Here is a 56,093-nt window from a genome sequence, read left to right on the forward strand (position 1 = left end):
CTGTCGATCGCCAACCAGGCGCCGCAGACCGTCACCTCGCTGTTCCGTTAAGGAACACGGGGCGACCGCCCCCTCGGGGGCGAGACGATCCGGAATACCGGGGCGGAGCAATCCGCCCCGGTTTTTTTGGTTTCCGGACGATACGCGCCATCGGCATTCATATCGTCTGCGAGGGACGCGGCATGGCTCGACAGGGGGGATGGGTCGGTGGCGGGTCAAGACGACCCGATGCGGGCTATCGTCCGACGATGGATGCGGGTCGGGGAAGCTGGCCGGGGGATGCGGGGCGGCCAGCGGCCGCGCCGGGGGTTTATGCCGGGCTGGCGACCACGTTGACCAGCAGCACGGCGGTGATGGTGCTGTCGCGGCCATGCAGGGCCGCCGTCATGTCGTGCGCCAGCTTTTCCGCATCGACCGGGACGAACGGCGAGGCATAGAGGCGGGCGAACTCGCTCGCGCCGGCCAGTGCCGCCTCGCGCAGGGCGGGCATCTCCGCGGTTATCTTCGCCGCCGCGACGGGATCGCTCGCGCGCAGCACCAGCTTCAGCCGCAGCCGGGCGCTGGACCGGTTGCCCTCCACGATCGGCACGTCGAGCTGTGCCATCGGGATCAGGTCGACGCCGCCGGCCGCCCCGCCGCCGCCGCCGCCGCCGTTCGCCAGCGCGGTCGCGGGCGCCAGACCGATCGCGATCGGCACGGCGAGCAGCGACATCAGGCGGTTGGCGGGCATCGTGATCCTTCGGTTGGCGGGCGCCATCGGCGGTGCCCCGCGACCGTCTATCGCATCCACATCCTATAATTCGGTTTCGGCAGAGGGTTAAAGGCAGGTCATGAGCGACGATCGTAAACCAGGCCGGGTACGGATAGTCTCCGGTTCAGGCGGCCGGACCGTCACGGAAACACCCGTGGCGGTGGCACCCGAGATCGCCGTTACCCCCGCCACGCCATCGGGCAAGGCGAAGGGCGGTATGAAGGCCGCGCTGCTGCCCGGCGCGCTGTTCCTGATAGGGTGCATCGGCGGCGGCGTCGCGATCGCGCGGCTGGTGCCATGATCGCTCGCCCGCTGCTGGCGACGCTGCTGGTCGGGGGCCTCGCCGCCGCCGCGCTGGCCAACGATACCCCCGCGCACGACGCCCCCGCGCATGAGCCGCCCTCGCACGGTGCGGCGCCCGCCGCCGGCCATGCCCCCCCGATCGCCGGGTTCGCGGCCGTGCTGGCGGAACGGCCGCTGCCCGCCGGTCCCGCCGCCTGGGTGGCGATGACGAAGGAGGATGCCTGGGCACGGATCGCCGCGGCCACGCCCGGCAGCCGGCAGGCGGTCCGCTGGGACTATGCCGGCAGCCTGATCGCGGTCGGGCGCGGTCCCGATGCGATGGGTGTGCTGGAGGTGATGCGCAGCGACGATCCCGATCTGGCGATGGTGCCCGGCTGGCGTCGTGCGAACGGCGCCGCCGCCGCCCAGGCGGGTCACGCCGACGATGCGCTGGCGATGCTGGCCGATCCGATGCTGGTCGGCGATGCCGAATCATGCCTGTGGCGGCTGCGCGCCCTGGCCGCGACCGAACGCTGGCGCCCGGCGCTCGAACAACTGGCGTGCGCGCTGCCCGCGCTCAACGCGCGGCATGGCCGTGCGCGCCGCCCCTTCATTCTGGCGGCAGGCGAGGCGGCGGTGGCGCTGCACCGCGATCAGGCCGCGCTGGACTGGCTGGCGGCGCTGCCGGACGGCGATCCCGCCGCCAACCTGCTGCGCGGCAAGGCGATGCTGGGCGTGGGCGAGGGGAAGGAGGGCCGGCTGCGACTGGCCCGCGTCGCGATCAGTGGCGATCCTGAACAGCGCGCCGATGCCGAACTGTCGACGATCGAGGCGGCGCTGGACGCGCACGACCTGCCGCCCAAGGAGGCGGCACAGCGGCTCGACCGGTTGTTGCTGACCTGGCGCGGCGATGCGGTGGAGCAGCGGGCGTTGCGCGTCGCGCTCGCGCTGGCGTTGCGGACGCATGATACGCCGGCCGCGCTGCGATCGGGGGCGGCGCTGTTCCGCTATGGCGGCGCGGGGGCGGATGCGGGCACGATCGCGACGCAGTTGCGCGGCCTGCTCGCCGCCGCGCTGGCGCCCGAATCGAAACTGCCGCTGCCGCAGGCGGCGGGGCTGTTCTGGGATTATCGCGACCTTGCGCCCGCCGGGGTGGCGGGCAACCGGCTGGCGGACGGCCTGATCGACCGGTTGCAGGCGGCGGGCCTCTATACCCGCGCGGCCGATCTGCTCGACCACCGCATGAACGCGGGGCCGCGCGATATCGAACAGGGGCCGCTGTCGGTCCGGGTGGCGACGCTGCGCATCCTGGCCGGCCATCCCGATGCCGCGATCCGGATGCTGCGCGCGACCGACGATGTCAGCTATCCCGCCGCGATGTTCGCCGACCGCCGCCGGGTGGAGGCCGCCGCGCTCGACATCATGGGCCGCCGGGCAGAAGCGCTGGCCGCATTGCAGGACGTGCCCGACGCCGCCGGCATCGCCGCCGAAATCCACTGGCAGGCACGTGACTGGGCACATCTGGTCGAGGTCGGCGAGCCTGCCTTGCCGGCCCCCGGCAAGCTGAGCGAGGTCGGTCAGGCGGTGGTGCTGCGTCATGCGATCGCGCTGGCGATGCTGCAGCGGGAGGCGGCGCTGACCCGCCTGCGCGACCGCTACACCGCCTCGTTCGCCAAATTGCCGACGGCGGCGGCGTTCGGGCTGCTTACCGCGAAGGCGGGCACGGTCGACCCGGCGGCGATGGCCGGGGCGATGGCCGCGCTGCCGTCCGCCAGCCCGGCGGGCGCGATCGGCGACCTGATCGCCCAAGGCCGCGAGGCGCGACAGGCGCCGGCAGGGTAGGTCGCCCCGCCGGTGCCGCGTTACGCCGTCTTCGCCCGCAGCGGGGTGCCGTCCAGCTTGTAGGCGCGGCGGACGAGGTTGTACGTCAGATCGACCGCCGTCTCGTGCGCGTCCGCCTCGCTCATCCGCCCCTCTGCGACCAGCCGGGCGAGGAAGCCGCAATCGACGCGCCGCGCCACGTCGTGTCGCGCCGGGATCGACAGGAACGCGCGGGTATCGTCGTTGAAGCCGACCGTGTTGTAGAAGCCGGCGGTCTCCGTCGTCATCTCGCGGAAGCGGCGCATCCCTTCCGGCGAATCGTGGAACCACCAGGCCGGCCCCAGCTTCAGGCAGGGATAATGCCCCGCCAGCGGCGCGAGTTCGCGCGCATAGGCGGTCTCGTCCAGCGTGAAGAGGATGATCGACAGGTCGCGTTCGTTGCCGAACCGGCCCAGCAGCGGCTTCAGCGCGGCGACGTAATCGGTGCGGGTCGGGATATCGGCACCCTTGTCGCGACCATAGGCGGTGTGCAGCCAGCGGTTATGATTGCGCGACGAACCGGGATGGATTTGCATGACCAGCCCGTCGTCCAGGCTCATTCGCGCCATCTCGGTCAGCATCTGTGCGCGGAACAGTTCCGCCTCCGCCGGGGTCGGCGTGCCGTGCATGACGGTGGCGAACAGCGCCGCCGTCTCGGCGGTCGACAGGTCGGCGGTCGCGGCGGTGGGGTGGCCATGGTCGCTGGAGGTCGCGCCCATCGCGATGAACGCCTGCCGCCGCATACGGTGTGCGGCGAGATAGCCGGTCCAGTTGCCGACATCCTCGTCGGTCAGTTCGGCGAAGCGGGCCAGGGCGGCACGGAAGTCCTCGTGATCGGCATCGATCACCGCATCGGGGCGATAGGCGGTGACCACCTTGCCCTGCCAGCCCGATTGCCGGATCGCCTCGTGATGCTCCAGCGTGTCGTGCGCGCCCTCGGTGGTGGCGATCAGTTCGATGTTGAAGCGGTCGTAGAGCGCGCGCGGGCGGAAGGCGGGGGTGGCCAGCAACTCGCCGATCCGGTCGAAATACAGGTCGGCGGTGGCGGCGGACAGCGCGACCTCGAACCCGAACACCTCGGCGAAGACATGATCCAGCCACAGCCGCGACGGCGTGCCGCGAAACAGATGCTGGTGCGCCGCGAAGGTTCGCCATGCCGCGCGCCGGTCCGCCGTCGCCGGGCGGCCGTGGGCGGGCACCGCCAGCGTTTCCAGCGGGATGCCCTGGCTGTAGAGCATTCGGTAGAGATAATGGTCGGGTGCTAGCAGCAGGTCGGTCGCGTTCTGCCACGGTGCGTCGGTGGCGAACCATGCCGGATCGGTATGCCCGTGCGGGCTGACGATCGGCAGTGCCGCGACCGTTGCATAGAGCGCACGGGCGATTCCCCGCGTGGTCGGGTCGGCGGGGAATAGGCGATCCGGATCGAGGTGCAGCGGCGTCATCATGAACATCCTGTTGGCTTGTGCCAGCGATGGCACGGATGCTAGGAACAGGCAATGTCATCTGTCGTCCCGTTTCCGCCGTCCGTCCCGTCCGCCACCGCCGGCCTGCCGCCGATCGTGCGGGTCGATCCCGCCGATCAGGTCGGCGTCGCGCTCCGCCCGCTGGTGCCGGGGGAGGTGCTGACGGTGGACGGCGGCGCCTTGGCGGTCATCGACCCGATCGCGATCGGCCACAAGATCGCGCTCGCGCCGATCGCCATCGGCGACGACGTGCGCCGCTATGGCTGGCCGATCGGCCGCGCGACGCAGGCGATCGACGCCGGCCGCCACGTCCACAGCCACAATCTGGCGACCAAGCTGTCGGGGGAGGAGCCCTATCGCTACGATCCCGCGCCGGTGATCGCGCCGGTCGCGGGACGGACGAGGGGCTTCAGGGGCTATGTCCGCAGTGACGGATCGGTCGGGACGCGCAACCAGATCTGGGTGATCCCCACCGTCGGCTGTGTCGGCCGCACCGCGCAGCGCGTCGCGATGGCGGCGGCGAAGGCGTCCGGCGTGGACGACGTGCTAGCCTTCGCGCACCCGTTCGGCTGTTCGCAGCTGGGCGACGATCTCGACGGCACCGCGCGCGTGCTGGCGGCGCTGGCCTGCCACCCCAATGCCGGCGGCGTGCTGCTGCTGGGGCTGGGGTGCGAGGAGAACCAGTTGTCCGCCCTGCTGGAGCGCCTGCCGCCCGAGCGGCGCGACCGGGTACGCAGCGTCGGGGCGCAGTTGAGCGCTGACGAATATGGCGATGCCGCGCGTGCCATCGCCGAACTGGGCGAGATCGCCGGCGCCGATCGCCGCAGCGAGGTGGGGCTGGATGCGCTGCGCCTCGGGCTGAAATGCGGCGGATCGGACGGGTTCAGCGGGCTGACCGCCAACCCGCTGATCGGCCGCGCCGCCGATGCGGTGACGGCGGCGGGCGGCACCGCGATCCTGACCGAGATACCCGAGATGTTCGGCGCCGAGCGCCTGTTGATGGCGCGGGCGCGGGACGAGGCGACGTTCGACCGGCTCGTGACCCTGGTCAACGATTTCAAACGCTACTTCCTCGATCATGGCGAGCCGATCTCGGAAAACCCCAGCCCCGGCAATGTCGAGGGCGGGATCACCACGCTGGAGGAGAAGTCGCTGGGCGCGGTGCAGAAGGGTGGCCGTGCGACGGTGACCGACGTGCTGGGATATGGCGAGCAGGTGCGCCGCCCCGGCCTGGTCGTGCTGGAGGCGCCGGGCAACGACGCCGTCTCCACCACCGCGCTGGCGGCGGCGGGGGCGACGCTGACCCTGTTCTCCACCGGCCGCGGCACGCCGCTGGGCAGCCCGGTGCCGACGATGAAGCTGGCGACCAACCACGGCCTCGCCACCCGCAAGCCCGGCTGGATCGATTTCGACGCGGGCGCGGTGCTGGAGGACGGACTGGACGTGACGGCGGCGGCACTGCTGGATCGCATCTGCGCGGTTGCGTCGGGCGAGCCGGCGCGTAACGAGATCAACGAGGAACGGGAGATCGCCTTGTGGAAGCGCGGAGTGACGTTGTGACACGATTATCGAACGCCACCCTCGCCGATCTGCCTGCTCCGGTCGCCCGGCCGGGCTATGATCGCACCACGCTGGTGCCCGGTATCGTCCATGTCGGCCCCGGCGCGTTCCACCGCGCGCATCAGGCCGCCTATGCCGATGCGGTGCTGGCGCACGATCCGCGCTGGGCGATCAGCGCGATGGCGCTCAATTCCACCGACGTCGCCGATGCGCTGCGCCCGCAGGACGGGCTGTACACGCTGGCGCTGCTGGGGGCGGAGACGAAGCTGCGGGTGGTCGGATCGATCGTCGAGCTGCTGACCAAGGCGGAAGGCGACGCCTTCGCCGCGCGGATCGCCGCACCCACCACCCGCCTCGTCACCGCGACCGTGACCGAGAAGGGATATTGCCTGACCGCCGGCGGCGGGCTCGACCGCGATCATCCCGCGATCCGGCGCGATCTGACCGATCCGGCGCGGCCGGTCAGTTTCGTCGGCCGGCTGGTCGATGGCCTCGGGCGGCGGCGCGCGGGCGGTGCCGGCGGGCTGACGGTGCTGTCGTGCGACAATCTGGCGGGCAATGGCCGTCGCCTGTCCCGCGCGGTCGGCGATTATGCCGCCGCGATCGATCCCGATCTGGCGGCATGGATCGCCGGCGAGGTCCGCTTCCCCAGTTCGATGGTCGATTCGATCACCCCGGCGACCGACGACGCGCTGCGTGCGACGGTGGCGGCGGCGGGCATCGACGACGCGTGGCCGATCCAGCGCGAGGCGTTCACCCAATGGGTGATCGAGGACGATTTCGCCCGCGAACGCCCCCCCTTCGATCTGGCCGGCGCGCAGTTCGTCGCCGATGTGACCGGGTTCGAGGAGGCGAAGCTGCGCCTGCTCAACGGCGCGCATTCCTCGCTCGCCTATCTCGGGCTGCTGCTGGGGCACGAGACGGTCGGCGACGCGATGGCGGACGCGCGGCTGGCGGGCTTCGTCGAACGCCTGATGCGCGACGATATCGCGCCTGGCCTCGGCGTCACGGCCGGGCTGGATACGGGCGCGTATATCGGCGCGATCCTCGACCGGTTCCGCAACCCCGCGATCCGGCATCTGCTGGCGCAGATCGCCTGGGACGGATCGCAGAAGCTGCCGTTCCGGCTGCTCGCGACGATCGTCGATGCCCGCCGCGCCGGCCGCCCGGTCGACCGGCTGGTCGTGCCCGTCGCCGCATGGCTGCGTTTCCTCGCGCTGCCGCGGCCGCCGATGGCACCGCTGGTCGATCCGCTGGCGGCGAGGCTGACGGCGCTGGCGCACGATCCCGATGCGGTGGTGCAGGACGGCGGCGTCTTCCCGGCCGATCTGGTGGGCGACCCGACGTTCCGGGCGGCGCTGGCCCATGCGTGGGTCGGGCTGTGCGACGCATCCGGCATCCTCGGCCGGTTGGCCTGAATGTTTCGCCCCCCCGCCACCATCACCGATGTCGCCGCCGCCGCCGGCGTGTCGATCCGCACCGTATCGCGCGTCCTCAACGATTCGCCCAAGGTGGGCGAGGAAACCCGCGTGGCGATCAAGGCGGTGATCGAACAACTCGGTTTCCATCCCAGCAGCCGGGCACGGGGCATGGCGACCGGCCGGTCCTATCTGATCGGGGTGATCCAGGACGATCCCAACGCCCATGTCATCGGCGTGCTTCAGCGCGGGATCGCCGGGCTGTGCGCGCAGGAGGGCTACGAACTGGTCGTCCACCCGGCGCGCTACGACGATCCCGATCTGGTCGGCAACGTCCGCGATTTCGTCCGCCGGTCGCGCGTGGACGGGGTGTTGCTGTTGCCGCCGGTGTCCGAACTGGCCGATGTCGCGGCCGCATTGGCGGCGCTGGGCGTGCCGGCGGTCGCCCTGGCGGCGGCGGCGGTGCCCGGCCACCGGTCGATGCTGGTCAGCGACGAACGCGGGGCGACGGCGATGCTGGCGGATCATCTCGTCGCGCTCGGCCATCGGCGGATCGCGATGATCACCGGCCCCCGCCGGTTCCGCTCGTCCAGCGAACGCGAGGGCGGTTTTCGCGATGCGCTCGTCCGGCACGGACAGGGCCTGCCGGACGACTTGCTGTACGAGGGGGATTACGGATTCGCCGGGGGCCTCGCGGCGGCGCGCACGCTGCTGGCGCTGCCGGATCGGCCGAGCGCGATCTTCGCTGCCAACGACATCATGGCCGCCGCGGTGCTGAAGGCGGCGGGGGAGGCGGGGCTGGTGGTGCCGCGCGACCTGTCGGTCGCCGGGTTCGACGACAGCGATCTGGCGACGATGCTTACCCCCGCGCTCACCACCATCCGCCGGCCGCTGGAAACGATGGCGGCGGATGCGACCGGCCGTCTGCTGGCGCTGATCGGGGGCAAGCCACAGGACGAACCCGCCCCGGTCGCACTGACGCTGATCGTGCGCGAATCGACGGCGGCAGCGCTCTAGGCGAGCGCGGCCACGAAGCGCCGTGCCTGCTCGCCCACCGCTGTGGCCGACTGGCCCGGCCGGTAGAGCGCGGAGCCGAGCCCGAAGCCGTCACAGGCATCCCGCCACGCCGGGATCGTATCCGGCGTCATCCCGCCCACCGCCAGGATCGGCACGTCGCGCGGCAGCACGGCGCGGTGCGCCCTGATGACGGCGGGCGACCCCGCCTCTGCCGGGAACAGCTTCAGGCCGGTCGCGCCGGCGGCCAGCGCGGCGAACGCCTCGGTCGGGGTGAAATAACCGGGCAGCGCGATCAGCCCCGCCGCCGCGCTCGCCGCGATCACCACGGGGTCGGTATTGGGGGATATCGCCAGCCGCGCCCCGGTCGCCGCCAGCCGCGCCACGTCGTCGGTGGTCAGCACCGTCCCCGCCCCCACCAGCGCGCGGCGGCCCAGCCGCGCCACCAGCCGGGCGATGCTGTCGAACGGATCGGGGGAGTTGAGCGGCACCTCGATCATCGAGAAACCGGCCTCGACCAGCGCGTCGCCGACCGCCTCGACCTCCGCCGGGGTGACGCCGCGCAGGATCGCGACCAGCGGGCAGCGCGTCAGGGCGTCGCGCAGTTCGGTGCGGGTGTTCATGCGGCAAGGCTCCGGATGGCGGTGATGCCGGCGACGAAGGCGGCATGACTGTCGACCGCGACCGGCACGCCGCCCGCCATGGTGACGGCGGTGGCATAGAGATCGCCCAGCCCCGGCTCGGCGAGGATATGGACGGCGGTGCCGGGGGCCAGCCGGCGTTCGGCCACGTCCTGCCCGATCAGCAGCCCGCTGACCCGCGCCGCCACGTCGTCCGCCGGGGTACGGCCGAGCACCGCGCCCGCCCGCTCGCCGAACAGCGCGGTCAGCGGTGTAGCTGTAGCGGCGAGGGCGAGGCCGTCGCGAAAGGCGGAGCCGTCCGCCACCGCGCCGGTCATGAAGTCGGCGAGCAGGCTGTGCGCGCGCAGCAGTGCGAACAGCTCGCCCGTCATCGCGGTGGCGAAGCCGGTGATCGCGCCGTCCGCGATCGTCGCCCATTTGCTGTGCGTGCCGGGCTGGCAGAGCAGCGCGTCGGGCGGTGCCAGCCCGGCGGCGATCGCCCCCAGCAACTGCACCTCCTCGCCCCGCATCACATCGGGCGCGGCAGCGGCGGCGGTGGCGACGCCGGGGACGATCGCGGTGCGCCCCGGCTCGATCCAGATCAGGTTTTCCGCCAGCGCCCCGATCGTCGCGGGGCAGGGGACATAGGGGGCGACCGCCCAGCCGCGCGTCGATCCGACCATGCCCGCGCACAGGACGGGCAGGTCGCCCAGCCGCGCGCGGATGCCCGCCACCTCGTCCGCGAACCCGCCGGGCGGCACCGACAGGATGCCGCGCCCGTCCCGCTCGCCTGCGATCACCGTGCCGTCGGCGGCGATCACATGGCAGCGGCGGTTGGTCGTGCCCCAGTCGATCGCGATGAACGCGCCGCCGGGCGGCGATCCGGTCACCACCCCGCCAGTCACCCGGTCACCACCAGGTGGCGTACAGGGCCACCAGGATCAGCACGACCGCGATCGCGCCGACGTTGAAGCCGGTGCCGGTGCGATAGCTGACGTTGACGGTATCGATCGTGTCGGTGCCCGCCCGCGCCCGTTTCGCGACCAGCGAGACGATGACGGCCAGCGCCAGCGACAGCAGGAACACGATGCCCATCCGGTCCATGAACGGCACGCCCGGCATCGCCACCTTGAACCCCCAGGACAGCAGCACCGATCCGGCGGCGGCGGCCAGTGCCCCCGCCTCGTTCGCGCGCTTCCAGAACAGGCCGAGCAGGAAGATCACGGTGATGCCCGGCGTGAAGAAACCGGTGAATTCCTGGATGAACTGGAACGCCTGATCCGATGCGCCGAGCAGCGGCCGCGCGGTCAGGATCGCGATCAGGATCGCGACGCTGGCGGCGATGCGGCCGACCAGCACCAGATGCTGTTCCTGCCCCGCGCCGCGATCGACGTTGTTCTTGCGCTTGGCATACAGGTCGAGCGTGAAGATCGTCGCGATCGAATTGATCTTCGACGCGGTCGACGCGACGATCGCCGCGATCAGCGCCGCGAAGACCAGCCCGAGCAGGCCGGACGGCAACAGCCGCATCATCGTGGGGTATGCCTCGTCCGGCTTGCCCAGCGTCGGCGCCAGTACGACGGCGGCGATGCCGGGCAGCACGATGACCAGCGGCATGACCAGTTTCAGGAAGGCGGCGAACAGCACGCCCTTCTGCGCCTCGTTCAGCGACTTGGCGGCCAGCGCGCGCTGGATGATGTACTGGTTGAACCCCCAGTAGCTGAGGTTGGCGATCCACATTCCGCCGATCAGCACCGACAGGCCCGGCAGGTCCATGTAATGCGGGTCGCCGCGTTCCAGAATCATGTGGAAATGATCGGGTACCGCCGCGGTCAGCTTGCTCCAGCCGGCGAACACGCCCGCACCCGCGCCGATCTCGTCCAGCGTCAGATACGCCACGACCAGCCCGCCCAGCACCAGCAGCGTCACCTGCACGATGTCGGTCAGCGCCACCGCCTTCAGCCCGCCCTTCAGCTGATAGACCAGCGCGAAGACGCCGAGGATGACGAGCGCGACGTTCTGGTCGATCCCCGCCACCTTGGTGACCGCGATCGAGCCCAGCCAGATGATCGAGGTCAGGTTCACGAAGACGTACAGCGCCAGCCAGAACAGCGCCATTAGCGTCCGGATCGACGGGCCGTACCGCCTCTCCAGGAACTGCGGCATCGTGTAGATCTCGTTCTTCAGGAAGATCGGCAGGAAGAACTTGCCGACGATCAGCAGCGTCAGCGCCGCCATCCATTCGTACGACGCGATGGCGAGGCCGATGGCATAGCCCGAGCCGGACATGCCGACGATCTGTTCGGCGGAGATGTTGGCTGCGATCAGCGAGGCGCCGATCGCCCACCAAGGCAGGTTCTTCGACGCGAGGAAATAATCGGTGCTGTTCTTCGGCCCGGCCCCCGCCTTGTCGCGCGAGACATATTGGGCGAGCCCGAAGATGCAGACGAAATAGATCGCGACGACCGCGATATCGATAGTGGCCAGCTGCATCCCGTCCCCGTCCGAACTTATAGTATCTATCAACGCTAGCAGCGGCACGGGGCCGCGCGCAAGGCGGACGTGCCGGCGCGTTTATGCTGCACTGCGGAACAACCCCGTCCGCGCCCGGTTGACCGGTGATGGAGATCAGCCGCTGGCGGGTGCCGCCCGAATGGGTCTGGGTGCAGGACATTGCGATCGTCGCCGTCGCGGTGTTCATGGCGGTGCTGGCACACGCGCTGGCGATGCGCATCCTGCTGCGTACCGGCCGCCGCCGTACCCGCGACGCGCGCGAGACGGTACTGGCGGAAATCCGCACGCCGTCGCGCTGGTTCGTCATCTCGATCGGGCTCAGCTTCGCCACGAAGTTCCTGTCGATGGACCGGGAGATGCGCGAGCTCTGGCAGCAGATACAGGGGTTCGCGGTGCCGGCGCTGATGGGCTGGCTGGCGGTGTCGATGCTCCACGCGCTGCAACGCATCGTCGAACTGCGCGCCGACATCACCGTCGCCGACAACCTCGCGGCCCGTCGGCAACGGACGCGCGCCACGATCCTGGGACGGATCGGCACCTTCTTCATCGTGTTCCTGACGATCTGCCTGATGCTGCTGAGTGTGCCGGGCATCCGCACGATCGGCGTCACGCTGATGGCGTCGGCGGGTCTGGCCGGTCTCGTCGTCGGTGCGGCGGCGCAGCCCGCGCTGAAGAACGTGATCGCCGGCATCCAGATGGCCTTCACCGAGCCGATCCGCCTCGACGACGTCGTCATCATGGACGGCGAATGGGGCCGGGTGGAGGAGATCCGCCTGACCTTCGTCGTCATCCGGATCTGGGACGAGCGGCGACTGGTGGTGCCCGTCTCCAAATTCCTCGAAGCCAGCTTCCAGAACTGGACGCGCGAGACGAGCCAGTTGCTCGGCTCGGTCTTCTGGTATCTCGACCCCGCCACCGACATCGCCCGCCTGCGCGAGGCGGTGGGCCGGGCGGTGCAGGCGAGCGCGCTGTGGGACGGCCGCTTCTGGAACTGTCAAGTGACGGACGTGAAGACCGATGCGATCGAGGTGCGCGGCCTGATGACCGCGAAGGACGCCAGCACCGCGTTCGACCTGCGCTGCGAAGTGCGCGAGGCGGTGTTGGCCTTCGTGCGCGTCGACATGCCAGAGGCGCTGCCGCGGCGGCGGGTGGAGATGCCGGCGGTAGAGGGGTAGTCGTCCGCCGTCAGCGTGGTGTGGCGGCGGTCAATGAGCCATCCCGGCCAGTAACGGTAAATTCCCTTCCTCCCTGCAATCCGGGTCCCGTGACCTCGACAAGATAGCGGCTGCCCACCAGCAACAGGGGGGCAGGGCCACTGGGTGTGTAACCCGCGGGTACCTTTCCATAGTCGAATTGCGTGCGACAACGATCGGGTTCTGCGGTGGCGACCTCCCAGAGCGGCGGCGTGACCGCGATGTCGGCACCGGCCAGGGTAACGGTCAGACCCTGAACGCAGGGCGGCTCGCCCGCCCCCGTCCGGGCTGTCGTGAACGTCACTGAATCGCCTTTCCTGACGATATCGACCACCACTTCGTCCGTGCAGGCAACCAGTAGAAACGTCGATGCGATCAACCCGATAAGGGCGCGACTATTGACCATAAATTCCCGTCCCGCGAAGTTTGCCACGCAATATTCACCTTGAAGCGTCAGCCGATGCGGATTTTTGATCGGATGGGTGAACATGCCGGGAACGAGGTGGCCGTCAGCAACGCAGAGGGGCGTCATATACCCAGCCAATCCAGCCCGCCGGGAAGGTCTTCCGCCGCGAAATCCAGTTGAAGAACACGTCGGCGGGCCGGAACGGCTGCGATCTTGGATGCATGGAGGATCGGCGTTGCGTAAAGCCATATGTCGCCGGCCTTCGCGATACAGCGGAGAATGCCGCGCTGGCGGACCGTGTCGTTGATTGCATCCACCGGAATGCGCCCATCCCGATGCGATCCGGGTGCGATCAGGAGGGGCGCGTTCGTGGCGGGAACGTCATCCAGATGTACCCGCAATGTGACCATGCGCTTCAGCAGATCGAAGGGAGGGGCGACATGCAGGATACCTCCCTTGACCGTCCATGGCCCGAAGCCATCAACGACGATCTTTTCCCGCACGGCGATCGTACGATCCTGATGCCACGCCAGCGACCAGTTCGTCGCTGCCGTCTTGTCGAACAGGATGGCCCGTACCGGGCGGATTGCAGAACCGAGGGCGCCCGCCGCGATTGATCCGATCGACCCTTTTGGCGTCAGAAAGGAATCCAATCCGCCAAGACCATTCAGGCGTACTCCCGCCCGTTCATCAGGCAGAGAACTGATGACGGCAAGCAGACCAGCCAGATCGTTGATGGCAGCGCCCTGGTACAGTTGCGCGCCATGGTCGCGGAGGTTGAGCGGCATGATATCATCGTCGCGGCGCATCATGTCAGCTAACTGGATCGACTGAAGTCATCCACCCGTATCTGAAGGACGAACGACCATCTGCCTTCACCAAAGCCGGGTTTCATCAACCGGCGATATCGTTGCTCTTACCCGATTTGTGCCGTGTCGCCCACCACCTCACGCCCTTCCAGTGCATCGAGGAACAGGCGGCACCACCAGAACACGTCCTCCGCCCGCACGTTCTCGATCATGGCCTGCCAGCGGCGGATGCGTTCGGCGCGGGGCATTTCCAGCGCGGCGGTGATCGCGTCGGCCATGTCCTCGGCGCTGTAGGGGTTGATGAGGACGGCCTCCTTCAGCTGCGCCGCCGCGCCTGCGAAGCTCGACAGGATCAGGACGCCGGGGTCCTCCGGGTCCTGTGCCGCGACATATTCCTTGGCGACGAGGTTCATGCCGTCGCGAAGCGGCGTGACCAGCGCGATGCGCGCGGCGCGGTAGATGCCCGCCAGTTCGGAGCGGGGATAGCCGCGGTTGACGTAGCGGATCGGCACCCAGTCGATATCGGCATATTCGCCGTTGATCCGCCCCGACAGCGCGTCGAGGTCGCTCCTGATCTCCTGATAGGTGTCCACGTCGGCGCGGCTGGGCGGCGCAATCTGGAGCAGATAGACCAGCGCGCGGCGATCCGGGTTGTTCGCCAGGAACCGTTCGTATCCCAGCAACCGTTCGCGCAGGCCCTTCGAATAATCGAGCCGGTCGACCCCCACGATCAGGCTGCGCCCGGTGGACGACATGTGCATCCGGTCGTGCGCGAACCGTGCCTCGGGCGAGGCGGCGGCCGCCTCGAACTCGGCGGTGTCGATGCCGATCGGCGCCACGATGGTGCGGACCGTGCGGTCGCCGACGGTGGCGCACCCGTCCTCGTCGATGGTGCCGCCCATGATGTCGACGACGTAGCGGCGGAAACTGTCCAGCCAGTCCTCGGTATGGAAACCGACCACGTCATAGGCGAACATCGATTCGACCAGCTTGTGATGGCTGGGCAGCGAGGTGAGCAGCCGCGCCGGCGGCCACGGCGTGTGCAGGAAGAAGCCGAGCCGGTTCTTCATTCCCCGCCGCCGCAGTTCGCGGCCCAGCGGGATCAGATGATAGTCGTGGACCCAGACTAGATCGTCATCCTCGACCAGCGGCATCACCGTATCGGCGAAGCGCTCGTTGACGCGGCGATATCCGCCTTCGAAATCGCGTTCGAATTCGGTCAGGTCGATGCGGTAATGGAACAGCGGCCACAGCGTGCGATTGGCATAGCCGTTGTAATATTCGTCGATATCCTGTTCTTCGAGGTCGATCGTGGCGGTCGTCACGCCGCCGCCTTGCGTTGTCCGGATATCGCCGGTGAATTCGGGCGTGGTCTCCCCCGACCAGCCGAACCAGATGCCGCCATTCTCGCGCAGTGCGGACAGCAGGGCGACGGCGAGGCCGCCCTGATTGCCGGCGGCATCGGCGGTCGGCACGGCGACCCGGTTGGATATGACGACGAGGCGGCTCAACGTACTTTACTCCAGGGTTCGCTCAACAAAACCGCGCAGTTGATCAGTCCCACAAGCGAATAGGTCTGCGGATAGTTGCCCCACAGTTCGCCGGTGGCGGGATCGATATCCTCCGACAGCAGCCCGGCGGGGGTGCGCCGCGCCACCATTTCCTCGAACAGCGCGCGGGCATCGTCGCGCCGGCCGGTCGCGTGCAGCGCCTCGATCAGCCAGAAGGTGCAGACGTTGAACGCGGTGGCGGGCAGCCCGAAATCGTCCTCGCTGTCATAGCGCAGCATGTAGCTGCCGCGCCGCAGCCCCCGCTCCACCGCCGCCAGCGTCGACTGGAACCGGGGGTCGTCGGGCGCGAAGAAGCGCAGGTCGAGCAGTTCGATCAGGCTGGCGTCGAGATCGTCGCCCTCGAACGTCGCGGACATGCGGTCGGTGTCGGGGCGCCATGCCGCCGTCTCGATCCGGGCGCGCATCGCGGTGGCGCGGTCGTTCCAGAAGCGGCAGCGCTCGTCCAGCCCCAGCGCGCGCGCCGCCCCTGCCAACCGGTCGCATGCCGCCCAGCACATCGCCGCCGAATAGGTGTGGACCGCGGTGCGCGTGCGCAATTCCCACAACCCGGCATCGGGCTGGTCGTACACCTGCCATGCCAGTTCGCCGACCTGTTCCAGCGCGCGGAAATCGTCCTCGCCCGCGACGCGATAGAGGCGGGTGTCATGGAACGCCTGCACGTTGGACAGTACGATCTGGCCATAGGCGTCGTGCTGCACCTGTTCGTATGCCTGATTGCCGACCCGCACCGGCCCCATGCCGCGATAGCCGGCCAGTCGCTCGGCGAACCGTTCGGGCAGCGGCGCCTCGCCCGCGACGCCGTAGAGCGGCCGGATATGGTCGCCGCCCTCCTGATCGACGATGTTGCGCAGATATTCGAGATAGCTTTCCAGCACGTCGAGCGCGCCCAGCCGGTTCAGCGCCTGCACCGTGTAGTATGCGTCACGAATCCAGCAGTAGCGATAGTCCCAGTTGCGCTCGCTATCGGCATGTTCGGGCAGGCTGGTGGTCATCGCCGCGACGATCGCGCCGGTTTCCTCGTGCTGGCACAGTTTCAGCGTGATTGCGGCGCGGATCACCACCTCCTGCCATTCCAGCGGGATGGCGAGGCCGCGGACCCAGTGGCGCCATTCGTCGCGGGTGCGATCGAACATCATGCCGACCTCATATTCCAGCTTGCCCGCGAAACTCTCGTCGGGGCCGAGGAAGAAGTGCAGCGGGCGTTCCAGCCGGAAATATTGTTCGTTCCGCAACCGGTCGATCGCCGCGTTGGTGGTCAGCCGCAAGGTCTGGTCGCGCATCAGATAGCGGATGTGATTGGACCCGGCGGTGATGCTGGTCGGGTGGCCCCAGTCGGTCGCGACGCGCAGCACCACGCGGATGCGCGGGCTGCCCGCCACCGGCCGCACGATGCGGACGAAGGCGGTCGGGCGGTAATCGCGGTCGTTGCGCACGAAGCGCGGGCAGAAATCGATCACCTCCACCGCATTGCCCCCGGCATCCTCGTGCCGGGTGACCAGAATCGGGGTGTTGCGCAGATAATGTTGTTCGGTCTTCACCGCGCCGTCGAGTTCGATCGTCCAGAACCCGGTCTCGGTATCCTCGCGGTCGAGCAGGGCGGAAAAGGCGGGATCGCCATCGACGCGCGGCACGCATCCCCACACGAAACGGCCGGTGCGATCGATCAGGGCGGATACCTGGCAATTGCCGATCGGCCACAGGTTCATGTCCTGGGTCAGCGCGCCTGCTCCAGCAGCGCCGCCAGCCAGTCGCGCAGCGCGGCCACCCCGCCCAGCCGGTAACGGGCCTGCGTCGCGCGAGCGGGGCCGATCAGCACTCCGGCCCCGCCCAGCGCGGCGGCGGCGGCGAAGCCGTCCTCGTCGGTCACGTCGTCGCCGAAGAACCACGGCGTCGCGCCCGCCATCGTTTCGTCCGCGAACAGCGCGCGCAGCCCTGCGCCCTTGTCGCCGGGCAGGCGCACCTCGGCCATCATCTTGCCGGGCTGGAAGGTCAGCCCGTGCGTCGCGGCGACCTGAGCCGCCGCCGCGCTGGCCTCGGCCTCCAGTTCGGGGCGGGCGCGGTAATGCAGCGCGGCACCCAAGCTCTTGGTCTCGAACACGATGTCGTTGCGCGTCGCGAACGCCGCCATCTCCGCCGCCGCCGCGTCCAGCGCGGGCGAGCGGCCGGGCAGGCTATGGCCATTCGCCGGCGTCCGCAGTTCTGCGCCGTGGCTGGCCGCGATCGCGAGCAGCGGCCCCCGCGTGCCGAGGAAGCCGTCGAGCTGCGCGACCGACCGCCCACTGACGATCGCCACCCGCCCCGGCATCGCTGCCGCCAGCCGGTCGATCAGCGCGAGCAGCGCATCCTCCACCACCACCGCCTCGGGCCGGGCGGCGAGTTCGACCAGCGTCCCGTCGAAATCGAGGAACAGCGCGGTCGTGGCGGGATCGGGCAGGGGCGGGGCGATCAGGTCGGGTGCATCCATGCCCCCGATAACGGCCCGCTCCCGCATCCGTTGCGCCGCCGATACAAAAGCGGGCCGCCCGTTTACCCGGTCGGTCGACCGGTTAGCTGCGCATGATCGCCATCACCGCATCGATCACCGACGATCCGGCGAGCGGACCGACCAGCAACATCAGCAGGTTGAAGCCGATCACCCAGCCCACCACGCGTTCGCCCCGCTTCGTCAGCCGGGGTGCGGGCGGGGCGGGGCGCCATGGTTCGGCGGGGGGCCAGGGATCGCGGGTATCGAGGAACATGGTCGTTCTCCTGTGGTCGGTGCGTCAGCTCGTCGGCATCGGTCCCCGGAACACGTCGATCCCGTCATACCGTTTCAGCGCCACCGGCCGGCCGGTCCGCGCGCTTTCGTAGATCGCCTCCATCACGACATGGTCCTGCAATCCCTCCTCGCCGGGCGTGCGCGGGCGGCGATCGGCGATGATGCAGTCGGCCATATGATCGATCTCGGCGGCGAACTGGTTCTTCGGCGGGATGTTGACCTGCTGGCGCACGTCCGCCCCGCCCATATTCTGCGCGACGTACAGTTCCTGCCCGCGATAGCGATAGGCGGAGGGCATCTGCACGGTGGCCCGCGCGAAATTCAGCACCTGTGCCTTGTCGTCCCGTGCGCCGTAGCTGGTCAGGCATTGCGCCATGAATTCGGACGGGAAGCGCATCGTGAACGCCACCGTCTCCTCCACCTCGGCATAGCGCGGGTCGCCGGGGGGGCTGTACTGCCGTGCGAACACCTCGACCGGCTCCTGCCCGGTCAGGAAGCGTGCGGTGTTGACCAGGTACAGCCCGATATCGGGCAGCGTACCCCCGCCCGCCAGCGCCTTCTTGTGCCGCCATTGTTGCGCGCCGTCGGGGGCGACGGTCTGCGTGTTGGTCATCGTCGCGCCGACCAGCCGGCCGAACGTCCCCTCCTGCACGAAGCGGCGGGCGCGCTGGTTATAGGGTTCGTACTGGATGCGGTACGCGATCATCAGCTTGACGTTCGCCTTCGCGCACGCCGCGATCATCGACCGCGCCTCCGCCGACGAATTCGCCATCGGTTTCTCGCACAGTACATGCTTGCCGGCGCGCGCCGCGCGTTCGACATACTCCCGGTGCATCCCGTTGGGCAGCACGATATACACCGCCTGCACCGCCGGATTGTCGCGCAGCCGGTCGAACCCCGCATAATCGTAGCACTGGTCCGGCGCGATGCCATATTGCGCCGCCACCGTCCGCAGCTTGTCCGGCGATCCCGATACCAGCGCGACCAGCTTCGCGCTCTTGCATTCCGCGAAGGCGGGCAGCAGTTCCTCCAGCGTCAGCCGGCCGAGCGCCACCACCGCGAAGCCGACCCGCTTTTCCGGGGGCAGGGGCGCGGGCGGCGGCGCGCTCTTGGGATCGGCCTCGCCCCGCCATTCGGGAAAGGCCACCTTGCCGCCCTCGACCCGGCCGGTATCGACCGCGCTGGGGGGCGGCAGGCGCTGCGCCACCGCCTTGCCGCCCAGCGCGAGTCCCGCCACGGCACCGCCCATCAGCATCAGGCGCCGGTCTATCGCATCGGTCATCGGCAATTCCTCGATCAGACAACGCGATAGGGAACGATCCGCCGCGTCTCCGGCTCCACGGCGATCGCACGATCGGCGGGGGGAAAAGCCCGCTGGTCGCAATCCGCGCGCGGACACAGCCGGCACGATATGCCGATCGGCATCGCCGCGCCTCCCCGGTCGACCGCGTCGGCATAGACGAAGTCGGCGGCGTGGCTCGCCTCACAGCCCAGCACCACCGCGAACCGGCGCGGCGCGCGCGTGAACCGGCCCGACGGCTTTACCAGCCCCTTCGCCATCGAGATGTAGCGGACGCCGTCGGGCGTCTCCGCCTGCTGCACCAGGATACGGTCCGGGATCGCGACCGCCTCGTGGACATGCCATAACGGGCAGGCCCCGCCGAACCGCGCGAATTGCAGCCGGGTCGCGCTGTGCCGCTTGGTGATGTTGCCCGCCATGTCGACGCGGCAGAAATAGAAGGGCACGCCCGCCGCTCCCGGCCGTTGCAGCGTCGACAGGCGGTGGCACGCCTGTTCGAAACTGATGCCGAACACCCGCGACAGCCGGTCGATATCGTGGCGCACCCGCCGCGCCTCGCCGCGATAGCGTTCATACGGCATCAGCAGCGCGGCGGCGGCATAATTGGCGAGGCCCAGTTCCAGCAGGTGCCGCGCCTCCACGCTCGCCAGTCCCGATTCCGCGACGATCGCCGCGACCTGATCCGCGAACGCGAGCGTTGCTAGCCGGTGCGCGATCTGGAACCGCCGGCTTTCGGGCGGCAGCGCCCCGGCCAGCACCAGCAGGCCCGGCCGGTCGCGGGCCAGCGGCGCATCGCCATCGTCGTCGGTGACCACCGCGATGCCGCGGCCGTGCAGCGCAGCGACCAGCGCCGCCTCCCCCAGCCCGCCGCCGCCGGTGGCGAGGGTCGTGGCCAGCGCCTCGCCCGCGCGATCGAGGGGATCGATGTAGTTGCCAGCCGCATGGAACCAGTCGCGCACCGCCTCCCAGGGCAGGCGCGCGTCGCCGCCCGCGACCAGCGTTTCCTCCGCCACCGCCAGCCGTTCCTCGGCATCGCGCTTGGCGGCGTGGAGCGCGATCAGCCGGTCGGCGATGTCGGGCCGCTCCTCCGCCAGCCGCACGGCCGCCTCGGGCGGCAGCGGCGCCAGCGCCGGATCAGCCAGCGCCGCCGCCAGTGCCGCGACCCGCCGCGCCGGTGCCTCGTCGGCGATCGCGGCCAGTTCCTGCGGGTGATGGCGCGCTAGTGCGGCGATCACGGCGGCGGTCAGCGGGCGTTCGTCCCCCTCCAGCTGCGACAGGTAGCTGACCGACAGGCCGAGTCGCGCCGCCATCGCCCGCTGGTTCAGCCCAGCCGCCCGGCGCAGCGCGCGCAGCCGTTCGCCGGCATAGAGACGGGGCGGGGCCATGCCCCGGCTTAGTTCGCAACTGCTTCATTCGCAACTTCGCAAGTTCACATTTGCGCGAGAGCGGCGACGCGGGCAGGAAGCGACGGCGCGTTTGCAGGAGGATGCCTTTGTCGTCGACCATCGCAATGTTGGAGGCGAAACGCGCAGGCGCGAAGCTGGGCGGCGGCGAAAAACGCATCGCCGCCCAGCATGGCAAGGGCAAGCTGACCGCGCGGGAGCGGCTGGACGTGCTGCTGGACGAGGGATCGTTCGAAGAGATCGACATGTATGTCGAGCATAACTGCGTCGATTTCGGCATGGCGGATCAGATGATCCCCGGCGACGGCGTGGTCACCGGATCGGGTACGATCAACGGCCGGCTCGTCTATGTCTTCAGCCAGGATTTCACGGTGTTCGGCGGCTCGCTGTCCGAACGCCATGCCGCCAAGATCTGCAAGGTGATGGACACCGCGCTGCGCGTCGGCGCGCCGGTGATCGGCCTGAACGACTCAGGGGGCGCCCGCATCCAGGAGGGGGTCGCCTCGCTCGGCGGCTATGCGGAGGTATTCCAGCGCAACGTGCTGGCCTCCGGCGTGGTGCCGCAGCTGTCGCTCATCATGGGGCCGTGCGCGGGCGGGGCGGTCTATTCGCCGGCGATGACCGACTTCATCTTCATGGTGAAGGATTCCAGCTACATGTTCGTCACCGGCCCCGATGTGGTCAAGACGGTGACGAACGAGGTGGTGACGCAGGAGGCGCTGGGCGGCGCGGTGACGCACACCACCCGCACCAGCGTCGCCGACAACGCGTTCGAAAACGATATCGAGGCGCTGCTGGCGGCGCGCGACTTCATCGATTTCCTGCCGCTGTCGAACCGCGAGGCGGTGCCGGAGCGGCCCACCGCCGATGCGTGGGACCGGGCGGAACCGGGGCTGGACACACTGATCCCCGCCTCTGCCAACCAGCCCTACGACATGCACGAGCTGATCCGGAAGGTCGTCGACGAGGGCGATTTCTTCGAGACGCAGCCGGCGCATGCCGCCAACATCATCACCGGCTTCGGCCGGATCGAGGGGCGCACCGTCGGCTTCGTCGCCAACCAGCCGATGGTGCTGGCGGGTGTGCTCGACATCAATTCGTCGAAGAAGGCGGCGCGGTTCGTGCGTTTCTGCGACGCGTTCGAGATTCCGATCGTCACCTTCGTCGACGTGCCGGGCTTCCTGCCGGGCACGGCGCAGGAGCATAACGGCATCATCAAGCACGGCGCGAAGCTGCTGTTCGCCTATGCCGAGGCGACCGTGCCCAAGATCACCGTCATCACCCGCAAGGCGTATGGCGGCGCGTACGACGTGATGGCGTCGAAGCATCTGCGCGGCGACCTGAACTATGCGTGGCCCACCGCCGAGATCGCGGTGATGGGCGCGAAGGGCGCGGTCGAGATCATCTTCCGCGGTCGCACGCCCGAGGAGATCGCCGAACGGACGGCCGAATACGAGGCGCGCTTCGCCAATCCCTTTGTCGCGGCGGCCAAGGGCTTCATCGACGAGGTGATCCAGCCCCACTCCACCCGCCGCCGCATCGCGCTCGGCCTGCGCAAGCTGCGCGGCAAGCAGCTGGAGAACCCGTGGAAGAAGCATGACAACATCCCGTTGTGATGCGGCCGGCGATCTACATCATGACGAATAAGCCGAACGGCACATTGTACGTCGGCGTGACATCGAACCTGCCGCAGCGGGCGTGGCAGCATCGCGAGGGTGTCGTCGACGGTTTCAGCAAGCGATACGGATGCAAGTCGCTCGTGTGGTTCGAGGCCGCCGATACGATGGAAGCGGCGATCATGCGCGAAAAGCAGATCAAGGGCGGCTCGCGGGTGAAGAAGCTGGCGTTGATCGAGGCCATCAATCCCGGATGGCACGACTTGTACGAGCAGATCATGCATGGCTGAATCACACTATCCTTCCGTCATTGCGAGCGTAGCGAAGCAATCCAGGGCCCCGCGCGGAACACTGGATTGCTTCGCTACGCTCGCAATGACGGAGAGGCGTTTGACGATGGAAGAAGGTATCCAGCCATGACCCTCGGCCGCCTCAACCACATCGGCATCGCGACGCCGTCGATCGAACGGTCGGTGGAAACCTACCGCACCCTGCTCGGCGCGACCGCGATCGGGGCGCCGTTCGATCTGCCCGCGCAGGGCGTGCGGGTGTGTTTCGTCGATGCACCCAACACCCAGATCGAACTGATCGAGCCGCTGGACGATAGCTCGCCGATCGCAGGCTTCCTGCGCAGGAATCCGGCGGGCGGGCAGCATCACCTGTGCTTCGAGGTGCCCGATATCGACGCCGCGATCGCCGACCTGACCGCAAAGGGCGCGACCGTGCTCGGCCAGCCCCGGATCGGCGCGCATGGCACCCCGATCATCTTCGTCCACCCGCGCGACATGGGCGGGTTGCTGGTCGAGCTGATGGAACAACCGAAGGACCATTGATGGCGCCCGTGAACATCCGCACCGACCGGCGCGGCGACGTGCTGGTCGTCACGCTCGACCGCCCCGACCGGCTGAACGCCGCCCCGCCGGCGATGTTCGAGGAGATCGCGGCGGCCCTGCGCGAACGGGACGGGGCGCGCGCCGTGCTGGTGCAGGGGGCGGGTCGTGCCTTCTGCTCGGGGGCGGACGTGGCGGGCGGCGCGCTGTCGGCGGCCGATCCGGGGGCGGCGACCCACCGCGCGCTGACCGACAGCTACAATCCGACGCTGGCGATGATCGCCGATCTGCCCGTACCGGTGGTCAGCGCGGTGCGCGGCCCGGCGGCGGGGATCGGCTGTTCCCTCGCGCTCGCCGCCGATTTCTGCGTGGCGGGCGACACCGCCTATTTCCTGCAGGCATTCGTCAATATCGGTCTCGTCCCCGATGGCGGCGCGTCGTGGATGCTGCCGCGCCTGATCGGCCGGCCGCGCGCCCTGCGGATGATGATGCTCGGCGAACGGGTGCCGGCCGCGACCGCGCTCGACTGGGGCATGGTCCACGATGTCGTGCCCGACGCCGAACTGGACGATGCCGCGTTCGCGCTGGCCGAGCGGCTCGCCGCCGGACCGACGCTGGCGCTGGGCGCGATCCGTCGCCAGCTCCACGCCGCACAGAATGCCGACTATGCCGCCGCGATGGCGCGGGAGGCGGACAACCAGCGGGCGATGCGCGGCACCGCCGACGCCGTCGAGGGCGGTCGCGCGTTCCTCGAAAAACGCAAACCGGCATTCCGGGGCAACTGACATGGCCGAGATCGAGATCAACACCGGCGAGGATACCGGCGCGGCCCCGCCCGCACCGCCCCAGCCCGAACCCACCCCGCAGCCGACACTGGCCGACTGGCAGGCCGCCGCCGCGCGCGAGGTGAAGGGCCGCGACCTGACCTGGCCGACGCCCGAGGGCATCGACGTGAAGCCGCTCTACACCGCCGAGGACGTCACCGCCGATCCCGGCCTGCCTGGTTTCGCGCCGTTCACGCGCGGCGTGCGCGCGTCGATGTATGCGGGGCGGCCGTGGACGATCCGGCAATATGCCGGCTTCTCCACCGCCGAGGAATCGAACGCCTTCTATCGCCGCAACCTTGCCGCCGGGCAGAAGGGGCTGTCGGTCGCGTTCGATCTCGCCACGCACCGCGGCTACGACAGCGACCATCCGCGCGTGACCGGCGATGTCGGCAAGGCCGGGGTCGCGATCGATTCGGTCGAGGACATGAAGATCCTGTTCGACGGCATCCCGCTCGATCAGATGTCGGTCAGCATGACGATGAACGGCGCGGTGATCCCGATCCTCGCCTTCTTCATCGTCGCGGGGGAGGAACAGGGCGTCGATCGCAAATTGCTCGACGGGACCATCCAGAACGACATCTTGAAGGAGTTCATGGTCCGCAACACCTATATCTACCCGCCCGGCCCCTCGATGCGGATCATCTCCGATATCATCGCCTATACCGCGGCCGAGATGCCGAAGTTCAACAGCATCTCGATCAGCGGTTATCACATGCAGGAAGCCGGTGCGACGCAGGTGCAGGAACTGGCCTTCACCATCGCCGACGGCCGCGAATACGTCCGCGCGGGGGTGGATGCCGGGCTGGATATCGACAAATTCGCCGGCCGCCTGTCGTTCTTCTTCGCGATCGGCATGAACTTCTTCATGGAGGTGGCGAAACTGCGCGCCGCGCGTACGCTGTGGCACCGGGTGATGACCGATCTGGGCGCGAAGGACGAACGGTCGAAGATGTTGCGCACGCATTGCCAGACCAGCGGCGTGTCGCTGCAGGAACAGGACCCCTATAACAACGTCATCCGCACCACGATCGAGGCGATGGCCGCGATGTGCGGCGGCACCCAGAGCCTGCACACCAACGCGCTGGACGAGGCGATCGCGCTGCCGACCGATTTCTCCGCCCGCATCGCCCGCAACACCCAGATCGTGCTGCAGGAAGAGACGGGGATGACCAAGGTCGTCGATCCGCTCGGCGGCAGTTATTATGTCGAGGCGCTGACGCAATCGCTGGTCGACCAGGCATGGACGATCATCGAGCGGGTCGAGGTGGAGGGCGGCATGGCGGCGGCGGTCGCGGCCGGCTGGCCCAAGGCGATGATCGAGGAAGCCGCCGCCGCGCGGCAGGCCCGCGTCGACCGGGGCGAGGACGTGATCGTCGGCGTCAACAAATACCGGTTGAAGGACGAGGACCCGATCGACATCCTCGATGTCGACAACGTCGCGGTGCGCGAGGCGCAGGTCGCGCGGTTGCAGACGATGCGCGCGACGCGGGACGAGGCGGCGTGCCAGGCGACGCTGGGCGCGCTGCGCGACGGGGCGGCGGGCACTGGCAACCTGCTGGCGCTGGCGGTCGAGGCCGCGCGTGCGCGCGCCTCGCTCGGCGAGATTTCCGCCGCGATGGAGGTGTCGTTCGGGCGCTACGGGACGCAACCGACGCCGGTCAGCGGCATCTATGGCGGCGCTTATGTCGACGATCCTCGCTGGGCACGGCTGACCGACGGGGTCGACGCCACCGGGCGCCGGCTGGGCCGCAAGCCCCGGATGCTCGTCGCCAAGATGGGGCAGGACGGGCATGATCGCGGCGCCAATCTGGTCAGCAGCATGTTCGCCGATCTGGGGTTCGAGATCGTGCCGGGCGCGCTGTTCCAGACCCCGCAGGAGGTAGCGGCGCTGGCGCTGGAGCGGCAGGTCGACGTGGTCGGCGCCTCGTCGCTGGCGGCGGGGCACAAGACGCTGATCCCCGAGCTGATCGGCCATCTGCGCGACGCCGGACGCCCGGATATCAAGGTGATCGCCGGCGGCGTGATCCCCGCGCAGGACTATCAGGCGCTCCGCGATGCGGGCGTGCAGGCGATCTTCGGCCCCGGCACCAATCTTGTGCAGGCGGCCGAAGAGGTGTTGAGGCTGCTCGGCCATAACATGCCCCCCCAGACCGAGGCTGCAGAATGACCGTCGATACGCTTACCCGCCCGCTCGCTGCCGCTCCCGCCGCCGACCCGCGCACCGACTGGACCCGCGCGGAAATCGCCGCATTGTTCGACCTGCCCTTCGCCGAACTGATGTTCCGCGCGCAGACCGTCCACCGCGCGCACCATGCGGCGGACGAGGTGCAGCTATGCACGTTGCTGTCGATCAAGACCGGCGGCTGTCCGGAGGATTGCGGCTACTGCTCGCAATCCGCCACCGCCGACAGCGGGCTGAAGGCGGAAAAGCTGATGGAGGTCGACGCCGTCCTCGCCAGCGCCGCCGCGGCGAAGGCCGCCGGCTCGCAGCGTTTCTGCATGGGCGCGGCGTGGCGAAACCCCAAGGACCGCGACATGGCGAAAGTGGTCGCGATGGTCGAGGGGGTGAAGGCGATGGGGCTGGAAACCTGCATGACGCTGGGGATGCTGGAGGCGGGGCAGGCCCGCGCGCTGGCCGAGGCCGGGCTCGATTACTACAACCACAACATCGATACCTCGCCGGAGAATTACGGCAACGTCATCACCACCCGCACCTTCGCGGACCGCCTGGAGACGCTGGGCCATGTCCGCGACGCCGGCATTTCGGTGTGCTGCGGCGGCATCGTCGGGATGGGCGAGACGCGCGGCGACCGGGTCGGCTTCGTCCACGCGCTCGCTACCCTGCCGCGCCATCCCGAAAGCGTCCCGGTCAACGCGCTGGTGCCGGTGAAGGGCACGCCGCTGGGCGACATGCTGGCGGACACGCCGATGGCGAAGATCGACGATATCGAATTCGTCCGCACCGTCGCGGTGGCGCGCATCACGATGCCGCGCAGCATGGTCCGCCTGTCCGCCGGGCGCGAGAGCATGTCGGAAGCGACGCAGGCGCTGTGTTTCATGGCGGGCGCGAACTCGATCTTCACCGGCGACAAGCTGCTGACCGCCGGCAACGCCGGCGACAGCGCCGACGCTGCCTTGCTGGCGAAGCTGGGCGTCCGGCCGATGACGGGCGCGGAGCCGATGCGGGCGGCGGTGGCGTAATGCCCACCATCCTGCGGATCGGGCCGTTCCGCCTGTATTTCTACAGTCACGAACCCAACGAACCGCCGCATGTCCATATCGATCGCGGCGAGGCGACGGCAAAGGTCTGGCTGGAACCGGTCGACGTCGCGAAGAGCCGCGGCTTCCGTGCGCACGAGATCAATGGCATCCTTGCCATGGTCGTCGAACACCGTCCGATGCTTCTGGAGGCATGGCATGAATATTTCGGCTAGGATCACCGACGAACGGGTGCTGGACGTGCGGTTCGACGCAGCGAGCCTGATCGTCGATCTGATGGATGGTCGCACCATTTCCGCACCGCTCGCCTGGTATCCCAGACTGGCCCGGGCGACGCCCGAATCCCGCGCGATCTGGGAAAAGGCCGGCGGTGGATACGGCATCCACTGGCCGGAAATCGACGAGGATCTGAGTACCGATGGATTGCTGCGCGGCGCACCGGCCGTCAGTTCACGGTGAACGACAGGCCCGCAGTCGCCTGAAGCATATAATAAGAACCGGGAGAGGTCGTTGTTCAAGAAAATCCTGATCGCCAATCGCGGCGAGATCGCGTGCCGGGTGATCCGCACCGCGCGGGCGATGGGGATCGCGACGGTCGCGGTCTATTCGGATGCCGATGCGCGCAGCCCGCATGTGCTGCTCGCCGACGAATCCGTGCGGCTGGGGCCGGCACCCGCCGCCGACAGCTATCTGAAGGCGGAGTTGATCCTGCTCGCCGCCAAGGAGACCGGCGCGGATGCGATCCATCCCGGCTACGGTTTCCTGTCGGAGCGTGAGTCCTTCGCCCGCGCCTGCGCCGATGCCGGCATCGCGTTCATCGGCCCGCCGCCGGAGGCGATCGCGGCGATGGGCGACAAGATCGAATCGAAGAAGCTGGCGCGCGCCGCCGGGGTCAACGTCGTCCCCGGTTTCCTCGGCGAGATCGACGATACCGACTATGCGGTGCGGATCGCGGGCGAGATCGGCTATCCGGTGATGATGAAGGCGTCGGCCGGCGGCGGCGGCAAGGGGATGCGGCTGGCGTGGTCCGAACAGGACGTGCGCGACGGGTTCGAGGCGACCAAGCGCGAAGGGCTCGCCTCGTTCGGCGACGACCGCGTCTTCATCGAGAAGTTCATCGAAAGCCCGCGCCACATCGAAATCCAGCTGCTCGGCGACCAACATGGCACCATCGTCTATCTCGGCGAGCGCGAATGTTCGATCCAGCGCCGCCACCAGAAAGTGGTGGAGGAGGCGCCGTCGCCCTTCGTCACCCCCGCGATGCGCCGTGCGATGGGGGAACAGGCGGTCGCCCTCGCCCGCGCGGTCGGTTATTTCAGCGCGGGCACGGTCGAACTGATCGTGTCGGGCGCGGATACCAGCGGCACCGGTTTCTACTTCCTGGAAATGAACACGCGGTTGCAGGTCGAGCATCCCGTGACCGAGGAGATCACCGGGCTCGATCTGGTCGAACAGATGATCCGCGTCGCGGCGGGCGAACCGCTCGCCTTCACGCAGGACGAGGTGCGGCTGGACGGCTGGGCGATCGAGACCCGCGTCTATGCCGAGGACCCGTATCGCGGCTTCCTGCCCAGCATCGGCCGACTCGCGCGCTACACCCCGCCGCAGGCGGGCGCGGATGACACGGTGCGCGTCCGCGTCGACGACGGCGTCGTCGAGGGGGGCGAGGTGTCGATGTTCTACGACCCGATGATCGCCAAGCTCGTCACCTGGGCGCCGACGCGCGAGGCGGCGGTCGATGCGCAGATCGGCGCGATCGACTCGTTCGAGATCGAGGGGCCGGGCACCAATCTCGATTTCCTGTCGGCGCTGATGCAGCATCCGCGCTTCCGCGCCGGCACGATCACGACCGGCTTCATCGCCGAGGAATATCCCGACGGCTTCACCGGTGCGCCCGCCGGGCCGGCGCTGCGCCGCACGCTGGCCGCCACCGCCGCCTTCGCCGCCACCGCCCATGCCGATCGCGCCCGGCGGATCGACGGCCAGCTCGGCCACCGCCTGTCGCCGCCGGCAGACTGGGCGGTGCGGATCGACGGGGCCGATCACGACGTCCACGTCTCGGTCGACGGCATCACCGTCGATGGCGAACCGCTCGATTTCGCCGCCGAATACACCCCCGGCGATCGGCTGGTCGAGGTGGAGAGCGACGGCGAGGGCGTGGCGATCCGCATCGCCCCGGTGCCCGGCGGGTTCCGGCTCGCCACGCGCGGCGCGGTCCACAAGGTCCGCGTGCTGCCCGCGCATGTCGCCCCCTATGCCCGCCACCTGATCGAGAAGGTACCGCCGGACCTGTCGCGCTTCCTGCTCGCACCCATGCCGGGCCTGCTCGTCCGGCTCGACGTGGGCGAGGGCGACCGGGTCGAGGCGGGACAGGCGCTGGCGGTGGTCGAGGCGATGAAGATGGAGAACATCCTGCGCGCCGGCAAATCGGGTATCGTGAAGACGATCGGCGCGCGGACGGGTGACAGCTTGGCGGTCGATCAGGTCATCCTCGAACTGGAATAGCGCTTGCCCGCCCGGTCGGGGACCGTCGTCGGCCCCAGCCCCGAACCTGTCCCTCGCCGTCACCACGGGCCTGTCCCGGGATACGCTGTGCCGCAAAAGCGCCGGCCATCCGGCGTGCGGCACGGCGGATGCCGGGGCATGCCCGGCATGACGGCGATCGGAATGGGACGGTTTGCCAATGGGGTAGGCAGGGAACCGGCTTTCCCCACCGCGCGTCGCGACAATCTGCGACAGAAAAGCGCTGGACGCTGACCCGCCTGCCCGGCACCTATGGGGCCATGCAGCGCGCCCGCGTCCTTTTTCTCGCCACCGCGCTCGCCGGTTGTTCGGTCGGCCCGGACTATCGCCCGCAATCGCCCGCCGAACTGGGTGTGCCCGTCGGTTTCTCGGTCCCCGCCGCCCCCGGCGCGGCGGACCTGACCCGCTGGTGGAACCGGTTCGACGATCCGGTGCTCGGCCGCCTCGTCGAACAGGCGGCGGGCGCGAACACCGATCTGGCGCAGTCGGTGGCGCGGTTGCGGCAGGCGCGTGAATCGCTGCTGCAAAGCCGGTCGCAACTGCTGCCCACCGTGTCCGGATCGACCGGCTATCAGCGCAACGAGAATCTGCGCGGCGGCGGCCGCTCGTTCACCTTGCCCGACGGCACCGTCGTCGACACCGGCGGCGGCGGCACCAACAGTTTCTCGGTCGGGCTGTCGGCCAGCTGGCAGGTCGGCATCTTCGGCGAACTGCGCCGCACGGTCGAGGCGACGCGCGCACAGTATGAGGCGGCGGGCTTCGACTATGCCGCCGTGCTGCTGTCGGTGCAGAGCGAGGTTGCCCGCAACTACGTGATCGCGCGGGGCCTTCAGGCACAGCTCGCCAATGCGCGCGCCTCGCTGGCGATCCAGGACGACAATCTGGATATCGCCGGCTTCCGCGTGCAGGCCGGCCTCGTCTCGTCGCTCGACAGCGAGCAGGCCCGGTCGCAGCGCGCGCAGACTGCCGCGACGATCCCCTCGCTGGAACAGCAATACAACGCCGCCGTCTCGCGCCTCGGCGTGCTGACCGGGCAGGCGCCCGGCGCGCTCAAGCCCGAACTGGCGGCGACGCGGCCGATCCCGCTTGCGCCTGCCACGGTCGGGATCGGCATCCCCGCCGATATCCTGCGCCGCCGGCCCGACGTGCGCTCGGCGGAACGCGCGCTGGCCGCCGCCACCGCGCAGATCGGCGTGGCGAAGGCGCGGCTCTATCCTGCGCTGGCGATCACCGGCAACATCAACACCAACGCCACCTCGATCGGCAATATCGGCGATGCGATCACCGGCGGGCTGTTCGCCGGGCTGACGCAGGCGATCTTCAACGGCGGCCGGCTGCGCAGCGCGGTCCGCACGCAGGAGGCCGCCGCCGACGCCGCGCTTGCCGCGTACAAGGGCACCGTGCTGCTCGCGCTGGAGGATATCGAGAACGCGATCGTCGCGCTCACGACCGCGCAGGCGCGGACCCGGGAGTTCACCGTCGCGCTCGATGCCGCGAACAACAGCGCGATCCTCGGCCGCAGCCAGTATCGCTCGGGCCTGACCGACTTCACCACGCTGAACCAGCAGGAAACGGCGCTGCTGTCCGCGCGCAACGGCCTGACCCAGGCGCGCGCCGATGCCGCCGCCGCGCAGGTCGCGCTGTTCGTGGCGCTGGGCGGCGGCTGGGATGCGACGACGGTGCCGCAGGCACCGCCGCGCGTGCTGCCCGCCGGCACCACCGCGCGACCTGTTCCCGTCACGACGACCACCCCCGCAAGCGAGACCCGTTGATGGCCGACCAGAGCACCGACGAATTTCTGGGCGTGAAGGCGGTGCCGGCCTGGCGTCGCTACGTCAAATGGGTGGTGATCGTCCTCGTGCTGGCCGGGCTGGCGCTGCTGCTCAGCCGCTGTTTCGGCGGCAAGGACGCGGTGCAATATTCGACGCAGGCGGTGCGGCAGGGCAACCTGACCGTCAGCGTCTCCGCCACGGGCAAGCTGGCGCCGACCAATCAGGTGACGGTCGGCTCGCAATTGTCGGGCCTCGTCACCCGCGTCGTCGTCGATGTCAACGACCGCGTCACCGCGGGTCAGCCGCTGGCGCTGATCGATCCCGAACAGATCGACGACCAGATTCGCGCCGCGCAGGCGACGCTCGCCGCCAATCAGGCGCAGGTCGGGCAGGCGCAGGCCACCGTCGCGGAGGCGAACGCGCAGCTGGCCCGCCTGAACGAGGTGTATCGCCTGTCGAACGGCCGCGTCCCCTCCGCCACCGAACTCCAGACCGGGCGCGCCAATGCGCAGCGCGCGGTCGCGGGGCTGAAGACCGCGCAGGCCAACGTCGCCGCCGCCGCCGCCCAGCTGGCGCAGTCGCAGACGCAGCGCAGCCGCGCGATCATCCGCAGCCCCGTCTCCGGCGTGGTGCTGGCCCGACAGGTCGATCCCGGCCAGACCGTCGCCGCCTCGTTCAACACCCCGACGCTGTTCGTCATCGCCGAAGACCTGACCAAGATGAAGCTGGAGGTCGCGATCGACGAGGCGGACGTGGGCGCGGTGAAGCTGGGGCAGAAGGCGAATTTCACCGTCGATGCCTTTCCCGGCCGCACCTTCCCGGCGACGATCACCCGCGTCGATCTCGGCTCGAACCTGACGGTCAGCGCCGCCACCGCCTCCACCTCGACCAGCACCACCGCCACGACCGGGCAGGTGGTCAGCTATGCCGCCGACCTGACCGTCGCCAATCCCGACGGCCAGTTGCGCCCCGGCATGACCGCGACCGCCGATATCGTCACCTCCGATCGGAAGGGCGTGCTGCTCGTCCCCAACGCCGCGCTGCGGTTCAAGCCGGCGGTGGCCGGCGCGGGCGGGAAGGGCGGCATCGCCGGCTCGCTCACCTTCCGCCCGAATCGCGACCGGCCCGAACGCACCGCCACGCTGGGTCGCGGCGCGACGCAGACGGTGTACGTCAAGGGCGCGGACGGCACGCCGCAGCCGGTCCAGATCGTCACCGGCGACAGCAACGGCACCATGACCGAGGTGATGAGCGGCGCGCTGAAACCGGGGGCCGAGGTCATCACCGGCCAGTTGGCGAACGGCACCGACACCGCCGCCGCCCCGCGTCGTCCGGGGGGTGCGGGTGCCCGGTAACGCCACCCGCGCCGCCGTCCCCGCGGCAGAGGGAACGCCGATGGCCGAACCCATCATCTCGCTGCGCGGCGTGACCAAGGTCTATGGCAGCGGCGCGACGCAGTTCCAGGCGCTGAAGGGCGTCGATCTCGATATCGCGGGCGGCGATTTCGTCGCGGTGATGGGGCCGTCGGGATCGGGCAAGTCGACGACGATGAACATTCTCGGCTGTCTCGACATGCCGACGGCGGGCGCCTTCACTTTTCGCGGCCATCATATCGAGACGCTCGACCGCGACCAGCGCGCGCTGCTCCGCCGCAAATATCTCGGTTTCGTGTTTCAGGGCTTCAACCTGTTGTCGCGCACCTCCGCGCTGGAGAATGTCGAACTGCCGCTCCTCTACCGGGGCGAGGATCGCAAGACCCGGCGCGAGATGGGCATGGCGGCGCTGGAGAAGGTCGGGCTGGACCGGTGGTGGGATCACACCCCCGCCGAACTGTCCGGCGGCCAGCAGCAGCGCGTGGCGATCGCCCGTGCGATCGTGACCAGCCCCGACGTGCTGCTCGCCGACGAGCCGACCGGCAACCTCGATTCGGAACGCTCGGTCGAGATCATGCAGTTGCTTACCGCGCTCAACCGCGACAGCGGCATCACCGTGCTGATGGTCACCCACGAACCCGACATGGCGGCGTTCGCGCGCACCGTGGTGCATTTCAAGGACGGACTTGTGGAACGGATCGAGAGCCGCCACCGGCAGGGCGAGGCAGTGGAGGCCTGATGTTCGGCACCACCCTCGTCCTCGCGCTGCGCTCGATCCGGCGGCATCTGCTGCGGTCGTTCCTGACCATCCTCGGCATCGTCATCGGCGTCGGCGCGGTGGTGACGATGGTCACGCTGGGCAAGGCGACCACCGCCGCGGTCCAGCAGCAGATTTCCGCGCTCGGCACCAATGTGTTGCAGGTCCGCCCCGGCCAGGGCTTCGGGCGCGGCGGCGGCGGCCCGCGTCCGCCCGATTTCAAGCCGGAGGACGTGACCGCGATCGCCCGTCAGGTCGCCGGCGTCACCGCCGTCGCCCCGCAGGCCAGCAGCACCGCCACCGCGATCTACGAAGGCGCCAACTGGTCGACCACGATCAACGGCACCACCTCCGGCTTCCTGACGGTGCAGCCATGGCCGTTGACCAGCGGGCGCTACTGGACCCCGGCGGAGGAGGAGGCGGGCAAGGCGGTCTGCCTGATCGGCAACACCGTTCGCCAGAACCTGTATCGCGGTGGCGAGGCGGTCGGCACGCGGATGCGGCTGGGCAATATCAGCTGCGACGTGATCGGCACGCTCAACACGCGCGGGCAGGGCGGGTTTGGCGATCAGGACGATGTCGTCGTCATGCCGATCAAGGCGGTGCAGCGCCGCTTCACCGGCAGCCGCGATATCCGCCTGATGCTGGTCGGCGTCGATCAGGCCTATTCGACCCAGACCGTGCAGGCGGGCATCACCGATCTGCTGCGCGAACGTCGCAACATCGCCGGTGGCAAGGAAGACGATTTCAACATCTTCGACACCAAGCAGATTTCGGACACGCTGACCGGCACCACGATGCTGCTGACCCGCATCGTCGCCGCCGTCGCCGGGATCAGCCTGGTCGTCGGCGGCATCGGCATCATGAACATCATGCTGGTGTCGGTGACCGAACGGACGCGCGAGATCGGCATCCGGCTGGCGATCGGCGCGGTCGCGCGCGAGGTGCTGATGCAGTTCCTGGTCGAGGCGGTGGCACTGTCCTGCCTCGGCGGGTTGATCGGGCTGGCGCTGGCGCAGCTCGTGATCCTGTTGCTGGCACCATGGATGCAGGTGCCGTGGACGTTCGATCTTCAGATCAACATCATCGCCTTCGCCATCTCGGCGGTGATCGGCGTCGTCTTCGGCTATTTCCCCGCCCGCCGCGCCGCCGCGCTCAACCCGATCGACGCGCTCCGCCACGAATAAGGGCGGGGCGGACGAAGGAAGATCGCGCGGAAGACGCGGGGCGCAACGTCGATGACGTGCAACCCACCCATCCGTCGTTGCGAGCGTAGCGAAGCAATCCAGAGCGTCACACGCCGAACCTTGGATTGCTTCGCTTCGCGCACAATGACGGCCGGGATGGATCTAAACTCATCCCGTTCCAAACCCGTCCGCCCGACCCCGGACACCTCTGCGTTCTCCGCGCCTCTGCACGAACCACCTTTTGCCGGGCGACTCGTGTTCAGCGCAGGGCGCGCAGATCGTCGGGCGTATCGATGTCGACCAGCTCCGCTGGGTCGGTGAGGATATGCCGTCCCCCCCTTATCAGGTCGCGCGCGCCCGCGTCGCCCGTCAGGTCGAGCAGCGCATCGAACCGGTCGCGGCCGAACAATGCCGGCGGCCCGGGTTTCGTCCCGTCGCTCGATGCGATCACCGCATCGGCTGAACCACCGGCGTCCAGCAGACGCCGGACATGTGCCTCGGTCACCCGCGGCATGTCGGCCAGCACGATCAGCACCGCTGCGGCGCCGATCCGCTTCGCCGCCGCAACGCCCAGCCGGACCGATCCCGACATGCCGAGTTCGGGTCGACCGTTGGGAATGTCGGTATAGCCATGGCCGGCAAAATCGAGCCGGCACCCGCTCCGCACCACCAGCCGCGCACGAAACGGCACGGCCGCCAGCGTGCTGACGATATGCAGCCCCAGCGGTCGACCAAGCAAATCCGCTTCCAGCTTGTCCTCGGCTCCGAACCGTGCCGACCGGCCCGCCGCCAGCAGGACGAGGACGACGTCTTCAGCGTCGATCATGAAAGGCGCCGATCACCGCCGCCGCGATCGACAAGGCGATCTCCGACGGCCCGATCGCGCCGATATCGATGCCGACCGGCGCATCGATTTGGTCGATCGCCGTCGGGGCAACCCCGGCGGCGGCCAGCCGTTCCCGTCGCGCCGCGTGGCTCCGCCGGCTGCCCAGCGCACCGACATAGGCGGCCTCGCTGGCCAGCGCGGCGATCAGCGCGGGGTCGTCGATCTTGATGTCGTGGCTCAGCGTGACGACGGCGGTCGACGGCCCCGGCCGGTACGCCTCGATCGCCTCGTCCGGCCAGCGATCGTCCAGCATGGTACCGGGAAACCGCTCCGCCGTCAGGAAGCGGGCGCGCGGATCGATCACCACCGTGTCGATCCCCAGCTGGTGCGCCAGCCCGGTCAGCGCCTGCGCGATCTGCACCGCACCGACGATCAGCAATCGCCGCGGCGGATCGTAGCGGTTGACGAACACGCTGCCGGTTTCCGCAGGCCGAAGATCGGAATGCCCCGTCGCCAGATCGGTCGTCACCGCCAGCGCGTCGCCCCGTTCGCGCGCCTCGACGATGCGGTCGAACAGTTCGGGATCGAACCCCTCCGCCGACACCGGCTGCACCATCACCGCGATCTCGCCGCCGCACGGCAGGCCGACTTCCCATGCCGCCGCATCGGCGACGCCGTAGTTCTTCACCTGGAACGGCGCGCCCGCGATCACCTCGGCGGCGGTCTGGAGGATGTCGGTTTCGACGCAACCACCCGATACCGATCCCTCGAACCGCCCGTCCGCGTGGATCAGCATGTGGCTGCCGCGCGGGCGGGGGGCCGACCCCCAGGTCGACACCACCGTCGCCAGCGCCAGCCGGTCGCCCCGCCAGTCGCGTGCCGCCGCCAGCACGCTGTCGTTTTCGGCCATCGCCTACGCTACCCCGTTCACAGGGCCGATCACAGCGGCGGCAACCCGGCCAGCAGCTTGTCGCAGGTCAATGGCAGATCGCGCACCCGCACGCCGGTGGCGTTGTAGATCGCGTTCACCACCGCCGGTGCCGCGCCGGAAATGCCGAGTTCACCGATCCCCTTGGCATGGATGGGGTTGGCATGGATGTCGCGCTCGTCGAGGAAATGCACCTCAAGCTGCGGCACATCGGCATTGGCGGGCACGTGATATTCCGCCAAGTCGCGGTTCACCAGCTTGCCGTTGCGCTGGTCGTGGATCAGATCCTCGTGCAGCGCGGTGCCGATCCCGAAGGTCATGCCGCCCAGGCACTGCGACCGCGCGGTCTTGGCGTTCAGCACGCGCCCCGCCGCGAAGATGCCGAGCATCCGGCGCACCCGCACCTCCCCCGTCACCGCGTTCACCGCCACTTCGGCGAAATGCGCGCCGTAGGACGCCTGCGTGAACTGCTTCTCCTGCTTGCCGGGCTTGATCTCGCCGGTCGCCTCGATCCCCTCGCCCACCAGATCGCCGATCGCGGTCTGCCGGTTGGCGCCGATCGCCTGCCCGTCCTTCAGGGTCAGCCCGTCGGACTCCACGTCCATCGTCTTGGCCAGCTTGTCGCGCAGCGCCTCGCACGCCAGATACACCGCCGACCCGGCCGACGCCGCACCCCATGACCCGCCCGATCCGGCGGCGGGGGCATCGTTGGTGTCGCCCAGCTTCATCACGATCCGGTCGACCGGGATACCGAGGATTTCGGACGCGATCTGCGCCATGATCGTGTAGCTGCCGGTGCCGATATCGGTCATCGACGACGATACCGTCGCGCTGCCGTCCGGGTGGATTTCCACCTTGGCGGCGGACTGCATCAACTGGTTGTTGCGCGTCGCCGCCGCCACGCCCATCCCGACCAGCCATTCGCCCTCGCGCCGGGTGCCGGGGGTCGTGTTGCGCGCATCCCAGCCGAAATGCTTCGCGCCTTCCTCCAGCGACCGGGTCAGCATCCGCGACGAATAGGGGACGTCCTTTTCGGGATCGACCGCCGGGTCGTTGATCTTGCGCAGCTCGATCGGGTCCATCCCCAGCGTCTCCGCCAGTTCGTCCATCGCGCATTCCAGCCCGACCATGCCGACCGCCTCGCCCGGCGCGCGCATCGATCCCGACAGCGTCAGGTTCAGCGTGACCTGATCGTGATTGATCCGCCGGTGTGCGCCGCCATATAGCGAGTGGCTGCCGATCCCCACCGGTTCGAAATAATCCTCGTCCGGCAGGTTCGACGTCAGCGAGTCATGCACGAACGACACGATCCGGCCATCCGTATCGCAGCCGAAGCGCAGTCGTTGTTCGGTGTTGGAACGGCGCACGGTGGCGTCGAACACCTGCTGGCGCGCCATCACCGCCTTGACCGGGCGGCCCAGTTGCTTCGCCGCGATCGCCGCCGCGACGCTTTCGGGCGCGATGCCCAGTTTCGATCCGAACCCGCCGCCGATGAAGCGCGAGATGATCCGCACCTTGTTCTTCGGCATCCCCAGCGATTGCGCCAGCTGCGACGCGTCGGAGGTCGGCATCTGGTACGCGCCGTACAGCGTCAGCGCATCGTCCTCCCACACCGCGATCGACGCGTGCGGCTCCATCGCCGCCGAATTCTGGCTGGGGGTGATATAGGTCACGTCCAGCTTCACCGCCGCCTTGTCATATTCCTTGTCGGGGTTGCCCTGGCTGAAATGCGGCTGGAGCATGCTGGGTGGGGGCGTCTTCGCCTCGTCCCGGTGCGCCTCGAAATTATAGGTGCCCGCCTTGTATTCATACTCGATCGGGATACTCAGCGCCGCCTCGCGCGCCGCCTCGAACGTTTCGGCCAGCACGATCGCGACAATCTGGCCGAAATAGGCGATGTCCTTCACGCCCTGCGTCGGCGCCTTCGTCTCGCCGCCCTGCTGGGAATTGCGGATGAAGGTGTCGAAATCGATCACCACGTCGATCACGCCGGGGATGCGCTTCGCCGCCTCGACATCGATCGACACCACCTTGCCGCAGCCGATCTTCGCCCCCACCAGCACGCCGTGCGCTAGGTTGGGGATCGCATATTCCGCCGCATAGGTGGCGACGCCCGACACCTTGGCCGGCCCGTCCACCCGGTCGAGCGGGCGCGAGATCACGCCCTGCACGCCGGTGTCGAGCAGGCTGACCGGCCGTGGCTCGTTCATCGTCAGGGAGTTGGTGTTGCCGCCGAAACCGAACATCGCTCTATGCTCCCGTCAGCTCGCGCAGGCTCGCGATCAGCGTGCGTCTGGCGAGCGGAATCTTGAAATCGTTGGTGCCGAAGCCCTTGGCATCGGCCAGCAGCGCGTCCGCCGCCGCCTCGAAATTCGCGGTCGTGGCGGCCTTGCCAACGATCGCCGCCTCTACCGCCGGGTCGCGCCACGGCATCGGCCCGAGCCCCCCGAACGCCAGCGCCGCCGTCTTCACGGTGTTGCCGTCCATCGTCACCACGCCCGCCACCGACACCAGTGCGAAGGCATAGGACGCCCGGTCGCGCACCTTGCGGTACAGATGTCGTGCGCCCTCCACCGGGGCGGGCAGTTCCACCGCGGTGATGAGTTCGCCCGGCTCCAGCACCGTCTCGATCTCCGGCGTGTCGCCCGGCAGGCGATAGAAGTCGCCGATCGCGATCCGCCGCCGGTCGCCGTCCGCCTTCTGCGTCACCACCGTCGCGTCCAGCGCGCGCATCGCCACCGCCATGTCGGACGGGTGCGTCGCGATGCACTTCTCGCTGGTCCCCAGTACCGCGAGGATACGGTTGACCCCGCCGATCGCCGCGCAGCCGGTGCCCGGCTCGCGCTTGTTGCACGGCATCGCGGTGTCGTAGAAATAATAGCAGCGCGTCCGCTGGAGCAGGTTGCCCCCGGTCGTCGCCTTGTTGCGCAACTGCCCCGATGCGCCGGCCAGCAGCGCCCGGCTCAACACCTCGTAATCGGCGATGATGCGGGGGTCGGCAGCCAGATCGCTGTTGGGCACCAGCGCCCCGATCGACACGCCGCCCTCGTCGCGCGTCGTGATCTCGCCCAGCGGCAGGCGGGTGATGTCGACCAGCTTGTCCGGCGTCTCGATCTGCAATTTCATCAGGTCGAGCAGGTTGGTGCCGCCCGCGATGAACTTCGTGCCGGCACCGCGCCCTTCGGCCACCGCCGATTCGGTGCTGGCGGCGCGTTCGTAGGTGAACTGCTTCATGCCCCGATCTCCTTGGCGGTCGCGAGCACCGGCTGGCGGTTATCGATCCCCGCCACCTCGCGGATCGCATCGACGATGTTGGGATAGGCGGCGCAGCGGCACAGATTGCCGCTCATCCGCTCCGAAATCTCGTCGTCGTTCAGGTCGGCGCTGGTCAGGTCGGCCGAGACATGGCTGGGCCAGCCCTTCGCCACCTCGTCCAGCATCCCGACCGCCGAGCAAATCTGGCCCGGCGTGCAGTACCCGCACTGATAACCGTCGTGGCGCACGAACGCGTCCTGCATCGGGTGGAGGTTGCCGACCTGCCCCAGCCCCTCGATCGTAGTGATCTCGTCGTCCTCGTGCATCACCGCCAGGCTCAGGCAGCTGTTCACGCGGCGACCGCCCACCAGCATCGTGCAGGCGCCGCACTGGCCATGGTCGCAGCCCTTCTTGGAGCCGGTCAGCCCCAGATGCTCGCGCGCCAGATCGAGCAGCGAGGTGCGCACGTCGACATCCGCTTCGTAGGTGCGCCCGTTGATCGTCCACTGCATGCCGGCATCCCCGTAAAGTCCTGATCCCACAACGCGATGCGTCGCTGCCGGCTCCCGTTGCGAGTGGTTATCACTCGGTATGTCCACGCAATGTTCATGGATCGCGGCTATGATCCCCCGGTCAACCGGAGTTTGCCATGCGCCGTGCCCTGTTCCTCCTGCCGCTGGCCCTCACGATGGGCGGCTGTATCAGCACCGCCGCCTCGATCGTGAAGGCACCGTTCCAGGTCGCCGGCAAGGCGGTCGACTGGACGACGACCAGTCAGGAAGAGTCCGACCGCAACTACGGCCGCAAGATGCGCAAGGCGGAGGCGCGCGAGGGCAAGGAACGGCGGGACTGGGAACGCGAATGTCGCAAGCATCCCGACGATTGCCGCGCCTATGACGGATATCGCGCCGGCCGGGACTGAACCGGGGGCCGCAGCGGTCGCCCGACCGGGGGTGTCCTACACCGCGGCGACCGATTATCCCGGCCGACGACCGCTCTTTCTCTTCGTCGATGCCCGTCAGGGCCCTGCACGATCCCGGCCATCGCCCGGTGTGCCCGCGAAGGGCTGTAGGATGCGACTTTCGTGACTTTCCACCGTGACTTTCCACGGCGGCGCTAGGCGTCAATCCTCGCCCACGATCGCGTCGATCGCCTGCGCCATCTCGATATCGCGCGACGACAGGCCACCGGCGTCGTGCGTGGTCAGCAATATGTCGACCCGGTTGTACACGTTCGACCATTCGGGATGATGGTTCATCCGTTCCGCGACCAGCGCGACCTGCGTCATGAAACCGAACGCCTCAATGAAATCGGCGAACACGATCCGCCGGACGATCGCGTCGCGCGCCTCGTCGTGATCCCATTCGGGCAGGCCGTCGAGCGCCTCGGCCCGTTCCGTCTCGTTCAGCGCCTCGATCATTCGCCCCTCCATCTTGCCCGTATCGGCCGCCTCCGCCTATGGCTGGGGCGATGGATCGGCAAGACCCCCTCGGCCCCGCGCCCGACGCTGCCACGATCGAATCGATCGCCCGCGCGACGATCGATCGCCTGCCGCCCGCCTTCGCGCAGCATCTGGGCGCGATCGTGCTGCTGGTCGAGGAATTCGCCGACGACGAAACGCTCGCCGCGCTCGGTATCGAGCATCCGCTCGACCTGACCGGTCTCTACAGCGGCCTGCCGGTCGGGCAGAAGGCGGGGAGCGAGGCGGTGGCGATGCCCGATCGCATCCACCTCTATCGCCGCGCGATCCTGGAGGAATGGGTGGAGACGGGGGTGCGACTCGACGATCTGGTCGCGCATGTCACGATCCACGAGATCGGCCATCATTTCGGCCTGTCCGATGCCGACATGCACGCACTGGAAGATTCGGTGGCGGATTGAGCGGGGAGGGGCAAGTCGGGGGGATCGAGGCTTCCGGGCTAGCCGCCCGCCGGGGCGGCCGGATCGTCTTTGCCGACCTGTCCTTCTCGCTTGCCGCCGGTGGCGCGCTGCGCATCACCGGCCCCAACGGCGTCGGCAAATCGACCCTGCTGCGGCTGTGCGCCGGCCTGCTCGCCCCCGCCGCCGGCACCATCGCCTTCGATCCGCCGCCCGGTCGCCCACCGCTCGGTTATCTGGCGGAGGCGGCGGCGCTGGATGGCGAGCGGCCGCTGGCGCAGGCGCTGGGCTTCTGGGCCCGGATGGACGGGCTGTCCCACCCGGATGCGCGGGTCGCGGCGGCGCTGGCGGATGTCGCGCTCGCCGATCTCGCTACCGTCCCGGTGCGGCTGCTCTCGACCGGGCAGCGCCGCCGTGCCGCCTTCGCCCGGGTGATCGCGGGGGGCGCGTTCCTGTGGCTGCTCGACGAACCGACCAACGGCCTCGACGCCGCCGCCTCGGCGCGGCTGGAGGTGCTGGTCGAACGCCATCTGGAGGCGGGCGGGATGGCGATCGTCGCCACCCACCTGCCGCTGCGCCTTCCCGCGATGCGGACGTTCGCCTTCGGGACGCCGCTATGACTGCACCACTGGCGGTGCTGCTGTGGCGCGGCGTGCGGCGCGGCTATGCGGGCGGCGGCGCCACGCTGGTGGTGGTGTTCTTCCTGCTGGCGGCGACGCTGTTCCCGTTCGCGATCGGCCCCGACGCGCTGTTGCTGGCGCGGATCGGCGGCGGCGTGGTGTGGGCGGCGGCGCTGCTCGCCGCGCTGCTGCCGGTCGACCGGCTGGTCGCCCCCGATCTGGAGGCGGGGGTGTACGATCAACTGGCGGTGCGGGGCCAGTCGCTCGCCGCCGTCGCGGCGGTCGCGGCGCTGGCGCACTGGATCGCCTTCGCCCCGCCGCTGATGGCGGCGGCGGTGATCGCGGCCGGGCTGCTCGGCATCCCGGCGGACCAATTGTTGCTGGTCGAGGCGGGGCTGGCGATCGGCACCCCCGGTCTCGCCGCGCTGGCGGTCGCCACCGCCGCGCTCACCGCTTCGTTGCGCAGTGCTGGCGCGGTGGCGGGGCTGGTGATGCTGCCGCTCGCGGTGCCGCTGCTGATCTTCGGGGCGGGGGCGTTGTCGGGCGGGGCGAGCGCGCTGAAACTGCTCGCGGCGGTCAGCCTCGTGCTGGTCGCGGGCGCGCCGTTCGTGGCGGGGGCGGCGATCCGCGCGGCGATGGAATAGCCGCCTCGCGCCAGCTGCCCGGCGCGATATCGTCCAGCGTCCAGTCGCCGATCCGCCACCGCACCAGCCGCAGCGTCGGCAGCCCGACCGCCGCCGTCATCCGCCGCACCTGCCGGTTGCGCCCCTCGCCGATCGTCAGCCGCAGCCAGCGATCGGGCACGGTCTTGCGGAACCGCACCGGCGGGTCGCGCGGCCACAGGTCGGGCGCCTCGATTGCCTCCGCCTCCGCCGGCAGGGTCATGCCGTCCTTCAGCGTCACGCCGTGCCGCAGGGCGGCAAGCTGCGCCTCGTCCGGCTCGCCCTCCACCTGCACCAGATAGGTCTTGGTCGTCTTGAACCGGGGATCGGCGATCCGCGCCTGCATCCGCCCGTCATCGGTCAGCAGCAACAGCCCCTCGCTGTCGAGGTCGAGCCGCCCCGCCGGATACACACCCGGCAGGTCGATGAAATCCGACAGCGTCGGGCGCGGCGACGGGTTGCCGCGATCGGTGAACTGGGTCAGCACGCCATATGGCTTGTTGAACAGGATCAGCCGCGCCATCGCCCGCCCCTTGTCATCGCCCGCCTCTCAGCGACTCCACCGCGCCCAGATCGCGGTCGGCAGCACCAGCCCGCGCGCTTCCTCGCGCACGCCCAGCTCGCCGCATTCCACCGTGCCGGGCAGGTCGGCGAACAATTGCCGCACCAGTTCCCCGATCGCCAGCGCCGACATCCGCACCGCATAGACGGTCAGGAACAGGAACCGCGACTCGGCATCCAGCAACTGCCGGCAATTGGCGACCAGCGCGGGCAGGTCCTCCTCCAGCCGCCACACCTCGCCCTCAGGCCCGCGGCCGTATTTCGGGGGGTCGAGCAGGATGCCGTCATACCGCCGCCCACGCCGCACCTCGCGCGCAACGAACTTGGCGGCATCGTCGACGATCCAGCGGACGGGGGCATCCTTCATCCCCGACAGCGCGGCATTACCCTTCGCCGCCTCGACCGATTTCTTCGAGGCATCGACATGCACCATCTTCGCACCCGCCGCCGCCAGCGCCAGCGTGCCGACTCCGGTATAACCGAACAGATTCATGCAATCGGGCGTCGCCACCCCGTCGATCCGCCCGCGCATCCAGTCCCACACCGGCGCCATGTCGGGGAAGAAGCCGAGATGGCGAAAAGGCGTGCATTGCGCGTTGAACGCCACCTCGTTCCAGCGCAGCGTCCAGCCATCGCGCGGCACCTGATCGGCGTATTTCCACTGGCCGCCGCCATCCTCGTCCGATCCCGGCACGAATTCCGCCGCCGCGCGCCAGTCGTCATGCGCGGGCGCCCACATCGCCTGCGGTTCCGGGCGGATGAAGCGGAACCGGCCATAGCGTTCCAGCTTGCGGCCATGGCCCGAATCGACCAGCCCGTAATCCGCCCATGGCTCCCCGATCAGCGTCCCCGGTGTCATGTCACCGCGACGGCCGGGCATGGGCGGCCACATAATCGCCCACCGCCGCCAGCGTGGCGGGCAGGGTGACATAGCGTTCCTCGCGCTCGAACAGGTCGCCGACGCGGGCGGGCAGCGTCGGTCGCGCGCCGGTCGCGCGTTCCACCGCATCGACGAACTTGGCGGGATGCGCGGTCGCCAGCGTCACGATCGGCACGTCGGGCAGCGATTGCCGCCGGGCCGCCGCCAGCCCGATCGCGGTGTGGGGATCGACGATCTCGCCCGCCTTCTCATGTGCCCAGCGCATCGCCATCGCCATGTCGTCGCCATCGACCCGCTCGCTGCCGAACAGCCCGGCCGCACCCTGTTGCTGCGCGTTGGTCAGCCGCATCGCGCCATCCGCGTCGAAGCCCGCCATCTGCGCCGCCTGCGCCTTGCCGTCGCGTCCGCCCAGATCGAACAGCAGCCGCTCGAAATTGGAGGATACCTGGATATCCATCGAGGGGGTCGCGGTCTGCTCCACCAGCCCACGCGAATAATCGCCGTTGGTCAGCGCCCGGTGCAGGATGTCGTTGACGTTGGTCGCCACCACCAGCTTCGCGATCGGCAGGCCCATGCGCGATGCGACATAGCCCGCGAACACATCGCCGAAATTGCCCGTGGGCACCGAGAACGCGACCGGCTTCCCCGGCCCGCCGAGGCGCACGGCGGCGTAGAAATAATAGACCACCTGCGCCATCAGCCGCGCCCAGTTGATCGAATTGACCGCCGACAGCGCGAACGTGTCCGCCAGCGCCGGTGTCGCGAACATCGTCTTCACCAGCGCCTGCGCAGTGTCGAAATCGCCTTCGATCGCGATGTTGTGGACGTTGGGGGCCAGCACCGTCGTCATCTGGCGGCGCTGCACCTCCGACACCCGGCCGACCGGATGGAGCATGAAGATGTCGACACCCTCGCGCCCCGCCACCGCATCGATCGCCGCCGATCCGGTATCGCCGCTGGTCGCGCCGATGATCGTCAGCCGCTTGTCCGTCCCGGTCAGGAACCGTTCGAACAGCAGGCCGAGCAGTTGCAGCGCCACGTCCTTGAACGCCAGCGTCGGCCCGTGGAACAGTTCCAGCAGCCACTGGTCGTGATCGAGCTGCACCAGCGGGGTGACGGCGACATGGCTGAACCGGCCATAGGCGGCGTGGCACAGCCCGCGCAGTTCATCTTCGGTCAGGCAATCGCCGACGAACGGCAACATGATCCGCACCGCTGTATCGGCATAGGACAGGCCCGCCAGCGCCGCGATCTCGTCGGTCGACAGCGTCGGCCACGTCTCCGGCACGTACAGGCCACCATCGCTGGCGAGCCCGGCGAGCGTCGCCCCACGGAAATCGAGAACGGGCGCGGCCCCGCGCGTGCTGACATAACGCATGGGCAGTCTCGCTAACGATGCCTGCCGCCCGCCGCAACCCGGCAGGCAAAGTGACGGATCGAATGTCCGCGCGACCATGGATAAGAAGATCGGATTCGCGCAGCGGCGCGGAGGACGCGGACAGTCGCACCTGCCGCCGTCGCGCCCCGACCATTCAGGCCGGCCGATGATCGGCAGGGTGATAACCCGGCACGCAACCCCTCCGCGTCCTCCGCGCCCCCGCGCGAGACAAAACCTTCTTCGCGTCGCCGGGTGGCCGTGCGAAGCATCATCACATCTCGGGGATCAGCCGTTCGGCCGTCGCCTCACCGCCAGCAGGTAGATCACCGTCGCCACGCCCGCGAAGAAGAACCACTGCACCCCGTAGGCCAAGTGATTGTTCGGCACCGAATCGATATCCGGCGGCGCATTGGCGCTCAGCCCGGCCAGCGGCGTCGTCGCGATCAGCATCGGGCGCGGCGGTTGCGGATGCAGCGCCGCGCCGATCAGCGAGCGGCCGTCGGGGGCATGGCCGATATAGCCCGCCACGGTGCCGCCGCCCCATGTCACCCGCGCCTTGGGATCGCGCGTCGTGCCAAGCTGCACGGTCAGGTCCGGATCGTTGCAGGTCGCGATCGCGCGGAAACCTGCTGCGCCCGCGCCCGCCAGCCGGATCGCCACCGGTGGCCGGCACGTCGCCGTCGCGCGGCGGAACAACAGCCGCTCGTCGGGGATGCGGGGAAAGGCGACCGGCGGCAGCGACGGATTGCCCGCCAGTTGTTCGAGGAACGCCAGCTTGCGCGGTCGCCGGTCGAGCAACTGCCACAGCCCCAGGGCGATCATCGCCGTCACCGCGAGGCCGACCAGCAAGGTCGGCAGGAACGGCAGTCGCCTCACGGCAGGTCGGGGGCGGGCGGGGCGATCCGCCCTTCGCGCGCGGCGTTATGATATTCCAGCGCCATCATCGCTCCCTTGGCGATGCGGAGCGATCCGATCACCCCGGCGGCGGTGAACGGTATCCAGATCAGCATATGCACCCAAAGCGGCGGCCCGACCGCCAGTTCCAGCCAGATCGCCAGCCCGACGACGATGGCGCCCAGGATCAGGGTCAGGAATGCCGCCGGCCCGTCGCCGACGTTGAACCCAGCGAAATCCAGTCCGCAGGCCGGACACCGATCGGCGAAGCGCGCCCACCCCGCGAACAGGGTCGGCTTCCCGCACCGGGGGCACAGTCCCCGCAGGCCCGCCTGCACCGGCGTCGGGGCGATGGTGGTGACGCCGGTCGTCGTGGCGGGGTCAGGTGCGTTGCTCACCCCCCGTGGATCGGCGCGCCCCAGCCGCCCCAGACATAGACGGTGACGAACAGGAACAGCCACACCACGTCGACGAAGTGCCAGTACCAGGCCGCCGCCTCGAACCCGAAATGCTGGCGGGGGGTGAAGTCGCCCTTATAGGCGCGGATCAGGCAGACGATCAGGAAGATCGTGCCGATCAGGACGTGGAAACCATGGAACCCGGTCGCCATGAAGAAGGCGGCGCCATAGTTGATGCCCTTGAACGGGAACGGCGCGTGCGCGTATTCATACGCCTGGATCGCGCTGAACACCGCGCCCAGCACCACCGTCAGCCACAGGCCCTTCAGCACGCTGTCGCGGTTGCCGACGCCCAGCAGGCCCCAGGCCCCGGTCTTCTCGCCGCCGCGCTGGTTGTGGATCAGCGCGTGGTGCGCCCAAGTGACCGTGGTGCCCGAGGTCAGCAGGATCAGCGTGTTGAGCAGCGGCAGTTCGAACGCGTTGATGACCTCCAGCCCCTTGGGCGGCCAGCTCGCGACGATCGCGGTCGCGCCCTCGGCGGCGCGTTCCACCTGGCCGTCGACGATCTGCATCGCGGTGGGGAACAGCGAGAAGTCGAAGAACGCCCAGAACCAGCCGACGAAGAACATCACCTCCGACGCGATGAACAGGATCATGCCATAGCGGAAGTGCAACTGGACGACGGGGGTATGGTCGCCCCGATGCGCCTCGCGCACCACGTCCGCCCACCACGAATACATGGTGAACAGCACCGCGGCGAGACCGATCAGGAAGATCCAGCCGCCGCCGCCATATTCGTGCATGTACATCACGCCGCCCACCGCCATCACGAAGGCGGACATCGATCCGACCAGCGGCCACGGGCTGGGGGGCAGGATATGATAATCGTGGTTCTTGGCGCCGGCCATCGTCGCATCCCTGTTCTTATATTTTGACGATCCTAGCCTGCGGTCTTGCCGGAATCCACCGGGTAAAACGTATAGGACAGCGTGATCGTTTCCACGTCCGCCGCATCGGGATCGGCGAGTATCTTCGGATCGACATAGAAGATCACCGGCATCCGCGCCGTCTCACCGGGTTGCAGCGTCTGCTCGGTGAAGCAAAAACACTGGATCTTCGTGAAATATTTGCCCGCCTGCGCCGGCGTGACGTTGAACGTCGCGGTGCCGGTGATCGGCCGGTTCGACGTGTTGGTCGCGGTAAAGAACGCCATGTCGCGCGCGCCGACCGCCACCGTGTCCGACGGCCGTTCGGGCCGGAATTTCCACGGCAGTTTCGGGCTGACGTTCGCGTCGAAATCGACCCGCACCTCGCGGTCGGTCGCTCCCGGCGCCTGCAATCCGCGCTGCGTCGTGCCGTTCAGTCCGGTCACCTGACAGAACAGGCGGTAGAGCGGTACGCTGGCGAAGGCGAGGCCGGTCATGAAGCAGATGCCGATCACCGCCAGCAACGCCGTGCGGTTCCGGCGTGTCACAGGTGCATTCCCAGCTGGATCTTGGCGATCGAGATCGCGAAGATCAGCAGCACCAGGCCACCCAGCAGCAGTGCCATCACGCGGGCTCGCGCCTTCTGGCGGCGGCGGATCAGGTCGAGTTCGTCAGGGGTCATGCCAGTATCCACCGATCGGCGACCAGCGCGCCGAAGATCACGAAGAGATAGAGGATCGAATAGCTGAACAGCCGCTTTTCCGGCTTCATCGGATCGTCGGCGCGCTGACGGCGAAGCGCGACCAGTGCCGCCAGCGCCGCGAAGCCCGCGGTCATCGAGACGGACACCACGCCATAGATCGCGCCCGCCAGACCCAGCGGCCATGGCAGCACGGCGGCGATCGCCATCGGGATGGTGTAAAGGCCGATCTGCACCCGCGTCGCCCGCTCGCCCGCCACCACTGGCAGCATCGGCACGCCGGCATTGGCGTAATCGGTCTTCACGAACAGCGCGAGCGCCCAGAAATGCGGCGGGGTCCACAGGAACACCAGCATGAACAGCAGGAACGGCAGCAAGGCGACCTGCCCCGTCGCCGCCGCCCAGCCGATCAGCGGCGGGAAGGCACCCGCTGCGCCACCGATGACGATGTTCTGCGGCGTCCGCCGCTTCAGCCATACGGTGTAGATCAGGACGTAGAACAGGATCGAGACGAGCAGGATGGCAGCGGCGGCGATGTTCACCGCCAGCCCCATCAGCAGCACGGAAAAGGCCGACAGCCCGACCCCGAAGTGCAGCGCCGCCTGCCGGTCCATCCGGCCGGCGGGCAGCGGGCGTTTCTGGGTGCGGCGCATCACCGCATCGATATCCGCCTCGTACCACTGGTTCAGCGCCCCCGCCGCACCCGCGCCCAGCGCGATGCACAGGATCGCGGTGAAGCCGATCACCGGATGGACATGCACCGGCGCTGCCAGCATCCCGCAAAGCCCGGTGAACACCACCAATGTCATGACACGCGGCTTGGTCAGCGCGAGGAAATCGCGCCAGTCGGCGGGGGGCAGCAGGGGGGCAGCGGTCGTCATGGTCGACCCAGGCTATACGCGCACCGACGCGGCAGGGACAGCCTTGGTTATGACGCCACTGCTTCGCGCCGGGCGGCGACGCGGGGCATCACCAGATGCTCGATGAAGGCGATCAGTTCGATGCGGCGGCGGGGTTCTTCCGCCACCTCGCGGTCGATGCCCAGCCGCCACCGCAGCGCCGGACAATCGGGCCGGTCGTGCAGCGCGTCGAACAGCGCCGCCTGCGCCTCGACATCGTCGCCGTCGCGCGCCAGCCCCGCCTCGACCAGATCGTCGGCCTGCCGGCGCAGCGCCGCGCTGATTTCGCCCGGGGCCAGTTCGGGATGATACTGCACGCCCCAGAACACGCCGCCGTCGTGCCTGATCTCCACCGCCTGCACCGATACCGCCGCATTGCCCGCCAGCAGCGTCGCGTCGGCGGGCAGCGTCTCCACCTCGTCGCCGTGAATCGCGGGCGCGTCCCAGGTAGCGGGGCGGTCGCGCAGCATCGGATGGCCGAGGCCCTCTTCCGTTGCCACGATGCGGCGCGCGAGGCCCGCCTCCTGCCGGCCGGGCATCGACCGCACCGTGCCGCCGGCCGCCGCCACCGCGACCTGCAATCCCGCGCACGAGCCGAAGCTGGGCGTGCCGCTGGCAAAGACCGCGCGCATGAAATCGAGCTGCCGCCGCGTCTCGGGCGTATCCTCCCAGACATGGAGCGGCGATCCTGACAGGAAGACGCCGTCATAATCCGCGATCGCCGCCGCGCCCATCGCGGGGTGATCGTCGTCGGCGGGCGTGACCCGATCGACCGTGCAATGCGGGATCAGTTGCTCCAGCGTTGCGGCATAGCTTTCGCCGGCGCTGCGACCTGCGCTTTCGCGGCGGGCCTCGCGTTCTTCGGGCGTTTCGCTTTCGGCGACGAGCAGGCGGGGGCGGGTGGAAAATTCGGTATCGGCCATCGTGCCTGAACGCATCAGGCGGCGGATGGTGCGTTGATCCATGATCCCGCCAACGAAAAACGCCCCGGACTTGCGGTCCGGGGCGTCTTCGGTCGGTCGATGGGGATCGGTGCGGTCGGGATCAGTGACCCTTGCCCGCGTCGATCACCGGCAGCGTCTCGAACTGGTGATAGGGCGGTGGCGAGGAGATCGTCCACTCCAGCGTCGTGGCGCCTTCGCCCCACGGATTGTCGCCCGCCTTCTTGCCCGCGATCAGCGACCAGATCAGGTTGATGAAGAAGATCGCCATGCCTGCGGCCATGATCATGTAGCCGACGCTCGCCACCGTATTCCAGTGCGCATAGGCGTCGGGATAATCGGGATAGCGGCGCGGCATTCCCTGCAGGCCCAGGAAGTGCATCGGGAAGAACATCACGTTCACGCCGATGAAGAACACCCAGAAGTGCAGCTGGCCGAGCAGCTCGTTGTACATCTTCCCCGACATCTTCGGGAACCAGTAGTAGAAGCCCGCGAACAGCGAGAACACCGCACCCAGCGACAGCACGTAGTGGAAGTGGGCGACGACGTAATAGGTGTCCTGCATGTAATCGTCGATGCCGCCATTGGCGAGCACGACGCCGGTGACGCCGCCGACCGTGAACATGAAGATGAAGCCGATCGCCCAGACCATCGGGGTCGGGAAACGCATCGATCCGCCCCACATCGTCGCGATCCACGAGAAGATCTTGATGCCGGTCGGCACCGCGATCACCATGGTGGCGGCGGTGAAGTACATCTTGGTGTTCACCGACAGGCCGGTCGTGAACATGTGGTGCGCCCACACCACGAACCCGACCACGCCGATCGCGACCATGGCATAGGCCATGCCGAGATAGCCGAACACGGGCTTGCGGCTGAACGTCGCGATGATCTGGCTGACGATGCCGAAGCCCGGCAGGATCATGATGTACACTTCGGGGTGGCCGAAGAACCAGAACAGATGCTGGTACAGCACCGGATCGCCGCCGCCGGCCGGATCGAAGAACGTCGTGCCGAAATTGCGGTCGGTCAGCAGCATCGTGATCGCCGCCGCTAGCACCGGCAGCGCCAGCAGCAGCAGGAACGCGGTAACCAGCATCGACCAGACGAACAGCGGCATCTTGTGCAGCGTCATGCCCGGCGCGCGCATGTTGAAGATGGTGGTGATGAAGTTGATCGCGCCGAGGATCGACGACGCACCGGCCAGGTGCAGCGACAGGATCGCCATGTCGGTCGACGGCCCCGGCTCGCCATAGGTCGACAGCGGGGCGTACAGCGTCCAGCCGTTACCCGCGCCGCCGAAGAAGGGCGAGGCGAGCAGCAGCGTGAAGCTGGGGATCAGCAGCCAGAACGACACGTTGTTCATGCGCGGGAACGCCATGTCCGGCGCACCGATCATGATCGGCACGAACCAGTTGCCGAACCCGCCGACCATCGCCGGCATCACCATGAAGAACACCATGATGAGGCCGTGCGCGGTGATGAGCACGTTCCACAGGTGGAGCGACTGGTCGAGGCTCTGCGGCCCGCCATGGAGCAGCGAGGCCCAGGCGCCCAGATACTGGATGCCGGGATGCGCCAGCTCGGCGCGCATCAGGCCCGAGATCGACCCGCCGATGATCCCCGCGACGATCGCGAAGATCAGGTACAGCGTGCCGATGTCCTTGTGGTTGGTGGACATGAACCAGCGCGCGAAGAACCCCGGCTTGTGATCCGCATCGTGATGCGCCTCATGGCCGTGGTCGTGCGCCTGGAACGCGGACGGATGGAGAGCGGTGTCGGTCATTTACTGTCCAGCGTTGCCCGTGGCGGGGTTGTTGGTGGCACCCTGCGGCGCGGTCGGCGCGGCGACGGTGACGTTCTCGGTCGGGCCGGTCGCGGCATCGACGGTGTTGCCCTCGGCGACCTTGGCGGCGGAACCCTCAGCTCCCGGCTGCGGGATCACCTTGTCGGAAGCCTGGCCGCGCGCGGGCATCGTGCCACCCTTGGCCGCGATCCACGCCGCGAACTGCGCCGGGGTCACCGCCTCGACCGCGATCGGCATATAGGCGTGGCGCGCGCCGCACAGTTCGGAACACTGGCCGAAATACACGCCCGGCTTGTCGATCGTAAAGCTCGTCTCGTTCAGCCGGCCGGGGATCGCATCCAGCTTGATCCAGAAGGCGGGCACCGCCCAGCTATGGATCACGTCGTTGGATGTGGTGATGAGCCGGATCGGCACGCCCACCGGCAGGACGATGCGATTGTCCGTCGCCAGCAGGCGGGGGCCGTCGGCATCGGTGCGGCTACGCTCGCCGGCGGCGGCCTCGCCCTTTTCCTTCAGCAGGTTGGCGGTGATCTCGAACCCGCCATGATCGGGATATTGATAGGTCCAGTACCACTGGTTGCCGATCGCCTTCAGCGTGACGGCCCCGGCGGGTGCCGGCTTGAACTGCGCCTGCAACAGCCCGATCGACGGCACCGCGATCAGCACCAGCGCCAGCACGGGGAGCAGCGTCCACAGCACCTCGATCGTGGTGTTGTGGCTGGTCTTGGACGGCACCGGGTTGGCGGCGCGGCGATAGCGGAAGACGACCCAGGCGAGCAGCGCCAGCACGAACAGCGAGATCGCGGTGATCGTGGGCAGCAGCACGACATCGTGCATCCAGTGCGCGAATTCGCCGTTACGCGTCACCTGCGGCTGCAGGCCGTAGACGCCGTTCACCGGCTGGCCGATGCCGGGCAGGATCGCGCCGCCGGGGGCGCCGTCGCGCGCCAGCAGCGGGCTGGCCGGCGCGGCGGGGGGTGTCGCATCGGCGGTGGTCGGCGCGATGTTGGAGACGCCTGCCGGGGCGGCGGCCGCCTGCGGGGCAGGGGCAACGGCGGGTGCCGTCGCATGGACGGCAGCCGGGCCCAGGCTCGTCAGCACGAGCCCTGCCGCCATTGCGATTCGTTTCAACCCCTTGCTGGACATCTCTCGTCGTCACCCCGTTGTTCTATGGGCGCCCGCGAGCCGGACGGACCCTCGGTTATGGCGTTCCATCTCCGTTTGGGGACAAGCTATACGCGGCGGGATGCCGTCTCTCAAGCGGCTTCCCGCATGGGGCGTTGATGCGGGCTTCTCCGGCGTATGATTGCCCCCCGCCGATGGGGCGCGTATCGGGCGGCAACCCAGACAGCCGGAGCCGTCATGACCGCATCGCCCCTCCCGATCGCCCCCCCCCCGATGTCCGACGACGACGTCCTTGCCGACTTCCGCGCGGCCGGTGCCCTGCTGGAGGGGCATTTCATCCTGTCGTCGGGTCTGCGTTCGTCCCGCTACCTGCAATGTGCGCGGGTGCTGATGGACCCGCGGCGCGGCGCCCGCCTGTGCGAGGCGCTGGCCGCGCGCCTGCCCGCCGACGTGCGCGATACGATCACCGCCGTCGTCGCCCCGGCGATGGGCGGCGTGATCGCCGGACACGAGATGGCGCGCGCGCTGGGGGTGGAGGCGATGTTCCTCGAACGGCCGGAGGGAACCTTCGAGCTGCGCCGTGGCTTTCGCCTCGATCCCGGCCAGCGGGTGCTGATGATGGAGGATGTGGTGACCACCGGCCTTTCCTCGCGCGAGGCGATCGCCTCGATCGCGCGCGCGGGCGGCGAGACGGTGGCGGCGGCGTCGCTGGTCGATCGCTCGAACGGCGCCGCCGACCTCGGCGTGCCGTTCTTCCCGCTGATCCGCCTCGACGTGCCGAGCTATGCTGCCGATGCGCTGCCGCCCGAACTGGCGGCGATCCCGGCGATCAAGCCGGGCAGTCGGGCCGCCGCGTGAGGCACCTGCTCGCCTTGCTGGCCATGTCGGTTGCCGTTCCCGCCGCCGCGCAGGACGCGGAACGGCAGGCCGCGACGATCGCCCGCGCCGATGCGGCGGCGCGCGACCGCTTCGTGCGCGCGGTCGAGGCGAGCGGGTTCGCCGGCACCTATCTGTTCTATCGGGGTACGAACCGGATCGCGGGTGGCAGCGCCGGGGCGGCGGTGGCGGGTGCATCAGGAGGCTTCACCGCCGAACAGGTCTGGCCCTGGGCATCGGTGACGAAGCAGGTCGTGGCGACGCTGGTGATGCAGGAGGTGGAAGCGGGGCGGCTGTCGCTCGACGTGCCGGCGGGGCGTTATCTTCCCGCCCTCGGTGCGTCCTCGCCGACCATCCGGCAACTGCTCCGGCATCGTGCCGGCTTGCGCAATCCGGACGATTCGGCAGCGGATGCGAACGGTTTTCCCAGCTTCTACACCACTGGTACCGGCGGGGCCGACTGGTGCACCGCCGGGCGCGGCGTGGCGGGTGGTGCCCCGCGCTACAATAATTGCGATTACATCGTGTTGGGCGCGTTGCTGGCACGAACGACGCGCATGCCGCTGCCTGCCCTGTTCCAGCGCCGTATCGCCGGACCGCTCGGTCTGGGCGCACGGTTCATCGATCCTGCCGTGGGGGGGGGGCCGGATACCGTCTGGGCAGGTGGCCCCGATACGGGCGACCGGCAGGCGATGGCGCGGTTCGGTGCTGCCGGCGGGATTGAGGGCACCGCCGCCGATCTCGCCGCGTTCGACCGTGCGCTGCTGACGGGCTCGCTGTTGTCGACGGCGGCACGGGCGGAGATGTGGCGCGGCGATCCCGGGTTCGGGCAGTCGTCGTTCGCAGTGCGGCTGAGGGGCTGCGCCGCCCCCGTCCGCCTCGTCGAGCGGCGCGGCGCGATCGGCCGGTTTGCGGTGCGCAACGTCATCGCGCCAGATCTCGGTCTGTCGATGGTGCTGTTCACCAATCGCGGCGACGCCGGTCTGGGCGACGTCCGCCGCGGTACGACCCATGATCTGCTGTCGGCAGGAGCCTGTGCATGACCCATCCCCTACGTCTCGGCGTCAACATCGATCACGTCGCCACCGTCCGCAACGCGCGGGGGGCGGGCTATCCCGATCCGGTCCGTGCCGCGCTGATGGCGGCGGCCGCTGGGGCGGACGGCATCACCGCGCACCTGCGCGAGGATCGCCGCCACATCACCGACGACGACATCGCCCGCCTTGCCGCCGAGCTGACGATCCCGCTCAACCTGGAAATGGCGGCGACCGACGAGATGCTGGCGATCGCGCTCCGCCACCGCCCGCACGCCGCCTGCATCGTCCCCGAGAAGCGCGAGGAGAGGACGACCGAGGGTGGGATCGATGCCGCCGGCCAGCATAATCGCCTTGTCCATCTGGTCGACCGGCTGGGCGAGGCGAACATCCGCGTCTCGCTGTTCATCGAGCCCGACCCGCGCCAGATCGAGGCGGCGATCCGCTTGGGCGCGCCTGTCATCGAACTCCACACCGGT

General features: G+C 69.0%; 57 protein-coding genes (1 of these 57 running past the window's edge). 26 read left to right on the forward strand and 31 right to left on the reverse strand.

What is annotated here, in order from left to right; all coding sequences use genetic code 11:
• Positions 1-310: 310 nt before the first annotated feature.
• Positions 311-730 (reverse strand): hypothetical protein, encoded by a 420-nt coding sequence (locus ABD719_RS17225; protein ID WP_344694600.1) that lies wholly within the window; start codon positions 728-730, stop codon positions 311-313.
• A 175-nt stretch (positions 731-905) separates the two neighbouring features.
• On the opposite strand from ABD719_RS17225, the gene ABD719_RS17230 reads away from it, so the two are divergent.
• Both ABD719_RS17230 and ABD719_RS17235 read left to right on the forward strand, forming a co-directional pair.
• Positions 906-1,052, forward strand: a complete 147-nt coding sequence (locus ABD719_RS17230) for a hypothetical protein (RefSeq protein WP_344694601.1) — start codon at positions 906-908, stop codon at positions 1,050-1,052.
• The gene (locus ABD719_RS17235) at positions 1,049-2,875 is read left to right on the forward strand and encodes a hypothetical protein (protein ID WP_344694602.1); all 1,827 of its coding nucleotides are present in this window, start codon (positions 1,049-1,051) and stop codon (positions 2,873-2,875) included. The genes ABD719_RS17230 and ABD719_RS17235 overlap by 4 nt, the downstream gene beginning before the upstream one ends.
• Before the next feature lie 20 nt (positions 2,876-2,895).
• On the opposite strand, the gene uxaC is transcribed toward ABD719_RS17235, so the two are convergent.
• The gene (uxaC, locus tag ABD719_RS17240) at positions 2,896-4,335 is read right to left on the reverse strand and encodes a glucuronate isomerase (RefSeq protein WP_425567204.1); all 1,440 of its coding nucleotides are present in this window, start codon (positions 4,333-4,335) and stop codon (positions 2,896-2,898) included.
• A gap of 54 nt (positions 4,336-4,389) precedes the next feature.
• Between uxaC and ABD719_RS17245 the strand changes: the two genes are divergently transcribed.
• From ABD719_RS17245 to ABD719_RS17255, 3 genes are read left to right on the forward strand one after another with little or no spacing between them, the layout of a single operon-like run.
• A complete protein-coding gene (locus ABD719_RS17245) occupies positions 4,390-5,916 on the forward strand; it encodes a UxaA family hydrolase (RefSeq protein ID WP_344694604.1) in 1,527 nt (508 codons plus the stop codon).
• Positions 5,913-7,334 (forward strand): mannitol dehydrogenase family protein, encoded by a 1,422-nt coding sequence (locus tag ABD719_RS17250; RefSeq protein WP_344694605.1) that lies wholly within the window; start codon positions 5,913-5,915, stop codon positions 7,332-7,334. Before ABD719_RS17245 ends, ABD719_RS17250 begins: the two co-directional genes overlap by 4 nt.
• On the forward strand, positions 7,335-8,351 hold the full coding sequence (locus ABD719_RS17255; RefSeq protein WP_344694606.1) for a LacI family DNA-binding transcriptional regulator: 1,017 nt from the start codon (positions 7,335-7,337) through the stop codon (positions 8,349-8,351).
• Here the strand turns inward: ABD719_RS17255 and ABD719_RS17260 are convergent.
• Genes ABD719_RS17260 through ABD719_RS17270 form a run of 3 tightly spaced genes read right to left on the reverse strand, consistent with a single transcriptional unit; the run spans position 8,348 to position 11,461 of the window.
• Positions 8,348-8,971 (reverse strand): 2-dehydro-3-deoxy-6-phosphogalactonate aldolase, encoded by a 624-nt coding sequence (locus ABD719_RS17260; RefSeq protein WP_344694607.1) that lies wholly within the window; start codon positions 8,969-8,971, stop codon positions 8,348-8,350. The genes ABD719_RS17255 and ABD719_RS17260 overlap by 4 nt on opposite strands.
• A complete protein-coding gene (locus ABD719_RS17265) occupies positions 8,968-9,861 on the reverse strand; it encodes a 2-dehydro-3-deoxygalactonokinase (RefSeq protein ID WP_425567209.1) in 894 nt (297 codons plus the stop codon). Before ABD719_RS17265 ends, ABD719_RS17260 begins: the two co-directional genes overlap by 4 nt.
• 16 nt (positions 9,862-9,877) lie before the next feature.
• Positions 9,878-11,461 carry a sodium/sugar symporter gene (locus tag ABD719_RS17270; protein ID WP_192127236.1) on the reverse strand — a complete coding sequence of 528 codons (1,584 nt, stop codon included), beginning with the start codon at positions 11,459-11,461 and terminating at the stop codon, positions 9,878-9,880.
• A gap of 128 nt (positions 11,462-11,589) precedes the next feature.
• Between ABD719_RS17270 and ABD719_RS17275 the strand changes: the two genes are divergently transcribed.
• On the forward strand, positions 11,590-12,657 hold the full coding sequence (locus tag ABD719_RS17275; protein WP_344694682.1) for a mechanosensitive ion channel family protein: 1,068 nt from the start codon (positions 11,590-11,592) through the stop codon (positions 12,655-12,657).
• Between the two features lie 10 nt (positions 12,658-12,667).
• Here ABD719_RS17275 and ABD719_RS17280 read toward each other — a convergent pair whose 3' ends face one another.
• The 8 genes from ABD719_RS17280 to ABD719_RS17315 all read right to left on the reverse strand — a co-directional run bounded on the left by ABD719_RS17280 (position 12,668) and on the right by ABD719_RS17315 (position 20,904).
• Positions 12,668-13,165 carry a hypothetical protein gene (locus tag ABD719_RS17280; protein WP_344694609.1) on the reverse strand — a complete coding sequence of 166 codons (498 nt, stop codon included), beginning with the start codon at positions 13,163-13,165 and terminating at the stop codon, positions 12,668-12,670.
• A gap of 38 nt (positions 13,166-13,203) precedes the next feature.
• Positions 13,204-13,893: a phytanoyl-CoA dioxygenase family protein gene (locus ABD719_RS17285; protein ID WP_344694610.1), complete on the reverse strand. Its 690-nt coding sequence runs from the start codon at positions 13,891-13,893 to the stop codon at positions 13,204-13,206.
• A 104-nt stretch (positions 13,894-13,997) separates the two neighbouring features.
• On the reverse strand, positions 13,998-15,401 hold the full coding sequence (locus tag ABD719_RS17290) for an alpha,alpha-trehalose-phosphate synthase (UDP-forming) (protein ID WP_344694611.1): 1,404 nt from the start codon (positions 15,399-15,401) through the stop codon (positions 13,998-14,000).
• A complete protein-coding gene (locus ABD719_RS17295) occupies positions 15,398-17,167 on the reverse strand; it encodes a glycoside hydrolase family 15 protein (protein WP_344694612.1) in 1,770 nt (589 codons plus the stop codon). Before ABD719_RS17295 ends, ABD719_RS17290 begins: the two co-directional genes overlap by 4 nt.
• A gap of 8 nt (positions 17,168-17,175) precedes the next feature.
• Positions 17,176-17,925 carry a trehalose-phosphatase gene (otsB, locus tag ABD719_RS17300; protein WP_344694613.1) on the reverse strand — a complete coding sequence of 250 codons (750 nt, stop codon included), beginning with the start codon at positions 17,923-17,925 and terminating at the stop codon, positions 17,176-17,178.
• 82 nt (positions 17,926-18,007) lie between these two features.
• Positions 18,008-18,199, reverse strand: a complete 192-nt coding sequence (locus ABD719_RS17305; protein WP_192127223.1) for a hypothetical protein — start codon at positions 18,197-18,199, stop codon at positions 18,008-18,010.
• A 24-nt stretch (positions 18,200-18,223) separates the two neighbouring features.
• Positions 18,224-19,501, reverse strand: coding sequence for a Gfo/Idh/MocA family protein (locus tag ABD719_RS17310; protein WP_344694614.1), 1,278 nt, complete (start codon positions 19,499-19,501; stop codon positions 18,224-18,226).
• A gap of 14 nt (positions 19,502-19,515) precedes the next feature.
• Complete coding sequence (locus ABD719_RS17315; RefSeq protein WP_344694615.1) at positions 19,516-20,904, reverse strand: helix-turn-helix domain-containing protein; 1,389 nt, start codon at positions 20,902-20,904, stop codon at positions 19,516-19,518.
• A gap of 107 nt (positions 20,905-21,011) precedes the next feature.
• Between ABD719_RS17315 and ABD719_RS17320 the strand changes: the two genes are divergently transcribed.
• The 13 genes from ABD719_RS17320 to ABD719_RS17380 all read left to right on the forward strand — a co-directional run bounded on the left by ABD719_RS17320 (position 21,012) and on the right by ABD719_RS17380 (position 35,026).
• Positions 21,012-22,538: an acyl-CoA carboxylase subunit beta gene (locus ABD719_RS17320; protein WP_344694616.1), complete on the forward strand. Its 1,527-nt coding sequence runs from the start codon at positions 21,012-21,014 to the stop codon at positions 22,536-22,538.
• Entirely contained in the window at positions 22,538-22,828 is a 291-nt protein-coding gene (locus ABD719_RS17325; RefSeq protein ID WP_344694617.1) for a GIY-YIG nuclease family protein, read from the forward strand. Before ABD719_RS17320 ends, ABD719_RS17325 begins: the two co-directional genes overlap by 1 nt.
• A gap of 126 nt (positions 22,829-22,954) precedes the next feature.
• Entirely contained in the window at positions 22,955-23,371 is a 417-nt protein-coding gene (mce, locus tag ABD719_RS17330; protein ID WP_344694618.1) for a methylmalonyl-CoA epimerase, read from the forward strand.
• Positions 23,371-24,153 (forward strand): enoyl-CoA hydratase-related protein, encoded by a 783-nt coding sequence (locus ABD719_RS17335; protein WP_344694619.1) that lies wholly within the window; start codon positions 23,371-23,373, stop codon positions 24,151-24,153. The genes mce and ABD719_RS17335 overlap by 1 nt, the downstream gene beginning before the upstream one ends.
• A 1-nt stretch (position 24,154) precedes the next feature.
• Positions 24,155-26,362, forward strand: coding sequence for a methylmalonyl-CoA mutase (scpA, locus tag ABD719_RS17340; RefSeq protein ID WP_344694620.1), 2,208 nt, complete (start codon positions 24,155-24,157; stop codon positions 26,360-26,362).
• Positions 26,359-27,396 carry a biotin synthase BioB gene (bioB, locus tag ABD719_RS17345; protein WP_344694621.1) on the forward strand — a complete coding sequence of 346 codons (1,038 nt, stop codon included), beginning with the start codon at positions 26,359-26,361 and terminating at the stop codon, positions 27,394-27,396. Before scpA ends, bioB begins: the two co-directional genes overlap by 4 nt.
• On the forward strand, positions 27,396-27,629 hold the full coding sequence (locus ABD719_RS17350) for a DUF4160 domain-containing protein (protein ID WP_192127206.1): 234 nt from the start codon (positions 27,396-27,398) through the stop codon (positions 27,627-27,629). The genes bioB and ABD719_RS17350 overlap by 1 nt, the downstream gene beginning before the upstream one ends.
• Positions 27,613-27,873 (forward strand): DUF2442 domain-containing protein, encoded by a 261-nt coding sequence (locus ABD719_RS17355; protein ID WP_344694622.1) that lies wholly within the window; start codon positions 27,613-27,615, stop codon positions 27,871-27,873. The genes ABD719_RS17350 and ABD719_RS17355 overlap by 17 nt, the downstream gene beginning before the upstream one ends.
• Positions 27,874-27,924: 51 nt before the next feature.
• The gene (locus ABD719_RS17360; RefSeq protein ID WP_344694623.1) at positions 27,925-29,919 is read left to right on the forward strand and encodes an ATP-binding protein; all 1,995 of its coding nucleotides are present in this window, start codon (positions 27,925-27,927) and stop codon (positions 29,917-29,919) included.
• A 278-nt stretch (positions 29,920-30,197) separates the two neighbouring features.
• On the forward strand, positions 30,198-31,709 hold the full coding sequence (locus tag ABD719_RS17365) for an efflux transporter outer membrane subunit (RefSeq protein ID WP_344694624.1): 1,512 nt from the start codon (positions 30,198-30,200) through the stop codon (positions 31,707-31,709).
• Positions 31,709-33,064 (forward strand): efflux RND transporter periplasmic adaptor subunit, encoded by a 1,356-nt coding sequence (locus ABD719_RS17370; RefSeq protein ID WP_344694625.1) that lies wholly within the window; start codon positions 31,709-31,711, stop codon positions 33,062-33,064. The genes ABD719_RS17365 and ABD719_RS17370 overlap by 1 nt, the downstream gene beginning before the upstream one ends.
• Positions 33,065-33,104: 40 nt before the next feature.
• Positions 33,105-33,821: an ABC transporter ATP-binding protein gene (locus ABD719_RS17375; RefSeq protein WP_344694626.1), complete on the forward strand. Its 717-nt coding sequence runs from the start codon at positions 33,105-33,107 to the stop codon at positions 33,819-33,821.
• Positions 33,821-35,026: an ABC transporter permease gene (locus tag ABD719_RS17380; RefSeq protein WP_344694627.1), complete on the forward strand. Its 1,206-nt coding sequence runs from the start codon at positions 33,821-33,823 to the stop codon at positions 35,024-35,026. Before ABD719_RS17375 ends, ABD719_RS17380 begins: the two co-directional genes overlap by 1 nt.
• 259 nt (positions 35,027-35,285) lie before the next feature.
• On the opposite strand, the gene ABD719_RS17385 is transcribed toward ABD719_RS17380, so the two are convergent.
• From ABD719_RS17385 to ABD719_RS17405, 5 genes are read right to left on the reverse strand one after another with little or no spacing between them, the layout of a single operon-like run.
• Positions 35,286-35,852 (reverse strand): nucleotidyltransferase family protein, encoded by a 567-nt coding sequence (locus ABD719_RS17385; protein ID WP_344694628.1) that lies wholly within the window; start codon positions 35,850-35,852, stop codon positions 35,286-35,288.
• Positions 35,839-36,762: an XdhC family protein gene (locus tag ABD719_RS17390; protein WP_344694629.1), complete on the reverse strand. Its 924-nt coding sequence runs from the start codon at positions 36,760-36,762 to the stop codon at positions 35,839-35,841. The genes ABD719_RS17385 and ABD719_RS17390 overlap by 14 nt, the downstream gene beginning before the upstream one ends.
• 29 nt (positions 36,763-36,791) lie before the next feature.
• Positions 36,792-39,026, reverse strand: coding sequence for a xanthine dehydrogenase family protein molybdopterin-binding subunit (locus tag ABD719_RS17395; protein ID WP_344694630.1), 2,235 nt, complete (start codon positions 39,024-39,026; stop codon positions 36,792-36,794).
• A gap of 4 nt (positions 39,027-39,030) precedes the next feature.
• Entirely contained in the window at positions 39,031-40,014 is a 984-nt protein-coding gene (locus ABD719_RS17400) for an FAD binding domain-containing protein (protein ID WP_344694631.1), read from the reverse strand.
• A complete protein-coding gene (locus ABD719_RS17405) occupies positions 40,011-40,547 on the reverse strand; it encodes a 2Fe-2S iron-sulfur cluster-binding protein (RefSeq protein WP_344694632.1) in 537 nt (178 codons plus the stop codon). The genes ABD719_RS17400 and ABD719_RS17405 overlap by 4 nt, the downstream gene beginning before the upstream one ends.
• Before the next feature lie 137 nt (positions 40,548-40,684).
• Here ABD719_RS17405 and ABD719_RS17410 point away from each other — a divergent pair, with 137 nt between their 5' ends.
• A complete protein-coding gene (locus ABD719_RS17410) occupies positions 40,685-40,957 on the forward strand; it encodes a hypothetical protein (protein WP_344694633.1) in 273 nt (90 codons plus the stop codon).
• A gap of 201 nt (positions 40,958-41,158) precedes the next feature.
• Here ABD719_RS17410 and ABD719_RS17415 read toward each other — a convergent pair whose 3' ends face one another.
• The gene (locus ABD719_RS17415) at positions 41,159-41,455 is read right to left on the reverse strand and encodes a 4a-hydroxytetrahydrobiopterin dehydratase (RefSeq protein ID WP_192127181.1); all 297 of its coding nucleotides are present in this window, start codon (positions 41,453-41,455) and stop codon (positions 41,159-41,161) included.
• Between the two features lie 50 nt (positions 41,456-41,505).
• Between ABD719_RS17415 and ABD719_RS17420 the strand changes: the two genes are divergently transcribed.
• From ABD719_RS17420 to ABD719_RS17430, 3 genes are read left to right on the forward strand one after another with little or no spacing between them, the layout of a single operon-like run.
• Positions 41,506-41,916 (forward strand): metallopeptidase family protein, encoded by a 411-nt coding sequence (locus ABD719_RS17420; RefSeq protein ID WP_244646725.1) that lies wholly within the window; start codon positions 41,506-41,508, stop codon positions 41,914-41,916.
• Complete coding sequence (ccmA, locus tag ABD719_RS17425; protein ID WP_344694634.1) at positions 41,913-42,533, forward strand: heme ABC exporter ATP-binding protein CcmA; 621 nt, start codon at positions 41,913-41,915, stop codon at positions 42,531-42,533. Before ABD719_RS17420 ends, ccmA begins: the two co-directional genes overlap by 4 nt.
• On the forward strand, positions 42,530-43,177 hold the full coding sequence (locus ABD719_RS17430; RefSeq protein WP_344694635.1) for a heme exporter protein CcmB: 648 nt from the start codon (positions 42,530-42,532) through the stop codon (positions 43,175-43,177). The genes ccmA and ABD719_RS17430 overlap by 4 nt, the downstream gene beginning before the upstream one ends.
• Here the strand turns inward: ABD719_RS17430 and ABD719_RS17435 are convergent.
• From ABD719_RS17435 to coxB, 12 genes are all read right to left on the reverse strand, one after another.
• The gene (locus ABD719_RS17435; protein ID WP_344694636.1) at positions 43,110-43,718 is read right to left on the reverse strand and encodes a pseudouridine synthase; all 609 of its coding nucleotides are present in this window, start codon (positions 43,716-43,718) and stop codon (positions 43,110-43,112) included. The two genes, ABD719_RS17430 and ABD719_RS17435, sit on opposite strands and share 68 nt — an antisense overlap.
• Positions 43,719-43,745: 27 nt before the next feature.
• Positions 43,746-44,615 (reverse strand): RsmD family RNA methyltransferase, encoded by an 870-nt coding sequence (locus ABD719_RS17440; protein ID WP_344694683.1) that lies wholly within the window; start codon positions 44,613-44,615, stop codon positions 43,746-43,748.
• Position 44,616: 1 nt separating this feature from the next.
• The gene (thrC, locus tag ABD719_RS17445) at positions 44,617-46,014 is read right to left on the reverse strand and encodes a threonine synthase (RefSeq protein ID WP_344694637.1); all 1,398 of its coding nucleotides are present in this window, start codon (positions 46,012-46,014) and stop codon (positions 44,617-44,619) included.
• A 285-nt stretch (positions 46,015-46,299) separates the two neighbouring features.
• Positions 46,300-46,890 (reverse strand): SURF1 family cytochrome oxidase biogenesis protein, encoded by a 591-nt coding sequence (locus ABD719_RS17450; protein ID WP_344694638.1) that lies wholly within the window; start codon positions 46,888-46,890, stop codon positions 46,300-46,302.
• Positions 46,887-47,306, reverse strand: a complete 420-nt coding sequence (locus ABD719_RS17455; protein WP_425567205.1) for a DUF983 domain-containing protein — start codon at positions 47,304-47,306, stop codon at positions 46,887-46,889. The genes ABD719_RS17450 and ABD719_RS17455 overlap by 4 nt, the downstream gene beginning before the upstream one ends.
• Complete coding sequence (locus ABD719_RS17460; RefSeq protein ID WP_344694639.1) at positions 47,303-48,214, reverse strand: cytochrome c oxidase subunit 3; 912 nt, start codon at positions 48,212-48,214, stop codon at positions 47,303-47,305. The genes ABD719_RS17455 and ABD719_RS17460 overlap by 4 nt, the downstream gene beginning before the upstream one ends.
• Before the next feature lie 32 nt (positions 48,215-48,246).
• Positions 48,247-48,780: a cytochrome c oxidase assembly protein gene (locus tag ABD719_RS17465; RefSeq protein WP_344694640.1), complete on the reverse strand. Its 534-nt coding sequence runs from the start codon at positions 48,778-48,780 to the stop codon at positions 48,247-48,249.
• Complete coding sequence (locus tag ABD719_RS17470; protein ID WP_192127164.1) at positions 48,777-48,914, reverse strand: hypothetical protein; 138 nt, start codon at positions 48,912-48,914, stop codon at positions 48,777-48,779. The genes ABD719_RS17465 and ABD719_RS17470 overlap by 4 nt, the downstream gene beginning before the upstream one ends.
• Positions 48,911-49,813: a heme o synthase gene (locus ABD719_RS17475; protein ID WP_344694641.1), complete on the reverse strand. Its 903-nt coding sequence runs from the start codon at positions 49,811-49,813 to the stop codon at positions 48,911-48,913. Before ABD719_RS17475 ends, ABD719_RS17470 begins: the two co-directional genes overlap by 4 nt.
• Before the next feature lie 47 nt (positions 49,814-49,860).
• The gene (locus ABD719_RS17480) at positions 49,861-50,796 is read right to left on the reverse strand and encodes a type 1 glutamine amidotransferase (protein WP_344694642.1); all 936 of its coding nucleotides are present in this window, start codon (positions 50,794-50,796) and stop codon (positions 49,861-49,863) included.
• Positions 50,797-50,875: 79 nt separating this feature from the next.
• Positions 50,876-52,558 (reverse strand): cytochrome c oxidase subunit I, encoded by a 1,683-nt coding sequence (gene ctaD, locus ABD719_RS17485; protein WP_344694643.1) that lies wholly within the window; start codon positions 52,556-52,558, stop codon positions 50,876-50,878.
• Positions 52,559-53,695 carry a cytochrome c oxidase subunit II gene (gene coxB / locus ABD719_RS17490; RefSeq protein ID WP_344694644.1) on the reverse strand — a complete coding sequence of 379 codons (1,137 nt, stop codon included), beginning with the start codon at positions 53,693-53,695 and terminating at the stop codon, positions 52,559-52,561. It lies immediately after the preceding gene.
• 282 nt (positions 53,696-53,977) lie between these two features.
• On the opposite strand from coxB, the gene pyrE reads away from it, so the two are divergent.
• The 3 genes in view from pyrE to ABD719_RS17505 are tightly spaced (each overlapping or abutting the next) and all read left to right on the forward strand, a layout consistent with a single transcriptional unit that may run on beyond the window.
• Entirely contained in the window at positions 53,978-54,562 is a 585-nt protein-coding gene (gene pyrE / locus ABD719_RS17495; RefSeq protein ID WP_344694685.1) for an orotate phosphoribosyltransferase, read from the forward strand.
• Positions 54,559-55,623 carry a serine hydrolase domain-containing protein gene (locus ABD719_RS17500; RefSeq protein WP_344694645.1) on the forward strand — a complete coding sequence of 355 codons (1,065 nt, stop codon included), beginning with the start codon at positions 54,559-54,561 and terminating at the stop codon, positions 55,621-55,623. Before pyrE ends, ABD719_RS17500 begins: the two co-directional genes overlap by 4 nt.
• Positions 55,620-56,093: the 5' portion of a pyridoxine 5'-phosphate synthase gene (locus ABD719_RS17505; protein WP_344694646.1), read on the forward strand. 258 nt of this gene lie beyond the right edge of the window; only the first 474 of its 732 coding nucleotides appear in the window; its start codon is at positions 55,620-55,622; its stop codon lies beyond the right edge, outside the window. The genes ABD719_RS17500 and ABD719_RS17505 overlap by 4 nt, the downstream gene beginning before the upstream one ends.

This window comes from Sphingomonas cynarae (genome assembly GCF_039537815.1).
GTDB classification, from domain to species: domain Bacteria; phylum Pseudomonadota; class Alphaproteobacteria; order Sphingomonadales; family Sphingomonadaceae; genus Sphingomonas; species Sphingomonas cynarae.

Bases quoted from the DNA above. Each gene is read 5' to 3' on its own strand.
- ABD719_RS17225 (WP_344694600.1), bottom strand. From the start codon at position 730: ATGCCCGCCAACCGCCTGATGTCGCTGCTCGCCGTGCCGATCGCGATC.
- ABD719_RS17235 (WP_344694602.1), top strand. From the start codon at position 1,049: ATGATCGCTCGCCCGCTGCTGGCGACGCTGCTGGTCGGGGGCCTCGCC.
- uxaC (WP_425567204.1), bottom strand. From the start codon at position 4,335: ATGACGCCGCTGCACCTCGATCCGGATCGCCTATTCCCCGCCGACCCG.
- ABD719_RS17245 (WP_344694604.1), top strand. From the start codon at position 4,390: ATGTCATCTGTCGTCCCGTTTCCGCCGTCCGTCCCGTCCGCCACCGCC.
- ABD719_RS17255 (WP_344694606.1), top strand. From the start codon at position 7,335: ATGTTTCGCCCCCCCGCCACCATCACCGATGTCGCCGCCGCCGCCGGC.
- ABD719_RS17260 (WP_344694607.1), bottom strand. From the start codon at position 8,971: ATGAACACCCGCACCGAACTGCGCGACGCCCTGACGCGCTGCCCGCTG.
- ABD719_RS17270 (WP_192127236.1), bottom strand. From the start codon at position 11,461: ATGCAGCTGGCCACTATCGATATCGCGGTCGTCGCGATCTATTTCGTC.
- ABD719_RS17275 (WP_344694682.1), top strand. From the start codon at position 11,590: ATGGAGATCAGCCGCTGGCGGGTGCCGCCCGAATGGGTCTGGGTGCAG.
- ABD719_RS17280 (WP_344694609.1), bottom strand. From the start codon at position 13,165: ATGTTCACCCATCCGATCAAAAATCCGCATCGGCTGACGCTTCAAGGT.
- ABD719_RS17285 (WP_344694610.1), bottom strand. From the start codon at position 13,893: ATGATGCGCCGCGACGATGATATCATGCCGCTCAACCTCCGCGACCAT.
- ABD719_RS17295 (WP_344694612.1), bottom strand. From the start codon at position 17,167: ATGAACCTGTGGCCGATCGGCAATTGCCAGGTATCCGCCCTGATCGAT.
- otsB (WP_344694613.1), bottom strand. From the start codon at position 17,925: ATGGATGCACCCGACCTGATCGCCCCGCCCCTGCCCGATCCCGCCACG.
- ABD719_RS17305 (WP_192127223.1), bottom strand. From the start codon at position 18,199: ATGTTCCTCGATACCCGCGATCCCTGGCCCCCCGCCGAACCATGGCGC.
- ABD719_RS17310 (WP_344694614.1), bottom strand. From the start codon at position 19,501: ATGACCGATGCGATAGACCGGCGCCTGATGCTGATGGGCGGTGCCGTG.
- ABD719_RS17315 (WP_344694615.1), bottom strand. From the start codon at position 20,904: ATGGCCCCGCCCCGTCTCTATGCCGGCGAACGGCTGCGCGCGCTGCGC.
- ABD719_RS17325 (WP_344694617.1), top strand. From the start codon at position 22,538: ATGCGGCCGGCGATCTACATCATGACGAATAAGCCGAACGGCACATTG.
- mce (WP_344694618.1), top strand. From the start codon at position 22,955: ATGACCCTCGGCCGCCTCAACCACATCGGCATCGCGACGCCGTCGATC.
- ABD719_RS17335 (WP_344694619.1), top strand. From the start codon at position 23,371: ATGGCGCCCGTGAACATCCGCACCGACCGGCGCGGCGACGTGCTGGTC.
- scpA (WP_344694620.1), top strand. From the start codon at position 24,155: ATGGCCGAGATCGAGATCAACACCGGCGAGGATACCGGCGCGGCCCCG.
- bioB (WP_344694621.1), top strand. From the start codon at position 26,359: ATGACCGTCGATACGCTTACCCGCCCGCTCGCTGCCGCTCCCGCCGCC.
- ABD719_RS17350 (WP_192127206.1), top strand. From the start codon at position 27,396: ATGCCCACCATCCTGCGGATCGGGCCGTTCCGCCTGTATTTCTACAGT.
- ABD719_RS17355 (WP_344694622.1), top strand. From the start codon at position 27,613: ATGAATATTTCGGCTAGGATCACCGACGAACGGGTGCTGGACGTGCGG.
- ABD719_RS17365 (WP_344694624.1), top strand. From the start codon at position 30,198: ATGCAGCGCGCCCGCGTCCTTTTTCTCGCCACCGCGCTCGCCGGTTGT.
- ABD719_RS17370 (WP_344694625.1), top strand. From the start codon at position 31,709: ATGGCCGACCAGAGCACCGACGAATTTCTGGGCGTGAAGGCGGTGCCG.
- ABD719_RS17375 (WP_344694626.1), top strand. From the start codon at position 33,105: ATGGCCGAACCCATCATCTCGCTGCGCGGCGTGACCAAGGTCTATGGC.
- ABD719_RS17380 (WP_344694627.1), top strand. From the start codon at position 33,821: ATGTTCGGCACCACCCTCGTCCTCGCGCTGCGCTCGATCCGGCGGCAT.
- ABD719_RS17385 (WP_344694628.1), bottom strand. From the start codon at position 35,852: ATGATCGACGCTGAAGACGTCGTCCTCGTCCTGCTGGCGGCGGGCCGG.
- ABD719_RS17390 (WP_344694629.1), bottom strand. From the start codon at position 36,762: ATGGCCGAAAACGACAGCGTGCTGGCGGCGGCACGCGACTGGCGGGGC.
- ABD719_RS17395 (WP_344694630.1), bottom strand. From the start codon at position 39,026: ATGTTCGGTTTCGGCGGCAACACCAACTCCCTGACGATGAACGAGCCA.
- ABD719_RS17400 (WP_344694631.1), bottom strand. From the start codon at position 40,014: ATGAAGCAGTTCACCTACGAACGCGCCGCCAGCACCGAATCGGCGGTG.
- ABD719_RS17405 (WP_344694632.1), bottom strand. From the start codon at position 40,547: ATGCAGTGGACGATCAACGGGCGCACCTACGAAGCGGATGTCGACGTG.
- ABD719_RS17410 (WP_344694633.1), top strand. From the start codon at position 40,685: ATGCGCCGTGCCCTGTTCCTCCTGCCGCTGGCCCTCACGATGGGCGGC.
- ABD719_RS17415 (WP_192127181.1), bottom strand. From the start codon at position 41,455: ATGATCGAGGCGCTGAACGAGACGGAACGGGCCGAGGCGCTCGACGGC.
- ABD719_RS17420 (WP_244646725.1), top strand. From the start codon at position 41,506: ATGGATCGGCAAGACCCCCTCGGCCCCGCGCCCGACGCTGCCACGATC.
- ABD719_RS17430 (WP_344694635.1), top strand. From the start codon at position 42,530: ATGACTGCACCACTGGCGGTGCTGCTGTGGCGCGGCGTGCGGCGCGGC.
- ABD719_RS17435 (WP_344694636.1), bottom strand. From the start codon at position 43,718: ATGGCGCGGCTGATCCTGTTCAACAAGCCATATGGCGTGCTGACCCAG.
- ABD719_RS17440 (WP_344694683.1), bottom strand. From the start codon at position 44,615: ATGACACCGGGGACGCTGATCGGGGAGCCATGGGCGGATTACGGGCTG.
- thrC (WP_344694637.1), bottom strand. From the start codon at position 46,014: ATGCGTTATGTCAGCACGCGCGGGGCCGCGCCCGTTCTCGATTTCCGT.
- ABD719_RS17460 (WP_344694639.1), bottom strand. From the start codon at position 48,214: ATGGCCGGCGCCAAGAACCACGATTATCATATCCTGCCCCCCAGCCCG.
- ABD719_RS17470 (WP_192127164.1), bottom strand. From the start codon at position 48,914: ATGACCCCTGACGAACTCGACCTGATCCGCCGCCGCCAGAAGGCGCGA.
- ABD719_RS17475 (WP_344694641.1), bottom strand. From the start codon at position 49,813: ATGACGACCGCTGCCCCCCTGCTGCCCCCCGCCGACTGGCGCGATTTC.
- ABD719_RS17480 (WP_344694642.1), bottom strand. From the start codon at position 50,796: ATGGATCAACGCACCATCCGCCGCCTGATGCGTTCAGGCACGATGGCC.
- ctaD (WP_344694643.1), bottom strand. From the start codon at position 52,558: ATGACCGACACCGCTCTCCATCCGTCCGCGTTCCAGGCGCACGACCAC.
- coxB (WP_344694644.1), bottom strand. From the start codon at position 53,695: ATGGCGGCAGGGCTCGTGCTGACGAGCCTGGGCCCGGCTGCCGTCCAT.
- pyrE (WP_344694685.1), top strand. From the start codon at position 53,978: ATGTCCGACGACGACGTCCTTGCCGACTTCCGCGCGGCCGGTGCCCTG.